Here is a 57,671-nt window from a genome sequence, read left to right on the forward strand (position 1 = left end):
CAGCACCAGCTGGATGGAGCCGGCGAAGCAGCTGGCCGTCATCATGATCCGGCGGCGGCTGACCCGGTCCACCAGCGCGCCGGCGACCGGCAGCATGAGCACGCCGCAGATCAGCGCCAGCGCCCACAGCAGACCGAGGTCGGCCACCGAGCCGGTGCGGTTGAACAGCCAGATCGGCAGCGCGAACGCGGTCAGCGCGGAGCCGGTGCTGGAGACGAGCTGCCCGACCGTGATGGCCAGGAAGCGGCCCATGCTCGGCTTGACCGCGGTGCTGGCCTTGCGGGCCACGCCCACGCGCAGCGTGTCCGCCACCGCCCAGCCGGCGTCCTCACCCCGCGCCTGCGGGCTCAGCGCGCCGATGTCACCGGCGACCACCGCCGGGTGCGCCTGCGTGACGATCTCGGCTAGCTCCTCGGCGCGGTACTTCAGGAAGAAGTGACCGGCCTGGTCGAGCACGACCAGCCCGAGCGTGTCGCTGAGGAACTGCCACTCGGTGTACCGCTCGCGGTAGTAGTCGGTGACCGGGTCCTCGGAGCCGACCACCGAGATGATCGGCGCGCGCAGCTTCGTCGCCTGCTTGTCCAGCAGCCGGGTGAAGTACTCCTCCGAGGCGCGGGAGTCGGCCCGCATGTTGCTGATGATCCGGTCGGCCTGCTCCGGGTCCAGCTCGTCGGTGTCCACGCCCATCGACTTGAGCCAGCTCGCGTAGTGCTTGTTGCTGCGCAGTTGCTCCAGCTTGTTGCGGGCCGCCGAGAAGACGCCCTTGGGGCGGGCGAACGGGAACATCGCGCCGATGTAGACGGCCTCCAGGTCCCGGCCGGACGCCTCGACCTTGCGGGCCACCTCGGCGACGATCGCGCTGCCCACGCCGCAGTGGCCGTACAGGGCGATCGGTCCCTCGACCCGCTCCAGGATCTCGTCGGCGACCCGGCTGGTCAGCTCCTCGAACGGCAGCGCGTCCTCGGTGAGGCCGACGTCGTGGCCGGGGATGGCCAGCGACCACAGCCCGTACCCGGCCGGCAGCGCGTCGGCCAGCGGCTGGTAGACGATGGCGCTGCCGCCGCCGTACGGCACGCAGACGTACGTCAGCACCCGCTTGCCCGCCGGGATCGGCTTGGTCAGCTCGTAGAGCAGCCGGCGCGGCCCCTCCTGGGCGGCGTCGCCGGAGATGAACGCGGCCAGGTCGCGGATGGTGCGCTGCTGGAACAGGTCCATCACGCCGACCGCCCGGCCGCCCAGCTCCGCCTTGCGGATCTTCGCGACCACCTGGGTGGCGAGCATCGAGTGCCCGCCCAGGTCGAAGAAGTCGTCGTCGATGCCGAGCGTGTCCACGCCGAGCACCTCGGACCAGATCGCGGCCAGCGCCCGTTCGGTGTCGTCGCGCGGCTCGACCAGCGCCACCGACGCCTCGCGGGTGACCACCGGCGCGGGCAGCGCCTTGCGGTCCAGCTTGCCGTTCGGGGTCAGCGGCAGCGCGTCGAGCGTGACGAACGCGGCCGGCACCATGTACTCGGGCAGCGTGTCCTTCAGCGCCGCCTTCAGCGCGGCGTGCTCGGCCGCCCCCACCAGGTACGCGGTGAGCCGCTTGTCGCCCGGGCTGTCCTCCCGGACGATCACCGTGGCCTCGGTGACGCCCGGCTGGTCGCGCAGCGCGCTCTCGATCTCGCCCAGCTCGATGCGCAGGCCGCGCAGCTTGACCTGGTGGTCGATGCGGCCCAGGAACTCGATCACCCCGGCGCCGTCCGGGCCGATTACCCAGCGGGCCAGGTCGCCGGTGCGGTAGAGGCGGGCGCCCGGTTCGGCGGAGAACGGGTCGGGGACGAACTTCTCCGCGGTCAGCGCCGGCCGGCGGTGGTAGCCGCGGGCCAGCCCGACACCGCCGATGTGCAGCTCGCCGGCCACCCCGACCGGGCACTGGGCGCCGGACGGGTCGAGCACGTGCAGCCGCAGGTTGGCGATCGGCGCGCCGATCGGCACGCTGGTCACCTGCGCCAGCCGGTCCGGCTCGCACGCCCAGGCGGTCACGTCGATGGCCGCCTCGGTCGGGCCGTACAGGTTGTGCAGGCCGCACCAGGGCAGCCGGGCGGTGAAGTCGGCTGCCGAGGCCAGCGGCAGTTCCTCGCCGGAGCAGATCACCCGGCGCAGCGCGGTGGCCGCCTCCACGCCGTCCTCGGCGAGGAAGACGGTGAGCATCGACGGGACGAAGTGGGCGGTGGTGATCCGCTCGGACACCAGCAGGTCACGCAGGTAGCCGGCGTCCTTGTGGCCGCCCGGCTTGGCCAGCACCAGGCGCGCGCCGGTGCGCAGCGGCCAGAAGAACTCCCACACCGACACGTCGAAGCTCGCCGGGGTCTTCTGGAGCACCGCGTCGTCGGCGCCGAGGCGGTACGTCTTCTGCATCCAGTCGAGCCGGTTGACGATGCCCCGGTGCGTGTTCGGCACGCCCTTCGGGCGGCCGGTGGAGCCGGAGGTGTAGATGACGTACGCCAGGTGCTCCGGCCCGGCGGCCGGCGCCGGGTTGGTGTCGGGCTGACCGCTCCACACGGTGGCGTCGTCCAGTTCGAGCACCGTGGCGCCGGTGTCGGGCAGCACGTCGCGCAGGTGCGACTGGACCAGCACCACCGGCGCGTCCGCGTCGCCGACCATGAACGCGAGCCGGTCGGCCGGGTACTCCGGGTCCAGCGGCAGGTACGCGCCGCCGGCCTTGAGCACGCCGAGCAGGCCGGCGACCAGTTCCACCGAGCGTTCCGCGCAGACCCCGACCAGGGTCTCCGGGCCGACGCCGGCCGCGCGCAGCCGGTGCGCGACGCGGTTGGCCTGCGCGTTCAGCTCGGCGTACGTGCGGCTGTGGCCGTCGATGGTGACCGCCACCGCGTCCGGGGTGGCCGCGGCGCGCTCCTCGATCGGGCCGTGCAGCGTCTCGGCGCGCGGGAAGTCCGCGCTGGTGTCGTTCCAGGCGGCCAGCAGCTCCCGCTCGGCGGCGGGCAGCAGGGGCAGCCGGGAGACCGGGGTGTCCGGCGCGGCGACGACCGCGTCCAGCAGGGCGGTCCACCGCTGCGCCATCCGCTCCACGGTGGCCCGGTCGAACAGGTCGGTGTTGAAGACCAGCTTGCCCCAGAGCCCGTCGACGGTCTCGACCGCGTGCAGCTCGAAGTCGAACCGGGTGGCCCGCAACTCCATCGGGGTCCAGGTGAACGTGACCTCGTCGGTGCGGGACACGCCGGTGAACCGGCCCATCTCGTAGTTCTGCAGCACGAACATGGCCTGGAACACCGGGGAGCGGCTGACGTCGCGCGGCAGGCCCAGCTCGTGCACGACCTTGGCGAACGGCACCTCGGCGTGCTCGAAACCGTCCAGCACGGTGCGGCGGGTGCGCTCCAGCAGCTCGGCGAAGGTCGGGTCGTCGCCCAGGTCGGCGCGCAGCGGCAGCATGTTGATGAACATGCCGACGAGGTTCTCCAGCTCCGGCGCGGACCGTCCGGCGACCGACGCGCCGATGGCGAAGTCGTCCTGGCCGGAGTGCCGGGCCAGCAGCACCTGGTACGCGGCGAGCAACGTCATGAACAGCGTGCCGCCGCTGTCGCGGGTGAGCGTGTTGAGCGCCTCGGTGGCGGCCGGGTCGAGCTGGAACTCGACGAAGTCGCCCCGGTAGGTCTGGGTGGCCGGGCGGGGCCGGTCCAGCGGCAGTTCCAGCGGGGTGATGCCGGCCAGCCGCTGCTTCCAGTAGTCGACGTGCGCCCGCGCCTGCGGGCCGTCCAGCTCCTGGGCCTCCCAGACGGCGAAGTCGCCGTACTGGATCGGCAGGGCGGGCGGCTCGCCGCCCCGGTAGAGCGTGATCAGGTCACGCAGCAGCACGTCCACCGACCAGCCGTCGCCGACGATGTGGTGCTGGGCCAGGAACAGCACGTGGTCGTCGGCGGCGAGCCGGATCAGCAGGGCCCGCAGCAGCGGCCCCGCGGCGAGGTCGAACGGCTCGGCCGCCGCCGCCTCGACCAGCGCCTGCGCGGCGGCCTCGTCGGGCGCGTCCACCACCGTGAGCGGCACGTCCGCGGTGTCCGCGATCACCACCGTGGGGCGGCCGTCGGAGTCGGCCGGGAAGCGGGTGCGCTGCGACTCGTGCCGGTCCGCGAGCGCGGTCAGGGCGGCGCGCAGCGCGTCCACGTCGAGCGGTCCACGCACCCGCAGCGGCACCGCGATGTGGTACGCCGCCTCGCCCGGGGCGAGCTGGTCCATGAACCAGACCCGCTCCTGGGCGTAGGACAGCGGCACCTCGGCGCCGGCCGGGCGGGGGGCGATCCGGGCCGCGGTTGCGGTCTGGCGGGCGCGTAGCCGTCGGGCGATCAGCGCCTGCCGGGCCGCCTCGCGGGCCGGATCCTTCAGGTCGGTCATCAGTTGGTTCCCTCTTCCGCCGCGAGCAGCGCGGCGACCTCGGTGTCGGAGAGACCGTCGAGCTCGGCGGCGATCCGCTGTTCGATCTGGGCGGCCAGGTCCGCCACCACGGGGCTGCTGAACAGCGCCCGCATGGGCAGCTCCACGTCCACCTCGGCGCGGATGCGGGCCATCGCCCGCATGCCGCGCAGCGAGTTGCCACCGAGGGCGAAGAAGTCGTCGTGCGCGCCGACCTTCTCCACCTGGAGGATGTCGGCGTACACCTCGGCGACCAGGGCCTCGGCCTCGGTGCGGGGCGCGACGTAGCTGTCCTGCGCCGTCTCGGCCGTCGCCGGGGCGGGCAGCGCGGCGCGGTCCAGCTTGCCGTTCGGGGTCAGCGGCAGCGCGTCCAGCCGGACCAGGGCGGCCGGCACCAGGTGCGCCGGCAGCTCGCGGGCCAGTTCGGCGCGGACCGAGTCCTCGTGGGCCGGGCCCACCAGGTAGCCGACGAGCATCGGCTCGCCGCCGTCGGCGCGGACCGCCGCGGCGGCGGCCCGTACGTCCGGGTGGGCCAGCAGCGCCGCCTCGACCTCGCCCAGCTCGATCCGCATGCCGCGCACCTTGACCTGGTCGTCGCGGCGGCCCAGGTAGTCCAGCGTGCCGTCGGCGCGCCAGCGGGCCAGGTCGCCGGTGGCGTACATCCGGGCGCCGGGCGGGCCGTACGGGCAGGGCAGGAACCGCTCGGCGGTCAGGCCGGGCCGCTCGTGGTAGCCGCGGGCGAGCTGCGTGCCGGTGACGTACAGCTCCCCCACCACGCCCGGCGGCACCGGGCGCAGCGCGGTGTCGAGCAGCAGTGCCCGGGTGTTCCAGGTGGGCGTGCCGATCGGCACCGGGCCGGCCGGGACCGGCTCGCCGGGGGCGATGCGGGCCGCGACGCAGCCCACAGTGGCCTCGGTCGGGCCGTACTCGTTGATCACCGCCACGTCGGGGTGCGCGGCCCGCCAGGCGGCGAGCTGCTCCCCGGTCAGCGCCTCGCCGCCGATGACCAGGTCGGTCGTCGGTGACAGCTCGCCGTCGAGCAGCGGCAGGTGGCTCGGCGTGACCTTGAGGAAGGTCGGCCGCCCACCGGCGCGGGCGGCGGGCTCGTCGATCGCGGCGAGCCGTACCGTGCCGCCTGCGGTGAGCGTGCCGAGCAGGCCGGTGACGGTGAGGTCGAACGAGACCGGCGAGTGCAGCAGCGCCACCCCGGAAAGCCCCGGGTAGGTGGCCCGGGCCCAGGCCAGGTACGCGGTCACCGCCCGGTGCTCGACCACCACGCCCTTGGGCCGGCCGGTGGAGCCGGAGGTGTAGAGCACGTACGCGGGGTGTTCGGGGCGCAGCGGGGCGACCCGGTCGGCGTCGGTGAGGTCGTCGCCGGGCTGGTCGGAGCCGACCTCGCCGTCGAGCACCAGCGCGTCGCCGGGCACCAGGGCGGCGGTGTCCGGGTCGGCCACCACCAGCGCGGGCGCGGCGTCGGTGAGCAGGTACGCGATCCGCCCGGCCGGGTACGTGGTGTCCACCGGCACGTACGCGGCGCCGGCCTTCAGCACGGCGAGCATCGCCACGACGAGGTCGCAGGAGCGGGGCAGGGCCAGCGCGACCCGGGTCTCCGGGCCGGCCCCGCGCGCCACCAGCAGCCGGGCCAGCCGGTTCGCGGCGGTGTTCAGCTCGGCGTAGCGCAGCGTCGCGCCGTCGCAGACCAGCGCCGGCTCGTCCGGGGTGGCGGCGGCCTGCCGCTGCACCTCGTCGACCACAGTGCTCGCCGGCACGTCGTGGGCGGTGTCGTTCCAGGCGCCCAGCACCAGGTCATGTTCGTCGTCGGTGAGCAGCGGCAGCGCGGCGACGGTGCGCTGCGGCTCGGCGACGGCGGCGGCGAGCAGCCGCACGTAGCGGCGCACCACCGCCTCGGCGGTCTCCCGGTCGAACAGCTCGGTCCGGTAGACCAGGCGGCACTCCCCGGTGGTGATGTCGAAGGCCAGGTCGTCCTTCGTGGTGCCCAGCTCCACCGGGTCGAGGCCGGAGTCCGGGATCCAGTTCAGGGCGGTCTGGAAGATCGGCTGCACCGACGGGTCCCGCTGCGGGTCGACCGCCTCGACGATCTTCTGGAACGGCGCCTGGCCGTGCTCCATGGCGTCGATCAGGCCGTTGCGGATCCGGCCGAGCAGCGCCGCGAACGCCGGGTCGCCGGAGACGTCGCAGCGCAGCGCCACCGGGTTGACGAACATGCCGATCAGCGGCGCCAGCTCCGGGTTGTCGCGGCCCGCGGTGGCCACCCCCACCACCACGTCGGTGTCGCCGGAGATCCGCGACAGCAGCGCCGCGAAACCGGCCAGCAGCACCATGTACGGGGTGGCCTGCGCGCCGGTGGCCAGCGTGCCGATCCGGTCCAGCAGCCCGTCGGGCAGCGTGAAGCGCACCTCGTCACCGGCGAACCCGAGCTGGCCCGGACGGGGCCGGTCCAGCGGCAGGCCGATCACCGGCGGCGCTCCGGCCAGGTGGCCGGTCCAGAAGGCGAGCTGCCGGTCCAGTTCCTCGCCGGTGAGCTGCTGGCGCTGCCAGACCGCGAAGTCGGCGTACTGGATGGGCAGCTCGGGCACGGCGGGCTCGGCGCCGGTGCGCGCGGCCTCGCAGAACGCGACCAGTTCGTGGTGGAACAGCACCGCCGAGTGGCTGTCGAAGACGGCGTGGTGCGCCACGAACGCCAGCGCGAGCCCGTCCTCCATGCGGATCAGCCGGGCCCGCCACAGCGGCGCGGCGTCCATCGGGATCGGGGCGCGCGCCATCTCGCCGCGGATCCGCTCGAACTCGCCGCGCTGCTCACCGGCGGGCAGATGGGTGACGTCGGTGACGGGCAGCGGCGCCGGTTCGTGGGCGCGCACGACCTGCACCAGCGCGCCGTCGTCGACCCGCAGGTGGGTACGCAGCGCCTCGTGCCGGGCGATCACCCGGTTGACCACGTCGCCGGCCGTCTCGGCGTCCACGTCGGCGGGGAACATCCACGGGAAGGAGACGTTGAACACCGGCGACCCGGCGTCGAGCTGGTTGGCCATCCACACCCGCTCCTGGGCGTAGGAGGCCGGGAACGTCCACTCCTGGGTCATGAGAGGGCCTCGCGCACCGAGCGGGGACGCATGTCGGTCCAGACCTCGTCCACGTGGGCCAGGCACTCCTCGCGGCTGCCGGCGAAGCCGGTGTCGTGCCAGCCGGCGGGCAGCTCGCGGTCGGCCGACCAGATCGAGTACTGCTCCTCGTCGTTGCGGACGACCAGGAATCGGGATTCGGCCATGTCAGTTCGCTCCTGCGGTGTCGGGGGTGTGCGGCTCGGCCATCGCCACGGCGATCTTGCGGGGGCCGGTGAACGGCTCCCGGCCGTGCGCGGCGGTCATGTTGTCCACCACCAGCACGTCGTCGCGCTGGTAGTCGAAGCGGACCGTGGCCGCCCGGTAGGCGGCGCGCAGGTGGTCCATCACGTCGGCGGGGATCTCGCCGCCGTCGCCGTAGTAGGTGTTCGACGGCAGCCCGTCGGCGCCGAACATGGCCAGCAGCCCTTCCTGGTAGTCCTTGGGCAACGTGCTCAGGTGGAAGAAGGTGGCGTGGTTGAACCAGCGCGGGGTGTCCGATCCGGGCCGGTGGTGCACCACGTCCCGGACCGCGCGGGTACGCAGGCCGTCCTTGCCGACCCATTCCACGGTGATCCCGTTGTCCGCCGCGTACGCCTCCACCTCGGCGCGGCTCTCGGTGTTGAACACCTCCTGCCAGCGGGTGCCGAAGTCGCCGTGGAAGTTGCGCACCAGCATCCAGCGGCGGCGGACGAACTCCTCACGTACCGCCGGGTCGATCAGCTCGTACACCCGGCGCACGTCGGCCAGCGGCGTGGCGCCCTGGCTGTCCGGCGGCGTGACGCAGTAGAAGAACAGCGTCAGCGGCCAGCGCGCCTGGTACGAGTTCTCGTTGTGCAGGAAGATCTCCTCGTCCGGCGGGTAGTCGGTCGAGGTGTAGACCCGGCCCTTGATGGAGTGCCGGGGCGAGGAGCGCTCGGTGTAGGTCAGCGGCTCACCGGCCAGCGCCCGTACGGCCTGGTCGAAGCCGTCCACGCCGCCCACGTCGAAGCCGCGGAACAGCAGCCCTCCGCTGGCGACGAGGGTGTCCCGCAGCTCGGCGCGCCGGGCGGCGATGAGGTCGGTCAGCGGTCGGCCGTCGTTCTCGACGACCACCGGCAGCGTCGCGGTTGTCTCGCTCATGGTGCGGTGTCTCCTTGTTCCGTCGGGTGTCAGCCGCGGGGCAGCCGCGGGATGGCCGGGATCGCCGCCGGGGCGGCCGGTTGGTCGGCGGGCGCCTCGGCGCGCAGCTCCTCGATCCGGGCGGCCAGGCCGGCCACCGTGGGGGTCTCGAAGAGGCTGCGCATCGGCAGCCGCACCCCGGTCGCCTTTCGCATGGCGGCGATCAGCTGCACGGCGACCAGCGAGTTGCCGCCGAGGGCGAAGAAGTCGTCGTCCACGCCGATGTCGGTGACGCCGAGACCGTCGCGCCACACCTGGGCGATGGTCTTCTCCAGCTCGGTGCCGGGTGCGGCCGAGCCGCCGCCGGTGGCCGCGGTCGCGCCGGCCGCCGCGTCGGTCTCCTCGGCGATGCTGTCGGTGGTGACCCGGGCGGCCCGGCGACGGATGTCGGCGACGGTGCGGGTGGCGATCACCACCTGGGCGCCGAGCCCGGCGGCGAGGCTGCGCCGGAACGCCTCCGCGCCGTCGACCGGGCGGATGTCCTCGGTCACCGGCGCCGGGGCGTCGGCGTCCGCCGGGGCTTCGGCCAGGTTGCCGGTGACCGCGTCCTGGTCGACCCGGCGCAGCACGAAGTCGCTGATCGCGACCAGTTCCCGCCCGTCCGGGTCGCGCAGCGACAGGTCGGCGGCGACCACCTCGTCGGTGGCGGCGGGCCGGTGCCGCAGGTGACTGTGGAACGTCGCCGGCAGCGCGCCGCGCACCACGATCCGGCCGTACGACAACGGCAGGTAGGTGCCGGAGCCCTGGCCGCGGCCGAACGCGGTGGCCACGTCCAGCAGCGCCGGGTGCAGCCCCCACGAGGGCAGGTCGCCGAGCGCGGCGGCGGGCGCCTGCACGCGGGCCAGTTCCTCGCCGTCGGCGAGGTGGTGCTCGGCCAGCGCCGCCCAGCGCGGGCCGAACGTCAGCATGCTGGTGCGTCCCCGGCCGAACGAGGCGTCGTCGTCGACCCGCCGTCCGGCCACGGCGGGCACGGCGGCCGGCGGGGCCGCCTCGGTGGTCCACCCGGCGCTGCCGCGTACGTGGGCGCGCGCCTGGCCGGCGACGAGGCTGGCCACGGTGAAGTCGGTGCCGTCCTCGGTCGGGGTCAGCTCGACCCGGTACTGGGCCACGGTGCCGTCCGGCACCGAGAACGGCTCCAGGAACACCACGTCGCGCAGCTCGACCGCGGCGTCCGGCCCCGGCGCGGGCAGCGCGGCGGCCACCGCCGCGCGTACCGACTCCAGGTGGGCGGTGCCCGGCACCACCGGCACGCCGCCGATCCGGTGCTCGTCGAGCAGCCAGTGGGTGTCGGCCGCGACCAGGCCGTGCAGCACCGTGCCGTCCGGCCCGGCGACCATCGTGGTCAGCACCGGGTGCGTGACCGTGGTGGTCACGGTGTCCCGCCCGGCGGCCCGGAACGCGGCCGGCGCGGCGGTCTCCACCGCCATGCCGACCTCGGCCCAGCCGCCCCAGTTCTGCGACACGACCGGGGCGCGGAACCCGGTGCCGGAGCGCGCGAAGGCGTCCAGGAAGTTGTTCGCGGCGCAGTAGTCGACCTGGCCGAACCCGCCGATCACCGCGGTGATCGAGGAGCACAGCACGACGAAGTCCAGCGGCAGGTCGCCGAAGACCTGGGCCAGCGCGAGCGTGCCGGCCAGCTTCGGGGCCAGCACACGCTGCGCCTCGTCGCGCTCCTTGATCTCGGCCATGCCACCGCCGGGCAGGCCGGCGGCGTGCACGATGCCGTCGAGCCCGCCGAACCGCCGCTCGGCCTCGTCGCGGACCCGGCGCAGGTCGTCCGCGTCGGTGACGTCGGCGGCGAGCACCAGCACCTCGGCGCCCGCGGCCTCCATCCGGCGGATCGCCGCGATGGCGCGTCCGGCCCGGTCCGCGCCGCCGTGCACCGCCAGGTGCGCGTCCCACTCGTCGCGCCCGGGCAGCCCGGAGCGGGCCAGCAGCACCAGCTTGGCGCGGGCCCGGCGGGCGAAGTCCTCGGCCAGGGTGACGCCGATGCCGCCGAGACCGCCGGTGATCAGGTAGCGGCCCTCCTCGCGCAGCACGCCCGGCTCCGCCTCGGCCGCGACGCTCACCTGCTCGTAGCCGCCGAGCCAGCGGCGGTCGCCGCGCAGCGCCACCTCCGGGTGCTCGGCGTCGACCGGGCTGCGCAGCTCGGCCACCAGGGCGGCCACGCCGCGCGCGGCCGGGTCGGTGTCCAGCAGCCGCACGGTCAGGCCGGGCAGCTCGGCCGGGAGCACCCGGGCCAGGCCGGCCAGCGTGGCGTGCTCGGGGCGGACGAGGTCGTCGCCGCGTACGTCGCCGATGCCGGCGGTGACCAGGTCCAGGCGTACGCCCGCCTCGTCGGCGGTCACACCGGCGCCCGCGAGCGCCTGCACCAGGTGCAGCGCGCCGAAGAAGCCGCGCTCCTGCGCCGCCCAGGCCGCCGCCGGGTCGGTGCCGGCCGGCTCGCCGTCGAGGGCGAACGCGTGCACGATCCGGCGGGGCACGTCGGCGCCGAGCGCGGCCAGAAGCTCCTCGGCGTCGGCGCGTACGCCGGGGCGCAGCCGGAAACCGCTCGCGGTGGCGGTGAACGCCTCGCCGGCGCGTACCTCGACCGGGTCGTCGCCGGCGGCGCGCAACGCGGCCACGAGCGCCTCGCCGCGCGGACCGTCGGCCAGCACCAGGCAGCGGCCCAGCGGCTCCACGGCGCGCGCCGGGGCGGCCTGGCGCCACACCGGCACCGCGAACCACTCCGGCAGCGGCCGGGGGCCGGTCTCGACGGGCGCCGCGGCCAGTTCCTGCTCCGGGTCCGGGTCGATCCAGTAGCGGCGCCGCTCGAACGGGTACGTGGGCAGCGGCACCCGCCGCGCCGCCGGGTCGGCCGCAAGGCGCACCGGCACCCCGGCGCACCAGAGCGCGCCGGCCGTGCCGAGCAGCGCGGCCAGGTCACCGGTCTGCTCGCCCGCGCCGGGCAGGCTGCCCAGCGGGGTCAGCGCGCGCTGCGCCTCGCCGGCCTTGGCGACCTGCATCCGGGCCAGGTTGGCCAGTTGCCGGCCGGGGCCGCACTCGACGAGCGCCCAGGTGCCCTCGGCGAGCAGCGTGGCCACGCACGCGCCGAAGCGGACCGGGCGGCGCAGGTGCGCGGCCCAGTACGCCGGGTCGGTGGCCTGCGCCTCGGTGATCCAGGTGCCGGTCACGTTCGACAGGAACGGCACCGCCGGGGCGCGAAGCGGCACGGTGGCCATCAGCGCGGTGAACTCGTCCAGGATCGGGTCCATCATCGGCGAGTGGAACGCGTGCGAGGTGCGCAGCAGCTTCGACTTGTTCTTGCCGCCCAGGCTGACGGCGAACTCCTCCACGAGCGCGGTCTCGCCGGCCACCACGCAGGTGCCGGGGCCGTTCACGGTGGCCACCGACAGGCCCTGAGGCAGCCGGTCGGCCACCGCCGACTCGTCGAGCGTGACCGCCAGCATCGAGCCGGCGGGCAGGGAGTGCATGAGCCGGCCCCGGGCGGCCACCACGCGCAGCGCGTCCGCGAGGTCGAGCACGCCGGCGAGCGTGGCGGCCACGTACTCGCCGATGGAGTGGCCGATCATCGCGGCCGGGACGACCCCGGCGGCCCGCCACGCGACGGCGAGGGCGTACTCGACGGTGAACAACGCGGGCTGGGTCCACCGGGTCTCGGTGAGCTTGTCCGCCGCGTCCGGGTCGCGGCCGAGGATCAGGTCCCGGATGTCCAGGCCCAGCTCGGGGCGGAGCAGGTCGGCGCACTCGTCCACGGCGGCGGCGAACGCCCGGTCCTGGGCGTACAGTTCGGCGCCCATCCCGGCATACTGCGAGCCCTGGCCGCTGAACAGGAACGCCACCCGGGGGGCGGGTCCGTCGGCGACGCCCCGGTGGCCCTTGCGCCGCTCGCGCAGCGCGGCGGCGGCGGACGCCGGGTCCCCGGCCACGACGGCGGCGCGGTGGGCGTACGTCTGGCGGCCGACGCGCAGCGTGTGCGCCACGTCGGCGAGCGCCACGTCGCTGCCGCCCTCCAGGTGCTCGGCGAGCCGGCGCACGGCGACGTCCAGCGCGGTCGGCGTCTTCGCCGACACCTGGAGCAGGTGCGCCGGGCGGGCCGGCGGCTCGTCCCGCTCCGCCGCCGGCGCCTCCTGGAGCACGACGTGCGCGTTGGTGCCGCCGATGCCGAAGGAGCTGACCCCGGCCCGGCGCGGCCCGCCGTCGGTGTCCCACTTGGTCAGCGTGTTCGCCACGTAGAACGGGGTGTCGGCGAAGTCGATGGCCGGGTTCGGCGCCTCGTAGTTGATGGTCGGCGGGATCAGCCCGTGCTCCATCGCCAGCACCGTCTTGATCACGCTGACGATGCCGGAGGGCTGGCTCAGGTGGCCGATGTTCGACTTCACCGACCCGATGCCGCACCAGCCGCGCTCGTCGGTGTCCTTGGCGTAGACGGCGGACAGCGCGGCGACCTCGATCGGGTCGCCGAGGGCGGTGCCGGTGCCGTGCGCCTCGACGTAGCTGATGCTGCGCGGGTCGACGCCGGCGAGCGCGACGGCCTGGGCGATGGCCTCCGTCTGCCCGTCGATGCTGGGGGCGGTGAAGCCGACCTTCCCGGCGCCGTCGTTGTTGATGGCGTTGCCGAGCACGACCGCGCGGATGTGGTCGCCGTCGGCGATCGCGTCGGAGAGCCGCTTGAGCAGCGTCACGCCGACGCCGCTGCCCCACACCGTGCCGTTCGCTGCGGCGTCGAACGGCCGGCACCGCCCGTCCGGCGAGGTGAAGCCGTCCATGCCGAGGTAGCCGACGTGCGGCAGCTCGATGTTGACGCCGCCGGCCAGGGCCATGTCGCACTCGCCGTTGCGCAGCGCCTCGCAGGCCAGGTGGAACGCGACCAGCGAGGTGGAGCAGGCGGTGTGCACGGTCATGCTGGGGCCGCGCAGGTCCAGCCGGTACGACACGTTAGTGGCCACGTAGTTCGGCGAGTTGCCGGTGGCCAGCGACACCGCGCCGTGCGGGTTCCCGCCGACCCGCTTGTTGCGGTACACGTTGCGGTGCAGGTACGTGTTTCCGCCGGTGCCGGCGTACACGCCGACCGCGCCGTCGTAGCGGCCCGGGTCGTAGCCGGCGTCCTGCAACGCGGTGTAGCAGGTCTCCAGGAACAGCCGGTGCTGCGGGTCGGTGATCTCGGCCTCGCGGGCGGTCATCCCGAACAGGCCGGCGTCGAACTCGTCGTAGCCGTCCACCAGCGGGGCACGGTTGACCCAGCCCGGGTCGTCGACCTCCTGCGGCTGGGCGCCGCGGGCGAGCTGCTCCTCGCGGGTCAGCTCGGTCGTCGACTCCACGCCGTCGACCAGGTTGCGCCAGAACTCGTCGACGTCGGCCGCGCCGGGCAGGCGGGCGGCGAGCCCGACGATGGCGATGGGCTCGACGCCGTCGTCGGCGGGAATGTCGTTCTGCATGGGGGTTCCTTCATTCACAAGGGATCGCGTCACGGGTGAGGTCGGCGTGGCGGCGGGGTTCGGCGGGCGCGGCCCCGCCGGGCGGCGGCGCGCAGCGCGGCGCGGGCCAGTTCCGGCCGGTCCGCGGCCCCGTCCAGGCTGGCGGCGAGCGCCCGCACGGTCGGGTGGCGGAACAGGTCGAGCATGGTGATCGAGCGGCCGGTGGCCTCGGTGAGCCGGGCGTACACGGCGGCCAGGGCCATCGAGTGGCCGCCGATGTCGAAGAAGTTGTCGGTGACGCCGACGGTGTCCCGGCCGAGCACGTCGCGCCAGATGCCGGCGATCAGCTCCTCGGTGCCGGTGAGCGCGTCCGAGCCGGTGGGCAGCGGCGCGCGGGCCGGTTCGGCGGTGGCGACGGTCATCGCGCCGAGCGCGGCCACACGCACCGCCGGGCGGGGCAGCTCGGGCGCCACCTCGGCGGCCGGCGCGTCCGGGTCGGCGGCGAGCGCGCCTACCAGGGCGGCCAGGTCGGCCAGGAGCGCGCTGATCCGCTCGGCGGTGAACAGGTCCGGGTTGTGCACCACCTCGACGCCGGCCCGCCCGTCGCGCTCCACCACGTAGACGGTCAGGTCGAACGGTGAGCCGGGCTTGGGCACCGCCACCGGCTCGGCCGCCAGGCCGGTCAGCGCCAGCCGGGGCGGGGCGAAGTTGAGCACGTTGAACAGCACCTGCACCAGCGGGGCGCGGGAGGTGTCCCGGCCCACGCCGAGCGCCTCCACGATGCGTTCCAGCGGCGCGCCCGGGTGGGCGGTGACCTCGTGCAGCTCGGCGGCGGCCCGGTCGACCTGCTCGGCGAAGCTCGCGCCACCGGAGCGGACCCGCACCGGCACGGTGTCGATGAAGAAGCCGATCACCTCGTCGAACGCGGCCAGCCGCCGGTCGGCGACGATCGCGCCGAGCACGTGCTCGTCGCCGCCGGTGACCCGGCGCAGCAGCTCGCCGAACGCGGCCAGCAGCACCGCGGCGACTGTGGTGCCGCGCCGGGCGGCCAGGTCGCGCACGTCCCGGTCGGCGGCCTCGTCCAGCCGTACCGCGGCCTCCGCGCCGGCGTACGTCTGCACGGCCGGGCGGGGCCGGTCGCGGGGCAGGTCCAGCACCGTGGGCGCGCCGGCCAGGTGCGCGGTCCACCAGGCCAGGTCGGTATCGCCGCGGCGCCGGTCCCGGTCGGCGCGCCACACGGCGTAGTCGGCGTACGTGGCGGGCAGCGGCGGGCGGCCCGGCACGGACCGGCCGAGCGCGCGGGCGTACGCGAGCGCCAGCTCGTCGTAGAGCAGCGCCTCGGACCAGCCGTCGAAGACCGCGTGGTGCACGGTGACCGCGAGCACGTGCTCCTGCGCGGCGAGCCGGTACACGGTCACCTGCCAGGGCGGGCCGGTGGCCAGGTCGAACGCGTGCCCGGCGCCGGCCGCGAGCATGCCGGCCAGCTCGGTGTCCGGGTCGGCGGCGGCGGTCAGGTCGACCACCGGCACCGCCACGTCGGTGGGTTCCTCGCGGACCGCGTACGGCACGCCGCCGTTCTGCGGGATCCGCCAGCGCAGCACGTCGTGCCGTTCGGCGACGGCCCGCAGCGCGGCGCCGAGCGCGGCGACGTCCAGCGGCCCGCGCAGCCGGTGCGCGACGGCGATGTTGTACGGCGCGCTGGACGGGGCGAGCTGGTCCATGAACCACAGCCGCCGCTGCGGCGGGGACAGCGTCGGCGGGTTGCCGGTGGTCAGCCCGTCGGCGTCGGCCGGGTCGGCGGCGCGGACCCGGTCCACCAGCGCGGCGAACGTGCGGTCGGCGAACAGCACCCGGGTGTCCACCTGCCGGCCCAGCTCCGCGCGCAGCGCCGCGACCAGCCGCATCGCGGCGATGGAGTTGCCGCCGGCGGCGAGGAAGTCGCTGTCCGGGGCGGGCGCGGCGCCAAGCAGCCGGGTCCAGACGCGCCGGACCGCCGCCGTCACCGGGTCGTCGTCGGCGGACGCGTCGGCGACTGCGGCCGGGGTCGCCGCGGCCAGTTCGCGCAGCGCCGGCCGGTCCAGCTTGCCGGTGACCGGGCTGACCGGCAGCGCGTCCAGCCGCACCGTCCGGGCCGGCAGCATCGCGGTGGTCAGCCGCGTCTGCGCGTACGCCCGCAGCTCGTCGTCGCCGGGCGCGCCGGCCGGGGTGAGGAACGCGACCAGCTCGGCGCCGGCCGGGCCGGGCACCGCCTCCACCGCGACGCGCTCGACGCCGGGGCATGCGGCCAGCACCGCCTCGATCTCGCCCAGCTCGATGCGCTGGCCGCGCACCTTGACCTGCCGGTCGGCGCGGCCCAGGTAGACGATCCGGCCGTCCGGGCCCTGCCGGACCAGGTCGCCGGTGCGGTAGAGCCGCTCGCCCGGTGCCTCCCCGAACGGGTCGGGCACGAACCGCTCGGCGGTCAGGCCGGGCCGGTTCAGGTAGCCGTCGGCCAGGCCGGGCCCGCCGATCAGCAGCTCGCCGGTCTCGCCCGCCGGCACCGGACGCAGGTCGGCGTCGACCACGTACGCCCGGTGGTTGGGCAACGGCCGGCCGATCGGCATCGGGTCGGTGTCGGCCGGGGTGAGGTCGCAGGTGACCGCCAGCACCGTGGTCTCGGTGGGGCCGTAGCCGTTGAGGAACCGCCGGCCCGGCGCCCAGCGGGCGACCAGCTCGGCCGGGACCGCCTCGCCGCCGCAGAGCAGCACCCGCCATGACGGGAACCCGGCCGGGTCCAGCAGCGACAGCACGGTCGGGGTGATGAAGCCCCAGGTGACCTCGTGCTCGGCGACGAACCGGGCCAGCCGGACCGGGTCGGCCCGGTCGTCGGCGCCGAGCAGCTGCACCGCGCCGCCGAGCGTCAGCGGCACGAACAGGTCCATGGTGGCCGCGTCGAAGCCGAGCGAGGCGATGCCGAGGCTGCGGATCGAGGCGTCGGCGCCGGTCAGCGCGCTCACGCCGGTGACGAACTCGACGGCGTTGCGGTGGGTGGTCAGCACGCCCTTCGGGCGGCCGGTGGAGCCGGAGGTGAACAGCACGTACGCCGGGTCGCCGGGGCGGGCCGGGCAGGGCGCGAGCGGGGCCGGGCCGGGCAGGCCGAGCGCCGTCACGCCGGGCTCGTCGCCGAACTCGGCCGCCGCCGCGTCGCCGACGACGACCCGGACGCCCGCGTCGCGGACGATGCCGCGCAGCCGGGCCCGAGGGCCGCCCGGCTCCAGCGGCACGTACGCGGCGCCGGCGAGCAGCACGCCGACCACAGTCGTCACCAGGTCGGGGGTACGCGCGCCGCACACGCCGACCCGGTCGCCCCGGCCGACGCCGTGCTCACGCAGCGCGGCGGCCACCCCGGCGGCCCGGTCGACGAGCTGCCGGTAGGTGAGCCGGGTGTCCCACTGGCGCACCGCCACCGCGTCCGGGGTGCGGGCCGCCTGCGCGGTGATCAGGTCGGCGAGGGTGGCGTCCGGCCAGGGCAGGTCGGTGCCGTGGACGGCGCTGACGGTCAGGGTGTCGGTCACCGGAGTGCTCCAAGGTGCTCGGCCGGGTCGGTGATCTGGAGGCGCAGTTCGCTGACGTAGCCGCGGCCCTGGGCGTCGGGCACCCAGGCCTCGGCGGGGGCGGGCAGCAGTTCGGAGACCACCACCGGCACGTCCGGGCCGGTCCGCAGCGCGGCGTCGACCATGGCGCACAGCGACTGCGCGTACAGCGGCCCGGTCAGGTCCACGTAGCAGGGTTTGATCTCGGTGCCGACCTTGACGAAGACCCGCTCGGGCAGGCCGGTCTCGGCGCGCCAGCGGCGTACCGCCAGGTAGCGGGAGGTCTCGTCGGGGTGGCCGCCCAGCCCGCACGCCCCGGCCGTGGTGCGCCAGGTGCGCCGTGCCACCACCAGCCGGTCGATGGTGATCCGGGGCATGTACGCCGCGGCGCCGAGCAGCTTGAACGCGTCGAGCAGCAGCGAGCCGAGCAGCGTGGCGAAGACCTCCATCAGCGGCCAGCGGGCGCCGTCGGGAAAGACCGCGGTGAGCGTGTCGCCGGTGCGTTCGACCAGCACGGCGGTGGCCGGGACCAGGCGGTCCACGTCGGCGCCGTGCGCCGTGTCGATGCCGAGCTGGCGGTCCGCCGGGCCGGTCAGCGCGTACGTGGTGCGGGTGGTGCGGCGGGGGAAGCTGTCCGGCCACAGCACCCGCAGCCGGACCGGGCCCAGGTCGGCGTCGAGGTCGGCGCGCAGCGCCGCCGGGTCGGGGTGGAACGGGCTGAGCACCGCGCTGTCGAACGCGACCGACGCCGGGTGCAGCTCGCCGAGCACGAGCAGGAAGTCGCCCCGCTCGACGGCCTCCGGCGAGGCGGCGCACAGCTGCACGTCCGGGTTGTGCAGCCGGGCCGACGGCCAGCCGGGTCGGGTCGCCGGGAACAGTTCCCGGACCCGGTCGGTCAGGTCCGCGGCGCGCAGCCGCAGCTCCGGCTGCCCCTCGGGCAGGTCGGCCAGGCCGAACAGCTCGGCCCAGCGTGCGGTGAGCGTGGCGCCGGCCCGGCCGATCGGGCCGTCCGGGGAGACGAGCGTGCCCTGGGCCAGCAGCCACAGGTCGGCCAGCCGCACCGGGCCGTCGGCGGCCAGTTCCTCGTGCAGTTCGGTGAAGACCTCACCGCAGCGGGCGGCCACCTCGCCGGTGAACCAGCGGGCGGTACGCAGCACCACGGCGAGGGGCTCGGCGAGCGCGTCGATGACCGCCGACCCGATGCGGAACTCCAGGTCGCGGGCGGTCTCCTCGTAGCAGACGGTGCGGGCGGCGTACATCTGCCCGCTGTGCCGGGTGGCCGGGCGGCCGGTGACGGCGGTGAACTCGGCGTTGAGCGCGGCGAGCGCGGCGCCGAGCCGGTCCGGGTCGCCGGCCGACGCGGCCACCTCGTCGCGGGCGGCGCGCAGCCGGCCGAACTCGGCCGCCGTGGCGGCGCGGACCGGCTCGTCGCCGATCGCGGCGATCCGCGCTTCGAGCACCAGCTCGGCGTCGGGCGCGATCGGCAGGTTCGCGCCCCAGCTGAGCTGGCCGCGCTCGACCCACCGGTCCAGCAGCAGGTAGACGTCGTCGGCGCTGTGCACGTCGCCGGCGTCGCACAGCCGCTGCGCCAGCTCCACCGCGGGGGTACGCCCGTCGCAGGCGCCGAGCACCAGCGCCTCGACCGGGGTCAGCGCGATCGGCGGGTGCAGCGGCCAGCGCAGCTCCCGGCCGGCGACGGTCAGGTGCGGTTGCAGGGCCGGCGCCCACCAACGGCGCACCGCCAGGTCGTCGGCAAGCCGGTCGGCGTACGCGATGAGCGCCCACGCCTCGAAGTACACCCGCCGCCGGTGCACCAGCGCGGCACCGGGCACGGTGTGCACGCCGGGCCGGGTGGTGTCGAACGTGCCCCAGCAGACCGGGCCGAAGAAGCCGATGGTCTCGGCCTTGCCGCAGTAGCGCTGCCAGTAGCGCAGCAGGCTCAGCTCGCGCTTGCGGCGGCGCACGTTGCGGACCTGCGGGTCGGTGCGCAGCAGCCCGTCCAGCGCGATCAGCATGTCCGGGTTCTGCCAGGTCACCGCCTCGCGCAGCAGCGGGTCGGCGGCCAGCTCGCCGGCCACCGCGGAGGACTCGGCGAACGCCTCGCGCAGCGTCTTGTCGAACACCTCGGCGCCGGTGTCGCCGGCGAGCAGCGCGTCCGCGACGGCGGCGCAGTCCGGCGCGGCGAACCGGTCCAGCCCGGCGGCCGGGAAACCGGCGGTCCGCAGGACCACGTCACGCCACACCGACCAGCCGGTGTCGCCCAGGGGCACCAGATGGCTCACCGGTGGTCCTCCCGCCGGGCGTCGGTGATGTGCAGGCGCAGCTCGCTGAAGTAGCGGCGGCCCTGCCCGTCGGGCACCCACGCCTGCTCCGGGGCGGGCAGCATCTCGCTGACGGTGAACGAGACGTCGTCGCCGCCGTCGACCCGGGCGGCGCGCGCCATCGCGCAGAGCGTGGTGGCGAACGCCGGCGCGGACAGATCGACGAAGCAGGGCTTGGTCTCGGTGCCGAACTTGACGTACACCTGTTCGGGCAGGCCGAGGCGGCGGCGCCAGTCCCGGACGGCGAGGAAGCGCTCGCGCTCCCCGTTCGGGACGGCCAGGCCGCTCTCGCCGACAGTGGTCCGCCACGTCTGCCGGGCCAGCACCAGCCGGTCCACGGTGATCCGGGGCGTGTACGGCGCGGCGGCGACCAGCTTGAAGCCGTCCACGGCGTGCGCGCTGAACGGCTCGGCGAAGATCTCGGTGAGCGGCCAGCGCTGCCCGTCCGAGGCGGTCGCCACCAGTTCGCCGTCGACGTCGTCGACGACCAGGTCCACTGTCGGCAGCACGCGGGCCGGGTCGGCGCCGGGCGCGTCGAGGAACGCCAGGTGCCGGTCGGTCGGGCCGGTCAGCGACTCGGCGGTACGGCTGGTCCGGCGCGGCCAGTCGGCCGGGAACAGCAACCGGACGCGCCGCTGCCCGAGGTCCGCCGCCAGCGCGTCGCGCAGCCGCTCCACGTCCGGGTGCGACGGGGTGAACACGGCGCAGTCGAACGACGACCAGGCGGCGTGCAGCTCACCGAGCACCACGGTGTAGTCGCCGCGCCGCAGCGCGTCCGCGTCGGTGGCGCAGATCTGCAGGTCGGGGCTGTGGATGGCGGCGTTGGACCACTCCGGGCCGGCGCCGGGGAACACCGCGTCGATCCGGTCGGCGAGGTCGGCCGCGCGCAGCCGTACGTCGGTGCTGCCGGGGGGCAGCGTGTCCAGGCCGAACAGCCCGGACCAACGGGCGGCGAACTCCGCCGCCACCGCGTCGACGGGCCGCTCGCCGTCGCCCCAGAACATGCCCTGAGCCAGGAACCACAGGTCGGCCAGCGGCACCGGGCCGCCGGACTCGGCGCGCAGTTCCTCGTACAGGCCGCGCAGCACGTCGAGGTAGGCGCGGGCGAGCGCGTTGGCCAGCCAGCGGGCGGCGCGCAGCAGCACGTCCAGCGGGGCGGCCAGCTCGGCCAGCAGCGGCGCGCCGAAGACCACGTCCAGGTCCCGGGCGCTGTCCTCGTAGCAGACCGTGCGCCCGGCGTACATCTGTCCGGCCCGGCGTACCGCGGGCACGCCGGTCAGCTCGGTGAACGTGGCGTCGAGCGCGTCCAGCGCGGCGCGCAGCCGCTCCGCGTCCCCGGCCGCCGCGGCCACCTCGTCGCGCGCGGCGCGCAGCCGGTCGAACCCGGCGCGGGCGGCGGCGCGGGCCGGCTCGTCACCGATCGCCTCGATCCGGTCGGCCAGCACCCGTTCGGCGTCCGGGCTCACCGGCAGGGCCGCGTCCCAGGTGATCAGTTCGCGCTCAACCAGGCGGTCGAGCAGCGCGTAGCCGTCCTCGGGGCGGCGCAGCCCGATCGCCGGGTCGGCGACCAGGTCGGCGGCGGGGCGCCGCCCGTCGGCCGCGCGCAGCAACTCGGCCTCGACCGGGGTCAGCGTCAGCGGCGGACGTCCGGGTCGCAGCACGGCCCGGTCCCGGACCGCCAGGTGTGGCCGGAGCATCGGTGGCCACCAGCGGCGGACCGCCAGGTCCGCGCCGATCCGGTCGGCGTACGCGGTCAGCGCCCACGACTCGAACCACACCCAGCGTCGGCGGGTCAACCGGTCGCCGGGGTTGACCCGGGCAACTTCCGGCTGTGCCGGATCGACTGTGACCCAGCAGCTGGGCCCGAAGAAGCCGACCGTCTCGTTCTTGCCGCAGTAGCGCTGCCAGTACTTCAGCAGCGCCCGTTCCCGGTCGCGGCGGCGTACGTTGCGGGCCGCGTCGGCGCCGCCGCGCACCAGCCCGTCGAACGCGACGAGCGCGCCCCGGTTCTGCCAGGTGACCGCCTCGCGAAGCAGCGGATCGGCGGCCAGCGCGCTGAACCGCTGCGCGCCGGAGCGCAGCGCCTCCTCGAACTCCTTGTCGAACCGGTCCGCGCCCGCGCCGGTGGCGAGCAGCTCGTCGGCGGCGGTGGCGGCCCGGGGCGCGCTGAACAGCTCCAGCCCGTCGGCCGGGAACCCGGTGGTACGCAGCACCGCGTCGCGCCACACCGACCAGCCGGTGTCGCCGAGGGGGACCCGGTGCGCGGCGCCGGCGGTCCCGCGGCCGGCGGCGCGCACCGGGTCCGGACCCGCGTCCGGCGTGCCGGCGCGGGGGTCCGAGAGCGCGGCGGTCAGGTCGGCGCGGATCAGCGCGGCCAGCTCGGGCAGCCGGTCGTGCAGGAAGAAGTGCCCGCCGTCCAGCTCGTGCAGGGTGAACCCGGCCGCGGTGTGCTCGGCCCAGGCCGCGTTCTGGTCCCGGGTGACCGCCCGGTCGGTGCGGCCGGCGAACGCGACGATCGGCACCGGCAGCGGCTCGCCGGGCACGTGGCGGTAGTCGTCGACCCGGCCGAAGTCGGCGCGCAGCAGCGGCAGCAGCAGTTCCACCAGCTCCGGGTGGTCGAGCAGTTCGGCGGGGAGGCCGCCGCCCTCGCCGAGGCGGCGCAGCAGCTCGTCGTCGCTCGCCCGGGACAGCCCGTCGAACGGGCCGGGGGTGCGTACGTGCGGGGCGCGGGCACCGCCGACGTAGAGCCGCAGCGGCAGCGGGCGGCCGGTGCGGCGCAGCTCGCGGACCACGTCGAAGCCGAGCCGTCCGCCCATCGAGTGGCCGTAGATCGCGTACGGGCGGTCGGCCCGGGAGGCGATGGCGTCGGCCACCTCGGCGACGCTGAAGCGCGGGTCCTCGGTGATCCGGTTCTCCCGGCCGGGCAGTTGCACCGGCGTCACGTCGACGCTCTCGCCGAACTCGGACGCCCAGCGCCGGAACGCGCTGGCGCCCGCACCGGCGTAGGGCAGGCAGAACAATCGCACCGGGGCCTCGGGTCGGCTTCCGGCGGAGACGAACCAGTTCACCGCGGACCTTTCTGCACGGGGTCGATCCAGTGCCGGCGGCGCTGGAACGGGTAGGTGGGCAGTCCGGTGCGACGCACCGTGCCGTCGGGGTGCAGCTCGTGCCAGTCGACGTCACGCCCGGCGACCCAGTCGGCGGCCGTCTCGCGCAGCGGACCGCCGTCGCCGGCGATCCGGGCGTCGGTGTCCAGCAACACGTCCAGGGCGGACAGCGCGGCCGGCAGGTCGGCGGCGACCACCGCCGCCCGGTGCGCGAACGCCCGCCGGCCCAGCGCCAGCGTGGCGGCCACGTCGGACAGTGCCGGGGCGGCGCCGGCCAGGTGGGTCCGCAGGCGGGTCAACGCGGCCCGCAGCGCCGCCGGGGTACGCGCGGAGACCGGCAGCAGCCACGGCCCCTCGCCGGGCGGGTCGGCCGGCTCGGCCGGTGGCGGCTGTTCCACCACCACGTGCGCGTTGGTGCCGCCGAGGCCGAACGCGCTGACCCCCGCGACCCGGCGCGCGCCGTCCGGCCAGTCCCGCGCCTTGGTGGGCACGTAGAACGGTCCGGCCGTCAGGTCGATCTCCGGGTGCGGGCGGCTGAAGTGCAGGTTCGGCGGGATCACCCCGTGCCGGACGGCGAGCACCGTCTTGATCAGCCCGGCGATGCCGGCGGCGGCGTCGAGGTGACCGATGTTCGTCTTGACCGAGCCGAGCGCTGTGGACTCGGCGGGCGCGGCGCCCGCGTACACCTCGTGCAGCGCCGCGACCTCGATGGCGTCACCGAGCGGCGTGCCGCTGCCGTGGCCCTCGACGAAGCGGACCTCGCCCGGCGCGACCTCGGCAGTGGCGAGCGCGCCGGCGACGGCGGCGGCCTGCCCGGCCGGGCCGGGCACCGCGAAGCCGGCCCGGTCCGGGCCGTCGTTGGTGACCGCCCAGCCGGGCAGGATCGCGTAGATGCGGTCGCCGTCGGCCTGCGCGTCGGCGAGCCGGCGCAGGGCGACCACGCCGGCGCCGGAGCCGAAGCCGGAGCCGGCGGCGGCCTCGTCGAAGGCGCGGCACCGGCCGTCGGGCGAGACGAGCCCGCCCGCCCGGTGCCGGGGCCACATCACGGTGGAGCCGCCGGCCAGGGCCAGGTCGCACTGGTAGTCGGCGAGGCTCTGCGCGGCCACGCACACCGCGACGAGCGAGCTGGAGCAGGCGGACTGCACGGCCATCGCCGGGCCGGTCAGGCCGAGCCGGTAGGCCACCTGCCCGGGCAGGTGGTCGGTGAGCTGGCGGCCGACGAGCCGGGCCTCCCAGTCGTCCGGGTCGACGTCGCCGACCACCGCCGGGTTGTCCATCAGGTGGAACAGGAAGTAGCGGTTGACGGAGGTGGCGGCGTAGACGCCGACCAGCCCGGGGAAGCGGGCCGGGTCGTGCCCGGCGTCCTCCAGCGCCTCCCAGGCGGTCTCCAGGAACAGCCGGTGCTGCGGGTCGGTACGGGCGGCCTCGTCGGCGCCGAAGCCGAAGAACTCGGCGTCGAAGTCGGCCACCCCGTCGAGCCGGCCGGTGGCGCGCACGTGCCGGGGGTCGGCGAGCAGGCCGGGCCCGACGCCGAGCGCGGCCAGTTCCTCGTCGGTGTGGTCGTGCACCGAGTCGACCCCGGTGCACAGGTTCCACCAGTACGTGGCCACGTCGGGCGCGCCCGGGAACCGGCCGGCGAGGCCGACCACGGCGATCTCGTCGCCGGTGTACTCGCGGGCGGCGCGTACCGGCGCGGCGGGCGCGGGCAGCACCGGGGCGCGGACCGCCTCGGGCGGGGCGTCGAGCAGCGCCGCCTGGGTGGCGACGGTCGGGTGGTCGAACAGGCGCAGCATCGGCAGGCGGACGCCGAACCGCTCGGCGAGGCGCTGCTGAACCTGGCCCAGCAGCAGCGACTGCCCGCCCACGTCGAAGAAGCTGTCGGTGCGGCCGACCGCGTCGCGGCCGAGCACCGCGCACCAGATGTCGTGCACGGCGCGCTCGGTCTCGGTGGCCGGCGCCGCGTCGGCGGGCACCTCGGTCACCGGGTCGGGCAGCGCCCGCTCGTCGACCTTGCCGGTGACGGTGAGCGGGAACTCGTCGACCACCACCACCGCGCGGGGCACCGCGTAGTCGGGCAGCTCCGCGGTCAGGGCGGCGCGCAGCGCCGCCGGGTCGGGGCGGGCGCCGGCCGGGCGGGCGTACGCGAGCAGTTCGCCGTCGCGCACGATCGCGCGGACGCCGGCGACGCCGGGCTGGGCGGACAGCACCGCTTCGATCTCGGTCAGCTCGACGCGGTGTCCGCGTACCTTGACCTGGCGGTCGAGCCGGCCGAGGCAGACCAGTTCCCCGCCGGGCAGCAGCCGGCCCAGGTCACCGGTGCGGTACGACCGCAGTCCGTCGGCGTCGACGCCGAAGCGGTCGCTGTCCTGGTTGAGGTAGCCGGGGGCGAGGTGCCGGCTGTGGACGACGATCTCGCCGGTGTCCGGGGCGAGGTCGAGCCGGTAGCCGGGGAACGCGGTGCCGACCGGCAGCGGCCCGTGGGCGCCCGGGTCCACCTCGGACAGCGGCAGCAGATGCCGGGCGGCGAACGTCATCTCGGTGGCGCCGTAGCCGTTGACCAGCACGCACTCGGGGGCGAACCGGTCCCGGCCGCGGGCCGCGTCGGTCCAGGTGGCCTGTTCGCCGCCGAGCAGCACCGCCCGCACCGTGGCCAGCCGGCGCGCGCCGAGCGTGTCGAGCAGGAAGCGGTAGACGGTGGGCGTGCAGTGCAGCACCGTGGCGCGGTGCCGGTCGAGCTGCTCGACGGCGTACGCGAGTCCCTGGCGGCGCAGGTCGACCGGGACGACGGCGGCGCCGGTGAGCAGCGCCGGGTAGAGGTCGGGGATGGCGGCGTCGAAGCTGAACGACGCGAGCAGGCTGAGCCGGTCGTCCGGGCCGACGCCGAGCGCGGCGATCTGGTTGTCGACGACGTGGGCCAGGTTGCGGTGGGTCTGCCCGACCGCCTTGGGCACGCCGGTGGAGCCGGAGGTGAACAGCACGTACGCCAGCGCGTCCGGCTCGGCCGGAACCGGGCGCAGCGGGGCCGGCGGCACCTCGTCCAGCGGCACGACCGGACGCTCGCCGGCCAGCGCCGAGGCCAGGTCGCGGTGCTCGGCGGCGCACGCGACGGCGGTGACGCCGGCGGCGTCGACCATGTGGCGCAGCCGGGCGACCGGGAAGCCCGGGTCCAGTGGCACGTACGCGCACCCGGCGGCCAGGGCGCCGAGCAGCGCCGCGACGGTCGGTGCGCCGTGCGCGGTGAGCAGCGCGATCCGGTCTCCGGGACGCAGGCCCGCGGCGGCGAACACGGCCATGTGCCCGCCGGCCGCCCCGGCCAGCTCGGTGTAGGTGACCTCGTGGGTCTCACCGAGAAGTGCCGGACGTCCGCCGTGTACTGCCGTGATCGCGCCGAAACGATTGATAATCATCGGCTCCGCCATGTCAGGAAGCGGGATACGCTCCACAGAGGACGGGCACGCAGCAATCGACGAATGTGATCATTGATCCCCCCCAGGACTTCACATTGGAAGCAGAATATTGCTCAATCACCGCGCCGGAAGAGCATCGATGCGGCTTGAGCCGAAGGGAGGAAGACGTCCTGGAACCTCGGACGGAGGAATCCGTCCGATCATCCCTCTAGCGCGTAGACGTTTTACAGCGTACGCGAACGCCGACGAGTTATTTTACGGTGAAAATACTTTCTGGCAGTCGAATCTTCGTCGGAGCGGCCCCGGTGCCGCAGCTCAACCCGGATCGCGGGGAGCCTGCTCAGACATCGTAGGGTGGCCGCGGGATCGGGTCCACCATCGCGTCGAAGCCCTTCGGAAGCTGCGCGACGAGGTCCTGGAACTCCCCCACCGTCACCGTGTCGCGCAGCGTGGCGAGCACCGCCACCGCGCCCACCTCGGCGACCGCCGGATCCACCGCCGCACGCTCGGCCACCCGGTACAGGAAGTCCACCGCGCCGCCGGTCACGGCGATCCCACCCGGCTCCAGATAGCCGCCGACGTCGTCCGGCAACTGCGCCGCCAGGTCGGCCGTCTCGTCCGCGGTGACCCGCTCGGCGAGGGTCTGCAACACCGCCCGGGAGATGGTCGCGGCCTCGTCGGCCGGCAACTCGGACCGCCGCGCCACCGCCTCGACGAACAGGGGGAACCGCATCCCACCCCTCCCCTCGCCGCCGGCGGGCACCACGCCCGCACCGGTCGGCCCCGGCGGGTACCCGCCTCCACCCCGGCCAAACGCCCCCGGCCCGCGGCCGGTCACCACGAGTGGCTGCCGCACCACGAACCGGGAGTAACATCCGGCCCATGGCCCCCGTCACCACCCACCCCGGCGCCTGCCCGCTGGACTGCCCCGACACCTGCGTCTGGCAGCTCACCGTCTCCGACGGCGTCGCGGTCGGGCTGCGCGGCGACCGTGACCACCCGTTCACCAGGGGCGCGCTCTGCGGCAAGGTGAACCGCTACCTGGACGCGGTGAACGGGCCGGACCGGCTCACCACGCCCTGGGTCCGCACCGGCCCGAAGGGCGCGGGACGGGTCGCGTACCGGCCGGCGAGCTGGGACGAGGCCCTGGAGCGGGTGGCCGCCGGGCTGCGCGCGAGCATCGAACTCCACGGCCCGGAGTCGGTGCTGCCCTACTACTTCGCCGGCACCATGGGCCTGGTCCAGGGCTGGACCATGGGCCCCCGGCTCTTCGCCCACCTGGGCGCGTCCCGGCTGGACACCACCATCTGCACCGCCGCGGCGCGCGCCGCGCTGCGCTCGCTGTACGGCGCCTCGGTCGGCTTCGAACCGGAGTCGATCGTCGAGGCGGAGCTGATCGTCCTCTGGGGCGCCAACCCGCTGGTGACCAACCTGCACCTGTGGCCGTTCGTGCAGCAGGCCCGCGAGCGCGGCGCGTACGTGGTGACGATCGACCCGCTGCGCACCGACACGGCGGCCCGCAGCGACGAGCACGTCGCGCCGCTACCCGGCACCGACGCGGCGCTCGCGCTCGGGCTGATGCGCCACGTCCGCGACGCCGGGGCGGCCGACGAGGCGTGGCTGGCCGCGCACACCACCGGCTGGCCGGAACTGGCCGCCCGGCTCGACGACTGGCCGGTGGAGCGGGCCGCCGCCGAGTGCGGCCTGCCGCCCGAGGTGGTACGCCGCCTCGGCGAGCGGATCGCCACCACCCGGCCCACCGCGATCCGCGTCGGGCTGGGCCTGCAACGGCACCACGGCGCCGGGCAGGCGATCCGGGCCATCTGCGCGTTGCCGCTGGTCACCGGCGACTTCCGGTACCCCGGCGGCGGGGCGCTGGTGACCACCAGCGGCCACCACCGGGTCGACAACGGTCCGGTGATCCGGCCGGCCGGCATGCCGGCCCCACCGGCCCGGACGTTGAACATGAGCCGGCTGGCCACCGTGCTCACCGGGGAGGCCGACCCGCCGGTCACCTCGCTCGTGGTGTTCAACGCCAACCCGGCGGCGACCGCGCCGGACCAGGCCCGGCTGCTCACCGGGCTGGGCCGCGCCGACCTGTTCACAGTGGTGCTGGAGCAGCGCTGGACCGACACCTGCGACTACGCCGACGTGGTGCTCCCGGCGACCATGCAGCCCGAGCACCTGGACCTGCAGACGTCCTACGGGCACCACTACACGACGTTGAACCTGCCGGTCACCCGCGCGCCGGGCGAGGCGCTGCCGAACACCGAGATCTTCCGGCGGATCGCCGCCGCGCTGGGCGTGGACCACCCGGCGTTCTCGGACAGCGACGAGGACCTGGCCCGGCAGTTGCTGGCCGACGCGCCGATCACGTTCGAGGAACTGCGCGAACGCACGTACGCCCGGCTCACCGGCGTGCCGGTCGGGTCCGCGCCGTACGCCGCTGGTGGTTTCCCCACCCCGGACGGGCGGGCCCGGCTGCACGACCCGGCGCTCGCCGCGCTCGGGGTGGACCCGCTGCCCGGGTACACGCCACCGGCCGAGGCGGCCGACCCGGAACTGGCCCGCCGGTTCCCGCTGACGCTGCTCACCCCGGCCAACCGCTACCTGATGAACTCCACGTTCGCGTCGCTGCCCTGGCACACCCGCCGGGCCGGGCCGCCGCGGCTGCACCTGCACCCGGCCGACGCGGCGGCGCACGGGCTCGCCGACGGCGACGCGGTGCGCGTGCACAACGACCGGGGCGCGTTCCTCGCCGCGGTGGCGGTGGACGAGGCGACCCGGCCGGGGTGCGCGTTCACGTACAAGGCGTACTGGGCGCGGCGCAGCCCGGGGCGCACCACCGTCAACGCGGTCACCGGCGTCCGCGACACCGACCTGGGCGAGGCGCCGACGTTCCACGACTGCCGGGTGGCGGTCGAGCCGGTGCCGGCCGCCCTGCTGACCGCCGAGCCGCCCCTCGACGAGGTCGCCGAGCCGGTAGCGGCTGGGTGATTCGGGACCTCCGGCCCCCTGACCTGGTCATTGCGCCCCTGCTCCTCCCCCGTCGCCGCCGCCTAGCGTCGGGGGCGGACACAGGGAGGTTCGCCATGCGTACGTGGCAGGTGCAGGACGTGATGACCAGGGACGTGGCGTCGGTACGGGAGGGCACGGCGTACCGGGAGATCGTTGACGTGCTGACCGACCGGCACGTCACGGCGGCGCCGGTGGTGGACGAGACCCGGCGGGTGCTCGGCGTGGTGTCCGAGGCGGACCTGATGTACAAGGTGGAGCTGCTGGGGCAGCCCCGGGAGCGGCGGATCCTGCCCGACCGGCACCGCCGCGAGGCGCAGGCGAAGGCCGGTGCGACGCTCGCCGCCGACCTGATGACCGCTCCGCCGGTCACGATCACGCCGGACGCCACGATCGTGGAGGCGGCCCGGCTGATGGACACGCGCGGCGTGAAGCGGCTGCCGGTGGTCGACGACCTCGGCCGCCTGGTCGGCATCGTCACCCGCGGTGACCTGCTCAAGGTGCACCTGCGCCCGGACGCCGGCATCCGGCGCGACGTGGTCGAGGAGGTGCTGTGGCGCAGCCTCGGCGTCCGCGACGGAGTGGTCGACGTGACGGTGCAGCGGGGCGTGGTGACGCTGACCGGGCAGGTGGAGCGACGCTCCACGGCGCAGCTCGCGGTGCGGCTGGCCCGGCAGGTCAGCGGCGTGGTCGAGGTGGTCGACGCGCTCGGCTACGCGATCGACGACGCCCCGATGGCGGCCCTGCGCGTCGGCGTCGCCTGAGCCTGGCCGGCCCGCGTCGGTCCACCCGGCGCCCACCGGGGTCACTCCTGGGCGAGCGCGTCCAGCACCAGCGCGGCGGTCCAGCTGAACGCCGGTGAACCCAGTCCGGCGCCGGTGTCCGGATGGAAGTACTCGTGGCAGCCGGCCCGGTCGACCAGGTCGAGCAGCGACTCGCGCAGTCCGGCGGCCAGGTCGGCCCGTCGGTGGGTACGCAGACCCTGCCAGAGCAGCCAGCCGGTGTTGATCCAGCACGGCCCGCGCCAGTAGCGCAGCGGCTCGAAGTCCGGGGCGGTGCGGTCGTACGTGGGCAGCGGCCGGTCCATCCGGGCGGCCAGCCCGAAACGCGGCGAGCACGCCTCGGCCAGCACCGCAGACACCTGCGCGGCGGGCAGCTCGGGCAGCGCCAGCGGGATCAGCCCGAGCACGGTACGGGCCGGCACGAGGCGGTCGGCGCGCACGTCGCGGGGACGGAACGTGCCGGTGACCGGGTCCCAGAGCCGGGTGACGATCGCCTCGGTGATCCGGGCCCCCCGGTCCCGGTGCGGCCCCGGGTCGGCGCCGATCACCGAGGCGATGCGCGCGAGGGCGTACTCGGAGACGCCGAGCGCGGCGTTCACCAGCGGGCACTCCACCAGGAACGGGTGCCGCCCGAGCAGCCCCTCGTCCCGGTAGCGGCCGGCCCGGTACGACTCCACCAGCGCGACGTAGCGCGCGTAGTCCAGGTCGGTGGGGCGCTGCGCCGCGTCGGCGTGCGCGGTGTCGTGCCGGCGGTACGCGCGCATCACCGCCTCGTCGGCGGGCACCGCGGCCAGCGGCGCGTCCCAGGCCGGGCTGTTGTCCAGTCCGGACTCCCACGGGTGCACGATCGCGGCCAGCCCGCCGCCGCCCGCGTCGCGCCGCCCGGTCAGGTAGCGCTGCTGCGCGACGAGCCTCGGGTAGAGCCGGCGCAGCGCGGCCACCGACGCCTCGGAGGAGGCGCGGCGGTGCACCAGCCAGGCGGCCGGGGCGTGCACCGGCGGCTGGACGATGCCGGAGGTGGCGCGGGCCGGGGCGCCGTCGGCGCGGGCCGAGTCCCAGAACTGGGGCCCGGGGAAGTACGGCCCGGCACGGGAGGCGGGGTTGAACACGATGTGCGGCACCCGCCCGTCGATCCACTGCGCGGCGAACAGCGTCCGCAGCTCCCGCCAGGCCCGGTCGGGGCGGACGTGGGCCAGGCCGATCGCGATGAACGCCGAGTCCCAGCTCCACTGGTGCGGGTAGAGCGTGCGGGAGGGCACCGTGTGGTCGTGTTCCCAGTTGGCGTCCAGGGTGGCCAGCGCGAGGCGGCGCAGCCGAGCGTGACGGTCGGCGTCGGCGCGTACCCCGGTGGTCAGCGTCATGCGGCGGCCCGCCGGGGACGGGCCTGGGCCAGCGCGGTGGCGGCCTGGCGCAGCGCGGCGACCGGCTCGCCGCGCAGCCGGCACTCCAGCGCTAGCCAGCCGGTGTAGCCGATCGCGTCCAGCGTGCCCAGCAGCGCCGCCCAGTCGAGGTGCCCCGCGCCGGGCTGGTGCCGGTTGGAGTCGCTGACCTGCACGTGCCCGAGGTACGGCGCGGCGGCGCGCAGCGCGGCGTGCGGGTCGTCCTCCTCGATGTTCATGTGGTACGTGTCGGCGGCCACCCGCAGCGCCGGTGAGCCGACCGCGCGGCACAGCTCGACGGCCTGGTCGAGCCGGTTGACCATGTGGTCCTCGTACCGGTTGAGCGGTTCCAGGAACACGGTGACCCCTTCGGCGCGGGCGTGCCCGGCCAGCTCGCCCAGGGCGTCGACGAGCACCCGCCGGTCGTCGTCGGCCGAGCGTGGTGGTTCGAACGGGGGCAGCCGGCGGGAGAACATGCCCCACGCGGCCGGCGTCATCGCGCCGACGCCGCCCAGCTCGGCGATCACCGAGAGCTGCGAGCGCAGGTTGTCCACCGCGTCGCGGGAGCGGCCCGGGTCGAAGTCGCCGACGAAGTGGTCCATCTCGACGCAGACGGTCGGCATGACCACGCCGGCGGCGCGGGCGCGGCGCAGCTCCGGCAGCCGCCCGGCCAGCGCGAGGTCACCCCGGCCGCGCAGCTCGATGCCCTGGTAGCCGAGGGAGACGGCGAGGGCGTACTTCCCGATCAGGTCGGCGCCGGGGAGCAACTGCTCCTGGCAGGCGAGCGGAATGTCCATCAGAACCTCAGCACCACTTGGAGGACGTCACCGTCACCGCGGTCGAGCAACGCCAGGGCGTCGGCCACCGCGCCCGCGTCGACGACGTGGCTCACCAGCGGCAGCGGGTCGACGCTGCCCTCGGCCACCAGGTCCATGAACGTGTCCGCGATCCGGGTCCCGGACCACCGGCCGGCCGTGCCGGGCGCCGGGTCCGGCCCGGAGACCTGGGCGGCCACCAGCTGGATCCGGTTGTGGTGGAACTCCTCGCCGAGTTCCAGCCCGTGGGCGTACCCCTGGTAGAAGCCGGCCGCGACGACGCGGCCGGCGTGGGCGGTGGCCCGGATCGCCTCGTGCAGCGCCGGGTACGACCCGGACAGCTCCAGGCACACGTCGGCGCCCCGGCCGCCGGTGTCGGCGCGCAGCGCGGCGGCGGGCGACTCGGCGGCGGCGTCGACCGTCCGGCGGGCGCCGAGCCCGGTGGCGTGCGCGAGCCGCCCGGGCATCCGGTCGACGGCTACCACGCGGGCGCCGGAGAGCACCGCGAGGCGCGTGCCGAGCAGCCCGATCACGCCCTGCCCGAAGACGCCCACCCAGTCGCCCAGGTGCAGGTCACCGGCGAGCACCGCGGTCAGCGCGATGGCGCCGGGGCGGGCGAAGACGGCGGCGAGCGGGTCGATGCCGGGCGGCAGCGGATGCGCCGCCGCGGCGGACAGCACCGCTTCGGCGCGGTGCCCCCAGATGCCCCAGACGAGCTGGCCGGGCCGCCGCCCGGCGACGTCGGGAGCGACCTCGACGATCTCGCCGACCTCCTCGTAACCGAAACCCACCACCGGGTACGCGGACCCGGCCTGGCGGGGCACGAACATGCGGGCGCCGGCGTCCCAGTCCTTGCGCAGTCGCGGGTTGCTGCCCCGGTAGAGCGTCAGCTCGGTGCCGGCGGAGATGCCCGAGTAGTGGGTGCGGACGCGGACCTGGCCCGGACCGAGCCGGTCCGCGGGGCAGGGCTCCAGGCGTACGTGCCGGGGCCCGGCCAGAGAGACAACCCAGTTGCTCATGGCGTCGCTCCGAAGAAAGTGCCGGCCTCGATTCTAACCCAAAAAATGGGCATATGTGATTACATTGACGAATCGATGGGTATTAGCGGCAGGCCGTACTCTTTCGAGAGGAGTGCCACCGATGTCATCACCCTCCACACGGCGGCTCGCAATCAGCCTGATCCTGGCACTGGCCGGGACCGGCGTGGCCGCATGCAGCGACGACGGGCAGAAATCCGACAGTTCCCGGATCACCGTCTGGAGCCTGGAAGACGTGGCGGACCGGGTCGCCGCCACCAAGGCGATCATCGCCGACTACACCGCGAAGACCGGCGTCAAGGTCAACCTGGTCACCGTCAACGAGGACCAGTTCCCGTCCCTGATCGCCTCCAGCGCCGCCGCCGGCGACCTGCCCGACGTGGTCGGCTCGGTCTCGCTCGCCGGGGTGCGCACGCTGTCCGCCAACGAGCTGGTGGACGCCGACGCCAACGGCGCCGTCGTCGAGCGGCTCGGCCGGGACACGTTCACCCCGCGCGCGCTGGAACTCACCAGCGACGGCGGCACGCAGCTCGCCGTACCGAGCGACGGGTGGGGCCAGCTGCTCGTCTACCGCAAGGACCTGTTCGACGCCGCCGGCCTGCCGGCGCCCGACACGTACGAGAGGATCGCCGCCGCCGCGGCGAAGCTGAACACCGGCGGCGTCGCCGGCATCACCGCGGCGACCGCCCCCGGTGACGTGTTCACCCAGCAGACGTTCGAGCACCTGGCGCTGGCGAACAACTGCCGGCTCACCGACGACTCCGGCAAGGTCGTTCTCGACTCCCCCGAGTGCGTCGAGGCGTTCCGCTTCTACGGCGACCTGATGCGCAACAACTCGGTCAAGGGCGCCCAGGACGTCGACACCACCCGGGCCACCTACTTCGCCGGCAAGGCGGCCATGCTGATCTGGTCGCCGTTCATCCTCGACGAGCTGGCCGGGCTGCGCGCCGACGCCCGTCCCACCTGCCCGCAGTGCAAGTCCGACCCGGCGTGGCTGGCCAAGAACAGCGGGTTCGTCACCGCGATCAAGGGCCCGAACGGCACCGAGCCCGCCCAGTACGGCGAGGTCAGCTCCTGGTCGGTACTCGACGGCGCGGCCGACCCGGCGAAGTCGTTCGTGGAGTACATGCTCTCCGACGGCTACCCGCGCTGGTTCGGCATGTCCCCCGAGGGGCGCTTCCCGGTTCGCACCGGCACGCCGGAGGACAAGCAGAAGTTCCGCACCGCCTGGAACACCAGCCCGGCCGGCGTGGACACCAAGAAGCCACTGTCCGAGGTCTACGGCGAGGACGTGCTCGCCACGCTGCGGCGCAGCCCCGACACGTTCCAGCGCTGGGGCCTGACCGAGAACCAGGGCAAGCTCGTCGGCGCCATCCTGGGTGAACTACCAGTGCCCAAGGCGCTCGCCGACGTCGTCGGCGGCAAGTCCGACGCCCGCGCCGCCGCCGAACGCGCCCGCAAGGACGTCGAGGCGATAGCCAAGGGCGTCAATTGACCACCACCGCGCCGGAGGCCGGCCGCTCCCCCACCCCGGAGCGGTCCCGCCGACCCGGCCGGCGCCCGCTGACGCTGCGCCGCCGCGAGTCCCGCGCCGGGCTCGCGCTGGTCGCCCCGACCCTGCTCGTCGTGCTCGCGGTGATCGGCATACCCATCGTCTGGACGGTGGTGCTGGCCTTCCAGCGGGTACGCCTGGCGACGCTGCGCAAGACCGGCCTGTTCGGCGAGCTGACGCTGGACAACATCGACCGGGTGCTGCACACCCCCGGGTTCGCCGACACGCTCTGGACCACAGTGCTCTACAGCGTCGGCGGCACCGCCGGCTCGATAGTGGTGGGCCTGGTGGCGGCGCTGGCCGTACGCGGGCCGTTCCGGGGCCGCACGCTGGTACGCGCGTCGATGCTGCTGCCGTACGTGGCGCCGGTGGTCGCCATGACGTTCGTCTGGCAGGTGATGCTGGACCCGCAGCTCGGCATCGTCAACGACTGGGGCAAGCGCTTCCTCGGCTGGGATCAGCCGGTGCCGTTCCTGTCGCAGGAGTCCACCGCGCTGTGGACGGTGATCGCGTTCGAGGCGTGGCGCTACTTCCCGTTCGCGTTCCTGTTCCTGCTCGCGCGGCTCCAGGCGGTGCCCGGTGAGCTGGAGGAGGCCGCCCGGGTCGACGGCGCCACACCCACGCAGCGGTTCCGGCACATCCTGCTGCCGCAGCTCATGCCGGTGATCGCGCTGATCGGCGTGCTGCGGTTCATCATGACGTTCAACAAGTTCGACGACGTCTACCTGCTCACCGGCGGCTCGGCCGGCACCGAGGTGGTGAGCGTCCGCGTCTACCAGTTCCTCACCGCCCGTACCGACATAGGCGCGGCCGCCGCCCAGGCCGTCGTGCTCGCCGTGGTGCTGCTCGTGTTCGTGGCGATCTACCTGCGCTTCTTCGGCGCGCGACGGGAGGCGTGATGGACCGGGACCGGATCGAGACGGTCAGCCTGCGCTGGCTGCGCCGGCTGGTGATCGCCGGGTTCCTGGTGGTCACGCTGCTGCCGTTCTGGTACATGCTGGTGCTGTCGGTACGCCCGATCGAACGCCTGCTGCTCGAACCCGGCTCGCTGTGGGTGCCGTTCGGCGAGCTGACCGTCGCCACGTACGCGGAGGTGCTGAAATCCGTCTCCGACGGCGGCCAGGGCTTCCTCACGTTCATCCGCAACAGCGGCCTGGTGGCGCTCGCCGCCACCGCGCTCACCCTGGTGATCGCCATTCCCGGCGCGTACGCGGTGTCCCGCCTGCGGTTCTTCGGCCGACGCCAGGTCAGCGCGCTGTTCCTGGCGGTCTACCTGTTCCCGTCGATAGTCATCGCGATCCCGCTGTTCGTGGTCTTCACCCGGGCCGGGCTGCGCGGGTCGCTGACCGGCCTGGTGCTCGTCTACATCTCGCAAACCCTGCCGGTGTCGGTCTACATGCTGAAGAACTACTTCGAGACCATCCCGGTCAGCCTCGAGGAGTCGGCGGCGATCGACGGCGCCGGCCGGCTCGGCATCATCCGCCGGGTCAGCCTGCCGCTCGCCGCGCCGTCGGTGATGGCCGTCGCGCTGTACGACTTCATGATCGCCTGGAACGAGTACCTGTTCGCGCTGCTGTTCCTGGTCGACCGGCCCGACCGGTGGACCGTGTCGCTGGGGCTGTCGCTGCTCGCCGACGGCGTCGAGGTGCCCAAGACCGTGCTGATGGCCGGCTCGGTCATCCTCACGCTGCCGATCGTGGTGCTGTTCTTCGCCGGGGAGCGAATGCTCACCGAGGGACTCACCAGCGGGGCCGAGAAGGGCTGAGCGTCCGTGCCAGGATGATCGGGTGCGAGCATCACGGGAGGACCGACCGGCCGGCACCCGACTGGCCCGGCTGCTCACCGAGGCGCTCGCCCCGACCGTCCTGGTCACCGCGCTGCCGCTGATCGCCGCCGCCCGGGTCAGCCGCTCGGCGGGCCAGTTCCTGCTCTGGGGCGGCATCGCGCTCACGTTCTGCGCCGTCATCCCGATCGGCGTGCTCGTCCACGGCGTACGCCGGGGGCGGCTCACCGACCGGCACGTCGGCGACCGCACCCAGCGGGCCCGGCCGCTGTCGATCGGGCTGGCCTCGGTCGCGGCCGGGTTGCTGCTGCTGGCGGCGGTCCGCGCGCCCGCCGAACTGTTCGCCGTGATCGTGGTGGTCTTCGTGGTCGGCGCGGCGTGCGCGCTGGTGAACCACTGGTGGAAGCTGAGCATCCACGCGGCGGTCGCCGCCGCCACCGTCGCCGTGCTGGTGCCGCTGGCCGGGCCGGCGGCGAACCTCGGCTGGGCGCTCGTCGCGGCGGTCGGCTGGTCCCGGGTACGGCTGGTCGACCACACCTGGCCGCAGGTGCTGGCCGGCGTCGCGCTCGGCGGACCGCTGGCCGCCGGCACGTTCCTGGCGCTCGCCTGACCCGCCGCCACAAGATCAGCTACGGTGGCCTCATGGGCAAGCCGACCCGCTGGGTGACCGACACGAAGCCCGGCCACTCGCAGTGGTACGTGGACCGCTTCCGCCAGCTCGCCGCCGAGGGCGCCGACCTGTCCGGTGAGGCGCGGCTGCTCGACGCGCTCGTACCGCCGGGCGCGCGCGTGCTGGACGCCGGCTGCGGCACCGGCCGGGTCGCCGCCGCGCTCGCCGCACGCGGGCACGACGCCGTGGGCGTGGACGCCGACCCGACACTCGTCGAGGCGGCCCGCGCCGACCACCCCGGCCCCCGCTTCCTGGTCGCCGACCTGGCCGAGCTGGACCTGGCCGCGCAGGGTGAGGCCGAGCCGTTCGACGCCGCCGTGCTCGCCGGCAACGTGATGGTCTTCGTCGCCCCCGGCACCGAACGCGACGTGCTGGCCCGCGTCGCCGCCCACGTGCGCCCGGACGGCCTGGTGGTGGTCGGTTTCGCCACCGACCGGGGCTACCCGGTCGGCGACCTGGACGCCGACGCGGTGGCCGCCGGACTGCGCCCCGAGCACCGTTTCGCCACCTGGGACCTGCGCCCCTGGCGCGACGACGCCGACTTCGCGGTGAGCGTGCTGCGCCGCCCCGCCGACTGACCCTTCTCCTGCCGACCAGGGCTCACGCGGGTGCGGCGACGGTGCGGGCGGCCTCCGGGTCGAGCGGGCTGCCCGCCGGCAGGAGGTCCACCAGGCCCGCCGGCAGCCGCGCCGGACGCACCCCGGCGTAGCCGAGCATGCCCGGCACGTCCGCGCCGGTCAGCGCGTACCGCCGCCCCAGGTCGGTGACCACGCAGACCGTGCCGCCGCTCGCGCCCGGCGCGGACACCGCCTCCACCAGCGCGCCACGTCCCGGCTCCACCAGCACCTCGTCGGCGAGCCCGGCCCGGCCGCCGGGCGTCCGCGTGGCGGCGGCGAGGTCCGGCGCGGTGACGCCCACGCGGATCTCGCGTACGCCGGCATCGTCCCCGGCCAGCGCGCAGATCGCACCGTTCTCGGCGGCGGCCAGCCGGGGCGGTACGGCGGGCGGCGCGGTCGGCCCGCCGGGCACCAGACCGGGCAGCTTCGGCAGCGCGGCGAACCGGCCGAGCGTGATCGGTTCGGGCTCCCCCTGGCCGGTGCGGGCCAGCAGCAGCGCCGCCTGCAACTCGGTGATGCCGGCCAGCCCGCCGCGCTGCGCCACCGCGTACTGCCGCCCGCCACCGGAGTTGCGCACCAGGTACACGTCACCCACGCTCGCGCCGGTGACCCGCTCGGACGGCTCACCGAGGTCACCGACCGGTGGCGGGACCAGGTCGGCACCGGCCGGCAGCGTGTTGAGCAGCGCCGCCGCGACCGGCACCGCCCGTTCCCGCGTGGCGGCCAGCGCGGCGAGCACCCGGTCGGTGTCGCGCAGCAGGTAGCGCCGGTCGTGCCAGAGCAGGTGCAGGCCGCCGTCCGGGTGCCGTGCCAGCAGCCCCTGGTCGCCGAGCGCCCGGCCGCCGGTGGCCTGCCGCCCGATCAGCAGCACCGACCGGGCCGCGCCGCGCCCGGTCTCGCCCTCATCCGTGGAGCAGAGCGTCCACGCGTCGCGGACGAGCCGGTTCGGCGCGGGCAGCGAGTCCGGCGCGTCGGCGATGCCCAGCGGCAGACCGCGCGGCACCCCCTCGATGGCGCGGCGGCCGACCAGCACCGTCTTCGGCTGCTCCGCCCCGATGATCAGCAGCGCGGAGGCGTAGTTCAACACCGGGTGCAGCTTCTCGTCGCGGTAGACGAACCGTGCGCCCGACTCCTTCTCCACGATCACCGCGCCGGTCTCGCGCCACGAGTCACCGCCGCCGGTGAACAGGCCGTAGAGGGCGACGCCGCCGAGCGCGATCGCGGCGACCAGGACGCTGGCCAGACCGGCGCCGGCCAGCCGGCGGAACGGGGACTGCGGCGGGTCCGTCTCCCGCATGACGAGCGCGGCGACCGCCCGCTGGACGGTGAACTGGTACGAGTGCAGCTGGTCCTGCCGCGACGCCATCGTGTCCCTTCCCGCCGGGATGGTCGGCGCACAGGATAAGCGCTCCGTCGATGCCCCGGCGACCCTGCGTGTCCCTCACCGGCCCGGACCCCACCACCTCCCCGAGCTGGAGTCGATCAAGGCGGCCAGGACCACCCCACCCGGAATGGATACCCCCGGGGGTGTGTTACACATGCAGAACCCGAATCAACGGAGGCACCGATGGCCAGCGTGGCGTTGACCACCACCGACTTCGCGGAGACCGTCAACCGGGACGGCATCGTCCTGGTCGACTTCTGGGCCGCCTGGTGCGGTCCCTGCCGGGCGTTCGCGCCGGTCTACGAGAAGGCCAGCGAGCAGCACCCGGATATCGTCTTCGGCAAGGTCGACACCGAGGCGGAGCCCACCCTCGCGGCGGCCGCCCAGATCCGGTCGATCCCGACGCTCATGGCGTTCCGGGACGGCGTGCTGGTGTTCGCCCAGCCGGGCGCCCTGCCGACGGCGGGGCTGGAGGAGTTGATCCGGGCCGTGCGTGACCTCGACATGAACGAGGTCCGGGCCCAGGCCGGCGTCTGATCGGGGTGGCGACAGTGGTACCCCCTGGGGTATGTTCGAGCGCAGGAGGTGGGACGTGAATCTTCGACCCGAGATGACCGGCGAGGCGCTGACCCGGCTGAAGCGTGCCCGGGGGCAGCTCAACGCCGTCATCGAGATGATGGAGAACGGCGAGGACTGCCGCGCCGCGCTGACCCAGCTCGCCGCGGTCTCCAAGGCCATCGACCGGGCCGGCTTCAAGATCATCGCTTCCGGCATGCGCTACTGCGACGCCGCCCGCCAGGCCGGCGAGGAACCGGAGATGACCGAGGAGGAGCTGGAGAAGCTCTTCCTGTCCCTGGCCTGACGGCGCCCGACCGACCGACTGAGTCCCGCCCGCCCGACCGGCTGAGCCCCGCCCGCGCCGTGTGACCACGGCGCGGGTGGGTAAACCACTGCCCGGAGAACCCGGGCCGCAGACTGTCCCACACATACCCCCCGGGGTATATAGGCAATGAGAGGAAACGACATGACTCTCGACGTGTCCGTCATCGCGACCTCCTCGCTCGGCGACCGCAGCTACCTGGCCTCCGACGGCCGGGTGGCGATCGTGGTCGACCCGCAGCGCGACATCGACCGCATCCTCTACCTGGCCGGCGCCAAGGGCGTACGGATCACCCACGTGGTGGAGACGCACATCCACAACGACTACGTCTCCGGCGGCCTGGAGCTGGCCCGGATCACCGGCGCGCAGTACCTCGTGGCCGCCGCCGACACCGTCGAGTTCGACCGCACGCCGGTCTCCGACGGCGACACCGTGCCGGTCTCGGACACCATGCGGCTGCGGGTGCTCGGCACCCCGGGCCACACGTTCCACCACCTGTCGTACGTGCTCGACGAGCGCGACGGCGACTGGACGCCGGCCGGCGTGTTCACCGGCGGCTCGCTGCTGTTCGGCACCACCGGCCGCACCGACCTGCTGGGCCAGCAGTACGCGCACGAGCTGGCGCACCACCAGCACGCCTCCGCGCGCAAGCTGGCCGACCTGCTGCCCGACGGCGCGCAGGTGTGGCCCACGCACGGCTTCGGCAGCTTCTGCTCGGCCAGCCAGGCCGACGCCCCCGAGTCGACGATCGGCCGGGAGAAGCAGGCCAACCCGGTGCTGCGGCTGGCCGCCGACCAGTTCGTCACCGAGACGCTGGCCGGGCTGGACGCCTACCCGGCGTACTACGCCCACATGGGCGTGGCGAACGCCGCCGGTCCCGCCCCGGTGGACCTCACTCCGGTGGCCCGCGCCGACGCCGACGAGCTGCGCCGCCGCATCGCCGCCGGCGAGTGGGTGGTCGACCTTCGCCACCGCAAGGCGTACGCGGCCTCGCACCTGGCCGGCACGGTCAGCCTCGGCCTGGACGGGCCGATGTCGACATGGCTCGGCTGGCTGATCGACTGGGGCGTGCCGATCACGTTCCTGGCGCAGACCCCGGAGCAGGTCGCCGACGCCCAGCGGGAGCTGGTCCGCATCGGCATCGACCGCCCGGCCGCCCAGGCCACCGGCGAGCCCGAGCAGTGGACCGGCGACCCGTCGCAGCTGCGCGAGATGGCCGTGGCCGACTTCGACGCGCTGGCCGCCGCGCAGGCCGGGAAGACGCCGGCCGGGCTGCCCGAGCCGCAGGTCGTCCTCGACGTGCGGATGACAGGCGAGTGGAAGGCCGGGCACATCGACGGCGCGGTGCACGTGCCGCTGCCGGACGTGCCGAAGCGGCTCGCCGACATCCCCGCCGGGACGGTCTGGGTGCACTGCGGCTCCGGCTACCGGGCCACCGCCGCCGCGTCCCTGCTCGCCAACGCCGGCCGCGACGTGGTGCTGATCGACGACTCGTACGGCCGGGCCGAGGCGGCCGGCGTACGCATGGCGCCCAGCGCCTGACCTCTCCCCGAGCGCCCGGCCGGCGTGCCCCTGCGCCGGCCGGTGCTCGACCCTGCCCGAAAACACCCACTGAAGGAGACAGAGCATGACCACGACCACCCCCACCACCATCGACGCGGCGACGCTGCGCGAACTGATCGCCGCCGGCCGTACGCCCCGGATGCTCGACGTGCGCACGCCCGGTGAGTTCGAGGCGGCGCACATCCCCGGCGCGTACAACGTGCCGCTGGACCTGCTCCGGGAGCACCGCGCGGAGCTGCGCAGCCACCTGGACGAGGACGTGGTGCTGATCTGCCGCTCCGGCGTCCGGGCCGGCCAGGCCGGTCAGGCGCTCGGCACCGTCGGCCTGCCCAACGTCAAGGTGCTCGACGGCGGCATGCTGGCCTGGCAGGCCACGAACGCGCCGGTCAACCAGGGCCGGGCCCGCTGGGACCTGGAGCGCCAGGTACGTCTCGTCGCCGGCTCGATCGTGCTCGCCGCGATCCTCGGGTCGGTGTTCGTGCCGGGCCTGAAGTGGGTCGCCGCGTTCATCGGCGCGGGCCTCACGTTCGCCGCGCTCACAAACACCTGCGCCATGGGCATGCTGCTGAGCAAGCTGCCGTACAACCGGGGCGCGAGCTGCGACCTGGACACGATCGTGGGGCAGCTGCGCGACGGGAGCCGCAGGTGACCACCCTCGCGCTGACGCTCGCCGGCGCGGTGCTGATCGGCGTGACGCTGGGTCTGCTCGGCGGCGGCGGTTCGATCCTCGCCGTGCCGCTGCTGGTCTACGTCGCCGACCTGCCCGCGAAGGAGGCCATCGCCACCTCGCTGCTCGTCGTCGGCGTGACCAGCGCGGTGGGCGTGCTGCCGCACGCCCGCGCGAACCGGGTCCGCTGGCGCACCGGGCTCATCTTCGGCGTGGCCGGCATGACCGGCGCCTACGCGGGCGGCCGGCTGGCCGAGTTCGTGCCGGCGAGCGTCCTGCTCACCGGGTTCGCGCTGATGATGCTGGCCACCGCGGTCGCGATGCTCCGGGGCCGCCGGTCCACCGAGGGCCGGTCGAAGCCGCACGAGCTGCCGATGCTGCGGGTGGTCGGGGACGGCGTGGTCGTCGGGCTGGTCACCGGCCTGGTCGGCGCGGGCGGCGGCTTCCTGGTCGTACCGGCTCTGGCCCTGCTGGGCGGCCTGCCGATGCCGGTGGCGGTCGGCACCTCGCTGGTCGTCATCGCGCTGAAGTCGTTCGCCGGCCTGGCCGGCTACCTGTCCAGCGTGCAGATCCACTGGGGGCTGGCCGGCGCGGTCACCGCCGCCGCGGTCGTCGGCAGCCTGCTCGGTGGCCGGCTCGCCGGGCGGATCCCGGCCGACGTGCTGCGCCGCGGCTTCGGCTGGTTCGTCGTGGTGATGGGCGTGTTCGTGCTCGCCCAGCAGCTGCCGCTGATCTGGGGACTCACCGTGGGAGCGCTTGCCGCGGCCGGTACGGTCACCATGGCGGTGTGGGCCCGCCGAGGAAGGGGACACAGTGGACAGCAGCACCTGGGACAGCCGGTACGCCGACACGCCCGGGCTGGTGTGGAGCGCTGAGCCCAACCGTTTCGTGGTCGAGTCGGTCGCCGGGCTGACTCCCGGGTCGGCGCTGGACATCGCGGCCGGCGAGGGACGCAACGCGGTCTGGCTGGCCGGTCAGGGCTGGCGGGTCAACGCGGTGGACTTCTCCACCGTGGCCGTCGAGCGGGGGCGGCAGATGGCCGCCGCGCGGGGCGTGACAGTCGACTGGCGGGTAGCGGACGTGACCGCGTACCGGCCGGTGCCGAACAGTTACGACCTGGTGCTGATCAGCTACCTGCACCTGCCCGCCGCCGAGTTCGCCGGCGTGCTCGCGGCGGCGAAGTCCGCGCTGCGCCCCGGCGGCACGCTCGTGGTGGTCGGGCACGACCTGGCCAACCTCACCGGTGGCACCGGCGGCCCGCAGGACCCCGCCGTGCTGCTCACGCCCGAGGCGGTGGTCGACGGGCTGGCCGGGCTGCGGGTCCAGCGCGCCGAGACCACCCGCCGGCCGGTCCCGACGAGCGACGGCGGCGCCGTGGACGCGCTGGACACGGTCGTGGTGGCCACCCGCCCCGCCGACTGAGCGCCACGCGCCGTGGTTTCGCCGGGCCGGGCCGGCACCGGCCGGTAGCATCCGGGGACGGATCGGCGGAGAGGACACCGGGTGGGCGCGCGCTTCGAGGAACTGGCCTGGCGGGAGACGCCGATCGGCGAGATCAGCCTGCGGCGGCGGCGCGACCCGGCGCTGGGCGCCGAGGTGTACGAGGTGAAGCTCGATGACGAGTACCTCATGTCCAGCGCCTTCCCGGTGGCGGAGATCGAGCTGGCCCGGCTCGGACTGGCCGCGCTGACCGGCACGGAGCTGGACGTGGTGGTCGGCGGGCTCGGCCTCGGCTACACGGCACGGACCGCGCTGGAGGATCCCCGGGTGCGTTCGCTGCTCGTGGTCGAGGCGATCGAGGACGTGATCGACTGGCACCGCCGGGACCTGCTGCCGTTCACCGCCGGGCTGGCCACCGATCCGCGTACCCGGTTCGTCCGGGCGGATTTCTTCGCCGCGGTCGCCGACGGCGGTTTCGACCCGGACGAGCCGGGCCGCCGCTTCCACGCGGTGCTGCTGGACGTGGACCACTCCCCCCGTCAGGTGCTGCACCCGAGCCACGCCGCGTTCTACACGGTCGACGGGCTGCGCCGGCTGGCCGCGCTGCTGCACCCGGACGGGGTCTTCGCGCTCTGGTCGAACGACCCGCCGGACCCGGAGTTCCAGCGCACTCTCACCGCTGTGTTCCCGACCTCGGTGGCGCACGTCGTCCGGTTCCCGAACCCGTTGCAGGGCCGGGAGGCGGCGAACACCGTGTACGTGGCCCGGCACTGATCCACCGGGCCACGCATGGCCGTAGGGCCAGCGGGAAAGCGGGCGGCCGACCGTACGACGGGAGGCTGGGACATGCGTGCGTTGCTCTGGGTGGTCGGCGTGGTCGCCGGTGTGATCATCCTGCTCGGGCTGCTGCTGGAGGCGGTCCGCTGGCTCGTCATCATCGGCGTGATCGCGCTCGCCGCGGTGATCATCGTCGGCATCGTGAAGGGCCGGCGGGTGGTGCACCAGCATTCGACACGCCGGCACTGACCTGCGCAGGTGTGACCTACCCGGCAACCTACGTTAGCGTAGGTTACCGCCCGGTCACGTTAGGCTGGGGTCGTCATCCGCGCGACGAGGAGTAACGGCGATGGACGCGACCGCCCAGCGACCCTGGACCCGTAGCTACGCGCCGGGGGTACCGGCCGAGATCGCCGAGCCGGACGGCTCGCTCGTCGACCTGCTCACCGAGGCGGCCGGGCGGTTCGGGCCCCGGGTCGCGCTCGACTTCTACGGCGCCACCACCACGTTCACCGAGCTGGCCGACCAGGTGTCCCGCGCCGCCGAGGCGCTGCGCCGCCTCGGCGTCGGCCCGGGCGACCGGGTGGCGCTGGTGCTGCCGAACTGCCCGCAGCATGTGGTCGCCTTCTACGCCGTGCTGCGGCTCGGCGCGGTCGTGGTCGAGCACAACCCGCTCTACACCGCCGACGAGCTGGACCGGCAGCTCACCGACCACGGCGCAGGCGTCGCGATCGTGTGGGACAAGGTCGCGCCGCTGGTGGCGGGACGCGGCGCCGTGCGTACCGTGGTGGCGGTCGACCTGACCGCGGCGCTACCGCGGCTCAAGCGGTGGGCGCTGCGGGCGCCGCTTCCGAAGGTCCGCGCCGCCCGCGCCGCGATGACCGCCCCCGCGCCCGGCGCTCTGGCCTGGTCGGACCTGGTCGCCGCGGCCGGGCCGCTGCCCGCCGGGCATCCCGCGCCGGAGGCCGGCGACGTGGCGTTGCTCCAGTACACCGGCGGCACCACCGGCGAGCCCAAGGGCGCGGTGCTGACCCACCGCAACCTGCGCGCCAACGCCGCGCAGGGCCGGGCCTGGGTCCCCGGCCTGCGCGACGGCGAGGAGACCGTGTACGCGGTGCTGCCGCTGTTCCACGCCTACGGGCTGACGCTCTGCCTCACCTTCGCCGTCAGCATCGGGGCCACCCTGGTGCTGTTCCCCCGCTTCGACGCCGACCAGGTGCTCGACGCGGTCCGCCGCCGCCCGCCGACGTTCCTGCCCGCGGTGCCGCCGGTCTACGCGAAGCTCGCCACCGCCGCCCGCGAACGCGCCGTCGACCTCACCTCCATCCGGTACGCGATCTCCGGCGCGATGTCGCTGCCACCGGCCACCGTGGAGCTGTGGGAGCAGGTGACCGGCGGCCTGCTGGTCGAGGGGTACGGGATGACCGAGACGTCCCCGATCACCGTCGGCAACCCGGTCGCGCCGACCCGCCGGCCCGGCACCGTCGGCGTGCCGTTCCCCTCCACCGACGTGCGCATCGTCGACCCGGAGGACCCGAGCCGCGACCGCACCCCGGGCGAGGCCGGTGAGCTGCTGGTCCGCGGCCCGCAGGTGTTCTCCGGCTACTGGCACCGGCCGGAGGAGACGGCGAAGGTGCTGCTGCCCGGCGGCTGGATGCGCACCGGCGACATCGTCACCATGGACGCCGACGGCTTCATCACGGTGGTCGACCGGATCAAGGAGCTGATCATCACCGGCGGCTTCAACGTCTACCCGTCCGAGGTGGAGGAGGCGTTGCGCCGCGTCCCCGGCGTACGCGAGGCCGCCGCCGTGGGAATGCCCACCGACGACGGCGAGGAGGTCGTCGCCGCGGTGGTGGTCGACCCGGCGGTGGCCGCCACCCCGGAGGCGATCCGGACCTCGTGCCGCACCCACCTGGCCGGGTACAAGGTGCCGCGCCGGGTCGTGGTCGTTGACGAGCTGCCGTACTCCCAGATCGGCAAGATCCTGCGCCGCGAGGTCCGTGAACGGCTGCTCGCCGCCCGCTGACGCAGTCCCCCACGGCCCGCGGACGGCGAGTGGAACGCCATGGGTGTCAAACGGGGCCGAAGACACCCACAGCGTTCCACCGACAGCCGGACGTGTCGGTGCCGGCGCCTACGCTGTGGCGATGGTCGACAGACGTCAGGTGCTGGCCTTCCGCGTGCGCGCCCAACAGCTCGACCGGGCGCAGGGCTCGCTCGCCGACACCGCCGTGCTCGACATCGGCGTGCAGGACACCGGCCCCGACGGCGGCCGCTGGGCGCTGGCGACGCGCGGGGTCGACGTGACCTCGCTGACCGGTGACGACGTGGTCATGCTCTGGACCGTACGCGGCGCCCCGCACCTCTACCGCCGCGCCGACGTGGGCGCGGTGGCCACGGCGGTCGAGCCGTTCTCCGACGCCGACGCGGGCAAGCGCATCTACGACGCGGCGAAACCGTTGAAGGCCGCCGGCATCGGCATCGTCGCCGCACTCGACGAGGTGGCCGCCCGGATGCGGGAGATCGTCCGCACGCCGACGGTCAAGGGCGAGGTCTCCGGGCGGCTCGCCGAGGTGATGCCCGAGCCCTACCTGCGGCACTGCCGGCCGTGCGACGCGATCCACCTCTACGAGATGCCGTTCCGGCTCGCCGCCGTACGCGCCGGGCTGGAGCTGCGCCTCGACACGTCACCGCCGGTCCTGGAACGCATCCGCGGGTTCCATCCGGCCGCCGCGCCCGGCGACCGGTTCGAGCTCATCCGCGCCTACCTGCGGCTGCTCGGCCCGGCCACCCCGAAGCACGTCGCCGACTACCTCGACGCCCCGGTCAAGGAGGTCAAGGCCCGCTGGCCGGGCGACGCGGTCGAGGTGAGCGTCGACGGTGAGACGCGCTGGCTGCTCGCCGCCGACGAGGCGGCGCTGGCGTCGGCGGACGCCACGACGACCCGCCTGCTCGGCCCGTTCGACCTGTTCCTCCAGGCGAAGGACCGGGCGACGCTCGTGCCGGACGCGGCCCGCGCCAAGGAGTTGTGGCCGGTGCTGGGCCGCCCTGGCGCCGTGCTGGCCGACGGGGAGCTGGCCGGCACGTGGCGGCCCCGCAAGTCCGGCCGGTCGTTCACCGTCGCCGTCCAGCCGTGGCGAAGGCTCACCGGCAGCACCCGCGACGCGGTGGTCGCGGAGGCCGAGCGCCTCGCCGCGTACCGGGGTGTGCCGCTCGCGGGTGTCGACTTCGCCGCGTGATGGCATCATGATCGCGTGATCGTCTGGCTCAACGGCGCGTTCGGTGCCGGCAAGACGACCACCGCGCGGCTGCTCACGGAGTCGCTTCCGGACGCGCGGCTGTTCGACCCGGAGTTCCTCGGCTCGATGCTCACCGCGTTCGTCACCCCGCCGACCGGCGACTTCCAGGACCTGCCCCTGTGGCGTCACCTCGTCGTGCAGACGGTCACCGGCCTGGACCGGCACCACCCGGGCATCTGGATCGTGCCGATGAGCCTGCTCGTCCCGGCGTACCGCGCGGAGATCCTCGGCGGCATCCGCGCCGCGGGCGTCGACGTCCGCGAGGTCGTGCTCACGCTCCCCGAGGACCGGTTGCGGGCCCGGATCGACGCCGACCAGGTCGAGTCCGGCGCGCGCGGCTGGCGGCACGACCACGTCGCCCGGGCGCTGGACACGTTCGCGTCGGTGACCGACGCCCACCTGATCGACGCCACCGTCCCGCCCGAGCAGGTGGCCGACGCCGTCGCCGCGCACGTCACGGGCGCAGCCTGATCGTGGGAGGATGCTCGGCATGCCGGATCGCGCGTTGAGCTTCGGAGCGGCGGCGCAGGCGTACGAGCGGTTCCGGCCCGGCTACCCCGAGGAGCTTGCCGACCTGGTGCTGGCGTACGCGGACCGGCCGGTCCGGAGCGCCCTGGAGATCGGCGCCGGGACCGGCAAGGCCACCCGGCTGTTCGCGCGGCGCGGCATCGCGGTCACCGCCACCGACCCGGATTCCGCGATGCTCGCCGAACTGCGCCGGCACGTCCCGGCCGGGGTGCGGGTCCGGCAGGCCGCGTTCGAGCAGTTGCGCGCCGGCGAGCACCACGACCTGGTGTACGCGGCGGCGGCGCTGCACTGGACCGACCCGGACCGACGGTGGGAGCGGATCGCCGGGCTGCTCGCGTCCGACGGTGTGTTCGCCTCGTTCGGCGGGCCGCTGCGGCTGGCCGACCCGGCGCTGCGCGACGGGGTGGCCGCGGCCCGAGCCGAGTTCATCGCCGACGACGAGATCCCGTCGCCGGACGGGACGCCGCCGGAGGCCGGCATGCAGTGGCCCGGCACGGAGCTGCGCGCCTCCGAGTGGTTCACCGACGTACGCCAGTCGGAGATCGCGCGGCGGATCACGATGAGTGCCGACGACTTCGTCGGTCTGCTGTCGACCGTCTCGGCCTACCTCGAACTGCCGCCACATGTCCGTGAGCAGGTGTTCCGCCGCGTCCGGGATGTACTGCCCGGCGCGGTCGAGGTCACCGCCGACGTCACGGTCCACCTGGCCCGGCGGACGTCGCAGACCTGATCAACCGGCACCGGGTGATCCCTTGACGGCACCCTGGCGCGAGTCGGCCCGCCACGGCGCCCCTTCGCCGCCGTCGGCACGCGGAGGCGTCCTGGCACCGCGCCGGACGACAACCCGAAGATCTACGCGGACGAGGGAACTTCCTGACACACCTGACCGACTACTCGATCGGGACACGGCAGCCGGGCAGCCCACGGCTCGACGGGCACGGGCCACCCCGAACAAAAAGCCGATATTTTCGATCGGAGTAGTCGATGTCCGTCACCGAACTGTCCGGCGATCCCGCGCCGGACACCTCCACCGCCGCGCCGGCCGCTCGGCCGGGCCGCCAGCCCACGCCGTTCGCCGCGCTGCTGACCCGGCTCCATTTCTACGCCGGCATCCTGGTTGCCCCGTTCCTGCTGGTCGCCGCCCTGACCGGCCTGGCGTACACCATCACCCCCCAGCTGGACCAGGCCCTCTACGGCGACCGGCTGACCGTGGCCACCGTCGGTGACCAGCCGAAGACCCTCGCCCAACAGGTCACCGCCGCGCGGGCGGCGCACCCCGACGGCACCATCGCCGCCGTGGCGCCCGGCACCGGCGACCGGACCACCCAGGTGGTGTTCTCGCTCGAGGAACTCGGCGACAAGCAGCACACCGTCTACGTCGACCCGTACACCGGCGAGGTGACCGGGCGGCTCACCACCTGGTTCGGCTCCACCCCGGCCACCACCTGGCTCGACGACCTGCACCGCAACCTGCACCTCGGCGAGGTCGGCCGGCACTACTCCGAGATCGCCGCCAGCTGGTTGTGGGTTCTCGTTCTCGGCGGGGTAGTCCTGTGGTGGCGCCGCCGCAGCGCCACCCGCGCCCGGACGACACACCTGCTCGTACCGGACCTGACCGCCCGCAAGGGAGTTCGCCGTACCCGGGGCTGGCACGCCACCACCGGTGTCTGGCTCGCGGTCGGCCTGCTGTTCCTCTCCGCCACCGGCTTGACCTGGTCCCGGTACGCCGGCGCGAACTTCAGCACCGGCCTGGACACCCTGCGCGCCGGCACTCCGGAACTCTCCACCACCGTCGACGGCGTGGCCCCGCCCGCGGGCGGCGGTGAGCATCAGCACGGTGGCGCGGCGACCGGCACGGCGGACAATCCGGCGTCCTACGACAACGTGCTGGCCTCCGCGCGCAGCGCCGGACTCTCGGGACCGGTGGAGATCAGCCCTGCCGCGGAGCCCGGCCTGGCCTGGACCGTCGCCCAGGTCGACAACGCCTGGCCGGTCGCGAAGGATCGAATCGCCGTCGAGCCCACCACCGGCGCGGTCACCGCCCGCAGCGACTTCGCCGACTGGCCGCTGCTCGCGCAGCTCAGCAGCCTCGGCATCCAAGCCCACATGGGAATCCTGTTCGGGCCGATCAACCAGATCCTGCTCGCGGCGCTCGCTCTCGGTCTGCTCTGCGTCATCGTCTGGGGCTACCGCATGTGGTGGCAGCGCCGCCCCACCCGCGCCGGCCGTCGCGCCCCGCTCGGCTCACCGCCCGCCCGAGGTGGCCTCCGCGGGCTCCCGTGGTGGGCGCTGCTGCTCGGCGTACCGGTCACCCTGGCACTCGGCTGGGCACTGCCGTGGTTCGGCGTCACCCTGCTCGGCTTCCTCGTCGTCGATCTCGTCCTCGGCCTGCTCGCGCGTCGGCGCCGCCGGCCCCTACCCGTCTCACCCGCGCCGGCCGGCAGCTGACCCCGGCGGCTATCCGGCCGTCACCGCCTCGGAGAGGCCGGACAGCCGCCGTGAACCCTCAGTCGCGGATCCGCACGGCGCCTCGCCCCTCCCGATCAGCATGTCGTCGGGAGGAGCCGGACGGATCACGGCGAGGCGGGATCAGGACACCAGGTAGGCAGTCAGTCGGTCGGCGAGCGGGCCCGGGCGGCTGAGCGCCACCGCGTGGCCGCCGTCGATCTCGTCCGGCACCACCCCGAGCCGGTCGGCGGCCACCCGGCGCTGGAAGTCGGCGGGGAAGAACCGGTCGTCGCGGCCGATGAGCACCCTCGTCGGCACGGCCGGCCAGGCGGCGAGCGGCCACGGCTCGTCCCACTCCGCGCTGACCTGCTCCCGGCCGTGCGCGGGCGCCTCGGCGACGATCCCGGCCGGCACGCCGTTGTAGAACTGCTGTTCCTCGCTGAGCCCGTCCGGCTCGCGGTAGCCGGTGTTGCTCCACCAGTCCCCCGGCTTCTCGCCGGGCCGCGGAATCATCGGGGTGAGCAGGACCAGGAGGCGCACCGGCAGCCGGTCGGCGACCAGCGGTGCGGTGAACGCGCCGTACGAGTGCCCGACCACCACGAGGTCGTCCCGGTTGCCGACGGCGTCGATCACCGCCTGGTGGAAGTCGGTGAACCCCGCCGACCGGTCTCCGATCGGCAGCTCCGGCACCACCGCGTCGTGACCCCGGGCGGCCAGCTCGGGAACCAGCAGGTGCCAGTCCCACGCGCTGCCCCCGCCGCCGTGGATGAGCACGAACGTCGTCATGCCCGGACCCTCCCACACCGGTACGACAAGCCGTGATTGTCAGTGCGGATACGCCCGGGGCACGCGGGCGGCCCGCAGCTCGTCGCGGAACGCCTCGATGCGGGTGATGACCTGGCGCCGCCCGATCGTGTTCTCGATCCGGTCGAGGTAGAGACAGCGGGCGGCGAGCCGGGGCAGGTCGACCGAGAAGTAGATCGCCATCAGGGGGTTGACGAACAGGTCGCCGTCGCCGGTGCGCCGACTGAACCGTACGTCTCCGAACGCGCCGCCGGTGGCGGCGGCGATCTGCCCCTGGACGATGCTCGGCCGGTGCGGGGTGGCGGCCTGGGCCTGCGCGACCGCCTCTCGGTAGAGCACCGCCTCACGGCTGGAGCCGGGAATGGACAGCGCGCCGAGGTAGCCGCCCTCCCGGTCGAGGGCGGCCAGGTTCTCCAGCACCTCGACGTGGTTGACGCCGTCGTGCGCGTCGATGCCGAAACCGAGGCTGCTCACCAACCGGATCGGCACGTCCAGCCCGGCCACGGCGGCCAGGCTGGTGATGTCCTCCACCGGGGTGCCCAGGCCGCTCTCGTCGCCGCGCAACAGGATGTCGGTGCCGCCGTCGACGAGCACGATCGCGTCGACGTCGAGCCGGTCGACCAGGTGCCGGTACGCCTCGCGCAGCGTCTGCACGCCCAGCGGCGGGAAGGCGTACACGGTCGACGGCAGGTCCCGGCCCGCCAGCCAGCGGGCCAGGTGCCCCTCCGGGAAGTACCAGTCGGGGCTGAGGGTTTCCGGCCGGATCGCCGCGACGTGCTCGTCCACCCACACCTGCCGGTCGAGCAGTTCCAGCTCCGAGAAGGAGAGGCTGGCCAGGTGCACCCGCTTGCCGGCCTGCCACAGGGCCAGGGCCAGCGGCAGGCCGGCGTAGACGTCGAAGCCGCCACCGGCGCCGGCGATCAGGACGTCGTTCGCCGGAGCCAGTGCGGCGAACAACGGCGGAACGGCCAACGTGTACGCGGCGGTGTCGGTCACCAGATGATGATCTCCGCTCGCGTTCGGGCTCGCTGCCCCGTGGCCGGCCGGTCGAGGGCCGGGACCCGCTCGTTCAGGCCGGGCGGCCGAACGTGACCGCCTCCCGGACCAGCTCCGGCGCGTTCTCCACCAGTTGCGCGTCCGGCCGCGCGCCGAGCGCGTCGTTCACTGTGGAGAAGGCGAGCCGGAACGCGATCAGCGTGGTGGCCTCGAAGATCTCCCGGTCGTTCAGGCCGGCGTCGCGCAGGCGTTGGGTGTCGGCCTCGGTGGTGGCGTTCGGGTCCGTCACGACCCGGCGGGACCAGTCGGCCAGCGCCGTCTCCCGCTCGGACAGGGCCGCCTCGTCGCCGCGCAGCACCGCGGCGGCGGTCTCCTCGTCGCTCATCCCGGCCAGCCGCACGCCCCAGGCCAGCGAGCAGTACGAGTCGCCCCGCGCGGCTGCGGTGGCGGAGACCAGCACCGCCACCTCACGCGCGGACAGCGTGGACGCGGACAGCAGTTCGGCGCGCGTGTTCTGGAACGACATCAGCACGTCGGGTCGCCAGCACCAGACGCGGGTGAGGTTGTTGACGTAGCCGTCGGAGGAGAGGTCCTCCTCGTACGCGGCTTTCGCCGCCGGGCTCTGCGGCGGTTCGGGGAGGAAGGCGGCGCTCATGCGGGCAGTCTGCGCCACCCGGGCGCCCCCCACTGGCTGATCAACGACAGTACGATCCGCTGATGATCCGGGCGGTCTTCTTCGACGTGGGCGGGACGATCCTCGACGAGACGCGCGAGTTCGCGACGTGGGCGGACTGGCTGGGCGTACCCCGGCACACGTTCTCCGCGGTCTTCGGCGCGGTGATCGCCCGAGGGCTGGACTACCAGGAGGTGTTCCGAGCCTTCCGGCCCGACTTCGACCTCACCGCCGAACTCGCCCGCCGGGTCGCGGCCGGTGACCCGGAGTCGTTCGGCGAGGAGGATCTGTACCCGGACGCGCGGGCGTGCCTGACCGCCCTGAAGGACCAGGGTCTGCGCGTCGGCCTGGCCGGCAACCAGCCGGAGCACGCCGAGGCGACGCTGCGGACGCTGGACCTGCCGGTGGACGTGATCGGCACGTCGGCGGCCTGGGGCGTGTCGAAGCCCGCGCCGGAGTTCTTCGACCGGGTGGTCCGCGAGAGCGGCGGCGACGCGGCGGCGATCCTGTACGTCGGTGACCGGCCGGACAACGACGCCGCGCCCGCGATGGCCGCCGGCATGTCGGCGTGCCTGATCCGGCGCGGACCGTGGGGGCACATCCTCGACATGCCGGACGTGGCCGACCGGTGCCTGTTCCGCATCGACTCGCTGCACGAGCTGCCGGACCTGGTGGCGCGGCACAATGCGGCGGGCGGCTAGGCCGGGCCGTCACCGGTCACGGAGACCCGCGTCCGATGGTGGCGCGGCGACTCGATCTCGTCGACCACCGCCACCGCCAGATCGGCGTACGACAGGGGCGCCGACGCCGGGGCGCGCTCGCCGCCGAGGCGGTACCGGCCGGTGCGGGTACCGGCCACGTCCAGCGCGGCGGGTGGGGTGAGCACCAGCCAGTCGACTGTGGTGTCCGCCGCGCGGAGCCGGTCCAGGCCGGCGGCGTGGCTGAGCGCGAACGGCCGCAGCTCGGCGGGCAGCACGGCCGGGTCGTCGTAGAGGGGCCGGCCGTGCGCGTCGATCAGGGTGGCGAACAGGCCGATCGCCACGAGCCGGGGCACGTCCGCGCGGGCCAGGCCGTGCAGCAGCGCGTCGGCTGCCCGGACGAAGAACTCCGGATCGAGGCCGGCGGCGGCGAGCGCGTCCGGCCCGGAGGCCGGGCTGACCGCGTGGACGACGGCGTCGTGCCCGTACCCGATGGAGGTGACCGTCTCCGGGTCGGTGACGTCGCCGCGTACCGCGGAGGTGAGGTCGGGATGGCGGGCGGGGTCGCGGACGACGGCGGTGACGCGGTGGCCGCGGCGGTGGGCCTCGGCGGTGACGGCGCGGCCGGCCCGGCCGCCCGCGCCGAAGACGGCGATGCTGGTCATGGCGCGACGGTAGGACGCGGGGTGCCGGTTACCGCAACGGTACCGGGTTACGCTCGGGCGGTGACGCCGCTCGATCCGGACATGTTCCACCCCGCCTGTCCGTCGCGGATGATGCCGTTGCAGATCGGCGACAAGTGGACCGCGATGGTGGTGCTGTGCCTGGAGCACGGGCCGCGCCGGTTCACCGAGTTGCGGGCGCCGCTGCGCACGATCACGCCGAAGGTGCTGGCCGAGACGTTGCGGGCGATGGAACGCGACGGCCTGGTCACGCGGACCGCCTACGACGAGAACCCGCCGCGCGTGGAGTACGCGCTGACGCCGCTGGGGCGAAGCCTGCTGACGCTGGTCGCGGCCGCCCGGTCGTGGAGCGAGGCGCACCTGGACGAGTTGCTGGCGGCCCGCCGGTCGCACGATTCGCGGACGTCGTGACGGCGCCGGCCGGCACCGGGCGCGGCGGGCTGCGGAGGTTCGTTGCGAACGTGATGACGAACGTGCTCGCGAACCTCATCGCGGCGGCGATCATCTACGTGCTCGCCGCGGCCGCCGGGCTGCTCCCCCGCGACCCGGCGCTGATCCTCGCGGCGTTGTTACTCGTCGGCCTCGCCGCTGCCATGATCCTGATCTTCCTGATCAGTACGAACGCCTTCGCCGACAAGGAGGACATCCTCGGCGGGTGGATGGCGATCTCCCTCGGTGCGCCGATCCTGACCGCGGCCGTGGCGTACGCGTTCCGTGAGGGCGATCCGGCGGCGGGGGTCGCGGGCGGGCTGATGGGCGCGGGGCTCACCGGCGCAGGCGTGGCTTTGCTGGTGGCCGGACGGCGGCTGCGGCGAGCGGCCGATCCGTCGCCCGACGGCGAGCAGCCGGCGGCTGAGCCGCACGCCCGGCCCTAGCGTCGTACCCGTGGCATAGCCTTCCGGCCATGGGAACCGCCGAGCTGGACGAGCTGATCGTGCCCGACGCGGAGGCGCTGCGCGCGTGGTTGTCCGCCCACCACGACACGTCGCCCGGCGTCTGGCTCGCCCTGACCCGCAAGGGCGGCACGCTCACCACACTGACCTGGCAGCAGGCGGTCGACGAGGCGCTGTGCTTCGGCTGGATCGACGGGCAGGCCCGCAAGCGTGACCACGAGAGCTCCTGGATCCGGTTCACCCCGCGCCGGGCCCGCAGCTCCTGGTCGCAGCGCAACGTCGCGCACGTGGCCCGGCTGGAGGAGCAGGGGCGGATGACACCCGCCGGCCGCGCGGCGGTGGAGGCCGCGAAGGCGGACGGCCGGTGGGCGGCGGCGTACGCGCCTCCGTCGGAGGCCGAGCTGCCGGCCGACCTGCTCGCCGCCGTCGCCGCCGAGCCCGCCGCCCAAGCCATGCTCGACGTCCTCACCAGCGCCAACAGGTTCGCGCTCATCCACCGGCTGAACGCGGTCAAGCGCGCGGAGACCCGGGAACGCAAGATCGGTGAGTTCGTCGCCATGCTGGCCCGCCACGAGACGTTCCACCCGCAGAAGGCGAAGCCGCCGGCCACGCCGTGACCCACGTCCCGGCTCACGAGTGGTCCCGGACGAACGCGCGCAGGAGCGCGGCGCACTCGGCCGCGTGGGTCTCCAGCAGCAGGTGGCCGCCGTCGAAGAGGTGCGCGTCCATCCGGGTCCAGCGCGCGATGCTGCGCGAGCACCTGTCCACGTCGAAGTAGGCGTCGTGCCGGCCCCACAGCACGAGCGCCGGGGGTTGGTGGGCGCTGTGGTACTCGGCGACCGGCGGGTCTGACCGGGCGTACGCTCGAACGACGCCGTCGTGGATGCGGGCCCGGATCCCCGGCGCGCGCGTCGCGGGTCAGCCAGCCGCGAGGGACATCGCGTTCCGGTCGGCCCGGGCATGATGAGGCGCATGCGGGTAGCGATGGCGACCGACGCGGGACATCCGGGCCGTACCAATGAGGATTTCGCCGGCGCCGTACCCTGCGGCCTGGTCCTGGTCGACGGCGCCGGCGGCATCGCGGGCGCGGACGAGGTCTGCCGTCACGGCATCGCCTGGTACGCGACCCGCCTCGGCGGTGCGCTGCTCGGCGCGCTGGCGCAGGAGCGGAGCCTGCGCGACGTGCTGGCCGAGGGCATCGAGCGGGTCACCGACCAGCACCGCGACACCTGCGACGTCGCCCACCCGATCAGCCCGTTCGCCGCGGTGGCGATGCTGCGGTTCTCCGGCGGGACCGTCGAGCACCTGGTCCTCGGTGACGCGGTCGCGCTGGTCGGCCGGGCGGCCGGTGATCCCGTCGTCGCCCACGATCCGCGTGAGGTGGTGATCGCCCGAGCCTTCGAGGAGCGGCTGAAGGACGTGCCGGAGGGCGGCGACGAGTACCGGCGGCTGCTGATGGAGCTGCGGTCCCGCCGCAACAGCCCCGGCGGCTTCTGGGTCGCCAAGGACGATCCGGCGGTGGTGGCCGAGGCGGTCACCGGCGAGTGCCCGGCCCACGACGTGACCGGCGCGGCGCTGCTCAGCAACGGCGCGAGCCGTCTCGTGGACACGTTCGGCCTGACCGACTGGCCGGGGCTGCTGCGCCTGCTGGAGACCGCCGGCCCGGACGAGGTCATCGCCCGGGTCCGGGCGGCGGAGGCACGCGGGGGCGTCGCCACCGACGACGCGACGATTGTCTGCCGCGCCTGACCGGCACGACAATCCGGCTGTGCTC

Annotated in this window: 45 protein-coding genes (2 of these 45 only partly in view); 26 read left to right on the top strand and 19 right to left on the bottom strand. The window is 74.7% G+C overall.

The window, feature by feature from the left end; all coding sequences use genetic code 11:
- The 10 genes from DQE82_RS22995 to DQE82_RS23040 all read right to left on the bottom strand — a co-directional run.
- Positions 1-4,389, bottom strand: the 5' portion of a protein-coding gene (locus tag DQE82_RS22995) for a non-ribosomal peptide synthetase/MFS transporter (RefSeq protein ID WP_113973826.1). Its footprint begins 1,098 nt before the window's first position; the window shows 4,389 of its 5,487 coding nt (coding positions 1-4,389); the start codon lies at positions 4,387-4,389; its stop codon lies off the left edge, out of view.
- On the bottom strand, positions 4,389-7,508 hold the full coding sequence (locus DQE82_RS23000) for a non-ribosomal peptide synthetase (RefSeq protein ID WP_113973828.1): 3,120 nt from the start codon (positions 7,506-7,508) through the stop codon (positions 4,389-4,391). The genes DQE82_RS22995 and DQE82_RS23000 overlap by 1 nt, the downstream gene beginning before the upstream one ends.
- Entirely contained in the window at positions 7,505-7,693 is a 189-nt protein-coding gene (locus DQE82_RS23005) for an MbtH family NRPS accessory protein (RefSeq protein ID WP_043324625.1), read from the bottom strand. The genes DQE82_RS23000 and DQE82_RS23005 overlap by 4 nt, the downstream gene beginning before the upstream one ends.
- 1 nt (position 7,694) lies before the next feature.
- A complete protein-coding gene (locus DQE82_RS23010) occupies positions 7,695-8,648 on the bottom strand; it encodes a TauD/TfdA family dioxygenase (protein ID WP_043324628.1) in 954 nt (317 codons plus the stop codon).
- A 29-nt stretch (positions 8,649-8,677) separates the two neighbouring features.
- Positions 8,678-14,125, bottom strand: coding sequence for a type I polyketide synthase (locus DQE82_RS23015; RefSeq protein WP_113973830.1), 5,448 nt, complete (start codon positions 14,123-14,125; stop codon positions 8,678-8,680).
- A 29-nt stretch (positions 14,126-14,154) separates the two neighbouring features.
- Positions 14,155-17,658 (bottom strand): non-ribosomal peptide synthetase, encoded by a 3,504-nt coding sequence (locus tag DQE82_RS23020; protein WP_113973832.1) that lies wholly within the window; start codon positions 17,656-17,658, stop codon positions 14,155-14,157.
- Positions 17,655-19,958, bottom strand: a complete 2,304-nt coding sequence (locus DQE82_RS23025; protein WP_113973834.1) for a lantibiotic dehydratase — start codon at positions 19,956-19,958, stop codon at positions 17,655-17,657. Before DQE82_RS23025 ends, DQE82_RS23020 begins: the two co-directional genes overlap by 4 nt.
- On the bottom strand, positions 19,955-23,065 hold the full coding sequence (locus DQE82_RS23030; protein WP_113973836.1) for a thioesterase domain-containing protein: 3,111 nt from the start codon (positions 23,063-23,065) through the stop codon (positions 19,955-19,957). The genes DQE82_RS23025 and DQE82_RS23030 overlap by 4 nt, the downstream gene beginning before the upstream one ends.
- The gene (locus tag DQE82_RS23035) at positions 23,062-26,511 is read right to left on the bottom strand and encodes an AMP-binding protein (RefSeq protein WP_233514743.1); all 3,450 of its coding nucleotides are present in this window, start codon (positions 26,509-26,511) and stop codon (positions 23,062-23,064) included. The genes DQE82_RS23030 and DQE82_RS23035 overlap by 4 nt, the downstream gene beginning before the upstream one ends.
- A gap of 340 nt (positions 26,512-26,851) precedes the next feature.
- Positions 26,852-27,244: a DUF2267 domain-containing protein gene (locus tag DQE82_RS23040; RefSeq protein ID WP_113973840.1), complete on the bottom strand. Its 393-nt coding sequence runs from the start codon at positions 27,242-27,244 to the stop codon at positions 26,852-26,854.
- Between the two features lie 149 nt (positions 27,245-27,393).
- Between DQE82_RS23040 and DQE82_RS23045 the strand changes: the two genes are divergently transcribed.
- Both DQE82_RS23045 and DQE82_RS23050 read left to right on the top strand, forming a co-directional pair.
- A complete protein-coding gene (locus DQE82_RS23045; protein WP_113973841.1) occupies positions 27,394-29,508 on the top strand; it encodes a molybdopterin-dependent oxidoreductase in 2,115 nt (704 codons plus the stop codon).
- A gap of 95 nt (positions 29,509-29,603) precedes the next feature.
- Complete coding sequence (locus DQE82_RS23050) at positions 29,604-30,290, top strand: CBS domain-containing protein (protein ID WP_064446192.1); 687 nt, start codon at positions 29,604-29,606, stop codon at positions 30,288-30,290.
- Positions 30,291-30,331: 41 nt separating this feature from the next.
- Here the strand turns inward: DQE82_RS23050 and DQE82_RS23055 are convergent, their stop codons facing one another.
- The 3 genes from DQE82_RS23055 to DQE82_RS23065 are packed head-to-tail and all read right to left on the bottom strand — an operon-like array spanning position 30,332 to position 33,521.
- The gene (locus DQE82_RS23055; RefSeq protein ID WP_113973843.1) at positions 30,332-31,669 is read right to left on the bottom strand and encodes a hypothetical protein; all 1,338 of its coding nucleotides are present in this window, start codon (positions 31,667-31,669) and stop codon (positions 30,332-30,334) included.
- A complete protein-coding gene (locus DQE82_RS23060) occupies positions 31,666-32,484 on the bottom strand; it encodes a sugar phosphate isomerase/epimerase family protein (RefSeq protein ID WP_113973845.1) in 819 nt (272 codons plus the stop codon). The genes DQE82_RS23055 and DQE82_RS23060 overlap by 4 nt, the downstream gene beginning before the upstream one ends.
- On the bottom strand, positions 32,484-33,521 hold the full coding sequence (locus tag DQE82_RS23065) for a zinc-binding dehydrogenase (protein ID WP_113973848.1): 1,038 nt from the start codon (positions 33,519-33,521) through the stop codon (positions 32,484-32,486). Before DQE82_RS23065 ends, DQE82_RS23060 begins: the two co-directional genes overlap by 1 nt.
- A 121-nt stretch (positions 33,522-33,642) precedes the next feature.
- On the opposite strand from DQE82_RS23065, the gene DQE82_RS23070 reads away from it, so the two are divergent.
- Genes DQE82_RS23070 through DQE82_RS23090 form a run of 5 tightly spaced genes read left to right on the top strand, consistent with a single transcriptional unit; the run spans position 33,643 to position 38,122 of the window.
- Positions 33,643-35,034, top strand: a complete 1,392-nt coding sequence (locus DQE82_RS23070; RefSeq protein WP_113973850.1) for an ABC transporter substrate-binding protein — start codon at positions 33,643-33,645, stop codon at positions 35,032-35,034.
- Positions 35,031-35,990, top strand: a complete 960-nt coding sequence (locus DQE82_RS23075; RefSeq protein WP_113973852.1) for a carbohydrate ABC transporter permease — start codon at positions 35,031-35,033, stop codon at positions 35,988-35,990. The genes DQE82_RS23070 and DQE82_RS23075 overlap by 4 nt, the downstream gene beginning before the upstream one ends.
- Positions 35,990-36,856, top strand: a complete 867-nt coding sequence (locus DQE82_RS23080; RefSeq protein WP_113973854.1) for a carbohydrate ABC transporter permease — start codon at positions 35,990-35,992, stop codon at positions 36,854-36,856. Before DQE82_RS23075 ends, DQE82_RS23080 begins: the two co-directional genes overlap by 1 nt.
- A 22-nt stretch (positions 36,857-36,878) precedes the next feature.
- Positions 36,879-37,484, top strand: coding sequence for a phosphoesterase PA-phosphatase (locus DQE82_RS23085; protein ID WP_069088186.1), 606 nt, complete (start codon positions 36,879-36,881; stop codon positions 37,482-37,484).
- 32 nt (positions 37,485-37,516) lie between these two features.
- Positions 37,517-38,122 carry a bifunctional 2-polyprenyl-6-hydroxyphenol methylase/3-demethylubiquinol 3-O-methyltransferase UbiG gene (locus DQE82_RS23090; protein ID WP_043324656.1) on the top strand — a complete coding sequence of 202 codons (606 nt, stop codon included), beginning with the start codon at positions 37,517-37,519 and terminating at the stop codon, positions 38,120-38,122.
- A 22-nt stretch (positions 38,123-38,144) separates the two neighbouring features.
- Here the strand turns inward: DQE82_RS23090 and eccB are convergent, their stop codons facing one another.
- Positions 38,145-39,527: a type VII secretion protein EccB gene (eccB, locus tag DQE82_RS23095; protein WP_113973855.1), complete on the bottom strand. Its 1,383-nt coding sequence runs from the start codon at positions 39,525-39,527 to the stop codon at positions 38,145-38,147.
- 201 nt (positions 39,528-39,728) lie between these two features.
- Between eccB and trxA the strand changes: the two genes are divergently transcribed.
- The 13 genes from trxA to DQE82_RS23160 all read left to right on the top strand — a co-directional run bounded on the left by trxA (position 39,729) and on the right by DQE82_RS23160 (position 51,150).
- The gene (gene trxA, locus DQE82_RS23100; RefSeq protein WP_113973857.1) at positions 39,729-40,082 is read left to right on the top strand and encodes a thioredoxin; all 354 of its coding nucleotides are present in this window, start codon (positions 39,729-39,731) and stop codon (positions 40,080-40,082) included.
- Between the two features lie 55 nt (positions 40,083-40,137).
- Positions 40,138-40,407, top strand: a complete 270-nt coding sequence (locus tag DQE82_RS23105; RefSeq protein WP_013285930.1) for a metal-sensitive transcriptional regulator — start codon at positions 40,138-40,140, stop codon at positions 40,405-40,407.
- 162 nt (positions 40,408-40,569) lie between these two features.
- Positions 40,570-41,967, top strand: coding sequence for an MBL fold metallo-hydrolase (locus DQE82_RS23110; protein ID WP_043324660.1), 1,398 nt, complete (start codon positions 40,570-40,572; stop codon positions 41,965-41,967).
- Positions 41,968-42,052: 85 nt separating this feature from the next.
- Positions 42,053-42,637 (top strand): rhodanese-like domain-containing protein, encoded by a 585-nt coding sequence (locus tag DQE82_RS23115; protein WP_064446201.1) that lies wholly within the window; start codon positions 42,053-42,055, stop codon positions 42,635-42,637.
- Entirely contained in the window at positions 42,634-43,530 is an 897-nt protein-coding gene (locus tag DQE82_RS23120; RefSeq protein ID WP_043324662.1) for a sulfite exporter TauE/SafE family protein, read from the top strand. The genes DQE82_RS23115 and DQE82_RS23120 overlap by 4 nt, the downstream gene beginning before the upstream one ends.
- On the top strand, positions 43,469-44,077 hold the full coding sequence (locus DQE82_RS23125; protein WP_043324663.1) for a bifunctional 2-polyprenyl-6-hydroxyphenol methylase/3-demethylubiquinol 3-O-methyltransferase UbiG: 609 nt from the start codon (positions 43,469-43,471) through the stop codon (positions 44,075-44,077). Before DQE82_RS23120 ends, DQE82_RS23125 begins: the two co-directional genes overlap by 62 nt.
- A gap of 81 nt (positions 44,078-44,158) precedes the next feature.
- Entirely contained in the window at positions 44,159-44,869 is a 711-nt protein-coding gene (locus DQE82_RS23130; RefSeq protein ID WP_043324664.1) for a spermidine synthase, read from the top strand.
- A 72-nt stretch (positions 44,870-44,941) separates the two neighbouring features.
- Entirely contained in the window at positions 44,942-45,121 is a 180-nt protein-coding gene (locus tag DQE82_RS23135) for a hypothetical protein (protein ID WP_043324665.1), read from the top strand.
- Between the two features lie 100 nt (positions 45,122-45,221).
- Complete coding sequence (locus DQE82_RS23140) at positions 45,222-46,901, top strand: long-chain-fatty-acid--CoA ligase (RefSeq protein ID WP_113973859.1); 1,680 nt, start codon at positions 45,222-45,224, stop codon at positions 46,899-46,901.
- A 121-nt stretch (positions 46,902-47,022) separates the two neighbouring features.
- Complete coding sequence (locus DQE82_RS23145) at positions 47,023-48,114, top strand: winged helix DNA-binding domain-containing protein (protein ID WP_113973943.1); 1,092 nt, start codon at positions 47,023-47,025, stop codon at positions 48,112-48,114.
- 15 nt (positions 48,115-48,129) lie between these two features.
- A complete protein-coding gene (locus DQE82_RS23150; protein WP_064446203.1) occupies positions 48,130-48,645 on the top strand; it encodes an AAA family ATPase in 516 nt (171 codons plus the stop codon).
- 19 nt (positions 48,646-48,664) lie between these two features.
- Positions 48,665-49,432, top strand: a complete 768-nt coding sequence (locus DQE82_RS23155; protein ID WP_113973861.1) for a trans-aconitate 2-methyltransferase — start codon at positions 48,665-48,667, stop codon at positions 49,430-49,432.
- A gap of 254 nt (positions 49,433-49,686) precedes the next feature.
- Positions 49,687-51,150 carry a PepSY domain-containing protein gene (locus DQE82_RS23160; protein WP_113973863.1) on the top strand — a complete coding sequence of 488 codons (1,464 nt, stop codon included), beginning with the start codon at positions 49,687-49,689 and terminating at the stop codon, positions 51,148-51,150.
- 141 nt (positions 51,151-51,291) lie between these two features.
- Here DQE82_RS23160 and DQE82_RS23165 read toward each other — a convergent pair whose 3' ends face one another.
- The 3 genes from DQE82_RS23165 to DQE82_RS23175 form a co-directional block, all read right to left on the bottom strand.
- Positions 51,292-51,936, bottom strand: coding sequence for an alpha/beta fold hydrolase (locus DQE82_RS23165; protein WP_113973865.1), 645 nt, complete (start codon positions 51,934-51,936; stop codon positions 51,292-51,294).
- A 39-nt stretch (positions 51,937-51,975) separates the two neighbouring features.
- Entirely contained in the window at positions 51,976-52,950 is a 975-nt protein-coding gene (locus DQE82_RS23170; RefSeq protein ID WP_113973868.1) for a DUF1152 domain-containing protein, read from the bottom strand.
- Between the two features lie 73 nt (positions 52,951-53,023).
- Positions 53,024-53,605, bottom strand: coding sequence for a carboxymuconolactone decarboxylase family protein (locus tag DQE82_RS23175; RefSeq protein WP_233514744.1), 582 nt, complete (start codon positions 53,603-53,605; stop codon positions 53,024-53,026).
- Between the two features lie 62 nt (positions 53,606-53,667).
- On the opposite strand from DQE82_RS23175, the gene DQE82_RS23180 reads away from it, so the two are divergent.
- Positions 53,668-54,324: an HAD family hydrolase gene (locus tag DQE82_RS23180; RefSeq protein WP_064446208.1), complete on the top strand. Its 657-nt coding sequence runs from the start codon at positions 53,668-53,670 to the stop codon at positions 54,322-54,324.
- Here the strand turns inward: DQE82_RS23180 and DQE82_RS23185 are convergent.
- The gene (locus DQE82_RS23185; protein WP_113973870.1) at positions 54,321-54,986 is read right to left on the bottom strand and encodes an NAD(P)-dependent oxidoreductase; all 666 of its coding nucleotides are present in this window, start codon (positions 54,984-54,986) and stop codon (positions 54,321-54,323) included. The two genes, DQE82_RS23180 and DQE82_RS23185, sit on opposite strands and share 4 nt — an antisense overlap.
- Positions 54,987-55,046: 60 nt before the next feature.
- Here DQE82_RS23185 and DQE82_RS23190 point away from each other — a divergent pair, with 60 nt between their 5' ends.
- Genes DQE82_RS23190 through DQE82_RS23200 form a run of 3 tightly spaced genes read left to right on the top strand, consistent with a single transcriptional unit; the run spans position 55,047 to position 56,514 of the window.
- On the top strand, positions 55,047-55,415 hold the full coding sequence (locus tag DQE82_RS23190; RefSeq protein WP_223201100.1) for a helix-turn-helix domain-containing protein: 369 nt from the start codon (positions 55,047-55,049) through the stop codon (positions 55,413-55,415).
- Between the two features lie 53 nt (positions 55,416-55,468).
- Entirely contained in the window at positions 55,469-55,879 is a 411-nt protein-coding gene (locus DQE82_RS23195) for a diguanylate cyclase (RefSeq protein ID WP_113973947.1), read from the top strand.
- Positions 55,880-55,908: 29 nt separating this feature from the next.
- Positions 55,909-56,514: a YdeI family protein gene (locus tag DQE82_RS23200; RefSeq protein WP_043324674.1), complete on the top strand. Its 606-nt coding sequence runs from the start codon at positions 55,909-55,911 to the stop codon at positions 56,512-56,514.
- Positions 56,515-56,527: 13 nt separating this feature from the next.
- On the opposite strand, the gene DQE82_RS23205 is transcribed toward DQE82_RS23200, so the two are convergent.
- Entirely contained in the window at positions 56,528-56,698 is a 171-nt protein-coding gene (locus DQE82_RS23205; RefSeq protein WP_233514745.1) for a hypothetical protein, read from the bottom strand.
- A gap of 171 nt (positions 56,699-56,869) precedes the next feature.
- Between DQE82_RS23205 and DQE82_RS23210 the strand changes: the two genes are divergently transcribed.
- Complete coding sequence (locus DQE82_RS23210; RefSeq protein WP_233514746.1) at positions 56,870-57,646, top strand: hypothetical protein; 777 nt, start codon at positions 56,870-56,872, stop codon at positions 57,644-57,646.
- A gap of 19 nt (positions 57,647-57,665) precedes the next feature.
- On the top strand, positions 57,666-57,671 hold the beginning of the coding sequence (locus DQE82_RS23215) for a cyclopropane-fatty-acyl-phospholipid synthase family protein (protein WP_233514747.1). Its footprint extends 759 nt past the window's final position; only the first 6 of its 765 coding nucleotides appear in the window; it begins with the start codon at positions 57,666-57,668; its stop codon lies off the right edge, out of view.

It is taken from the genome of Micromonospora sp. LHW51205 (genome assembly GCF_003315815.1).
GTDB lineage: Bacteria > Actinomycetota > Actinomycetes > Mycobacteriales > Micromonosporaceae > Micromonospora > Micromonospora chalcea.

Bases quoted from the DNA above. Each gene is read 5' to 3' on its own strand.
- DQE82_RS23080 (WP_113973854.1), top strand. From the start codon at position 35,990: ATGGACCGGGACCGGATCGAGACGGTCAGCCTGCGCTGGCTGCGCCGG.
- DQE82_RS23180 (WP_064446208.1), top strand. From the start codon at position 53,668: ATGATCCGGGCGGTCTTCTTCGACGTGGGCGGGACGATCCTCGACGAG.
- DQE82_RS23185 (WP_113973870.1), bottom strand. From the start codon at position 54,986: ATGACCAGCATCGCCGTCTTCGGCGCGGGCGGCCGGGCCGGCCGCGCC.
- DQE82_RS23145 (WP_113973943.1), top strand. From the start codon at position 47,023: ATGGTCGACAGACGTCAGGTGCTGGCCTTCCGCGTGCGCGCCCAACAG.
- DQE82_RS23015 (WP_113973830.1), bottom strand. From the start codon at position 14,125: ATGCAGAACGACATTCCCGCCGACGACGGCGTCGAGCCCATCGCCATC.
- DQE82_RS23195 (WP_113973947.1), top strand. From the start codon at position 55,469: ATGACGAACGTGCTCGCGAACCTCATCGCGGCGGCGATCATCTACGTG.
- DQE82_RS23175 (WP_233514744.1), bottom strand. From the start codon at position 53,605: ATGAGCGCCGCCTTCCTCCCCGAACCGCCGCAGAGCCCGGCGGCGAAA.
- DQE82_RS23000 (WP_113973828.1), bottom strand. From the start codon at position 7,508: ATGACCCAGGAGTGGACGTTCCCGGCCTCCTACGCCCAGGAGCGGGTG.
- DQE82_RS23050 (WP_064446192.1), top strand. From the start codon at position 29,604: ATGCGTACGTGGCAGGTGCAGGACGTGATGACCAGGGACGTGGCGTCG.
- DQE82_RS23210 (WP_233514746.1), top strand. From the start codon at position 56,870: ATGCGGGTAGCGATGGCGACCGACGCGGGACATCCGGGCCGTACCAAT.
- DQE82_RS23140 (WP_113973859.1), top strand. From the start codon at position 45,222: ATGGACGCGACCGCCCAGCGACCCTGGACCCGTAGCTACGCGCCGGGG.
- DQE82_RS23060 (WP_113973845.1), bottom strand. From the start codon at position 32,484: ATGGACATTCCGCTCGCCTGCCAGGAGCAGTTGCTCCCCGGCGCCGAC.
- DQE82_RS23045 (WP_113973841.1), top strand. From the start codon at position 27,394: ATGGCCCCCGTCACCACCCACCCCGGCGCCTGCCCGCTGGACTGCCCC.
- DQE82_RS23070 (WP_113973850.1), top strand. From the start codon at position 33,643: ATGTCATCACCCTCCACACGGCGGCTCGCAATCAGCCTGATCCTGGCA.
- DQE82_RS23155 (WP_113973861.1), top strand. From the start codon at position 48,665: ATGCCGGATCGCGCGTTGAGCTTCGGAGCGGCGGCGCAGGCGTACGAG.
- DQE82_RS23035 (WP_233514743.1), bottom strand. From the start codon at position 26,511: ATGATTATCAATCGTTTCGGCGCGATCACGGCAGTACACGGCGGACGT.
- eccB (WP_113973855.1), bottom strand. From the start codon at position 39,527: ATGGCGTCGCGGCAGGACCAGCTGCACTCGTACCAGTTCACCGTCCAG.
- DQE82_RS23165 (WP_113973865.1), bottom strand. From the start codon at position 51,936: ATGACGACGTTCGTGCTCATCCACGGCGGCGGGGGCAGCGCGTGGGAC.
- DQE82_RS23090 (WP_043324656.1), top strand. From the start codon at position 37,517: ATGGGCAAGCCGACCCGCTGGGTGACCGACACGAAGCCCGGCCACTCG.
- DQE82_RS23005 (WP_043324625.1), bottom strand. From the start codon at position 7,693: ATGGCCGAATCCCGATTCCTGGTCGTCCGCAACGACGAGGAGCAGTAC.
- trxA (WP_113973857.1), top strand. From the start codon at position 39,729: ATGGCCAGCGTGGCGTTGACCACCACCGACTTCGCGGAGACCGTCAAC.
- DQE82_RS23135 (WP_043324665.1), top strand. From the start codon at position 44,942: ATGCGTGCGTTGCTCTGGGTGGTCGGCGTGGTCGCCGGTGTGATCATC.
- DQE82_RS23055 (WP_113973843.1), bottom strand. From the start codon at position 31,669: ATGACGCTGACCACCGGGGTACGCGCCGACGCCGACCGTCACGCTCGG.
- DQE82_RS23065 (WP_113973848.1), bottom strand. From the start codon at position 33,521: ATGAGCAACTGGGTTGTCTCTCTGGCCGGGCCCCGGCACGTACGCCTG.
- DQE82_RS23110 (WP_043324660.1), top strand. From the start codon at position 40,570: ATGACTCTCGACGTGTCCGTCATCGCGACCTCCTCGCTCGGCGACCGC.
- DQE82_RS23040 (WP_113973840.1), bottom strand. From the start codon at position 27,244: ATGCGGTTCCCCCTGTTCGTCGAGGCGGTGGCGCGGCGGTCCGAGTTG.
- DQE82_RS23200 (WP_043324674.1), top strand. From the start codon at position 55,909: ATGGGAACCGCCGAGCTGGACGAGCTGATCGTGCCCGACGCGGAGGCG.
- DQE82_RS23010 (WP_043324628.1), bottom strand. From the start codon at position 8,648: ATGAGCGAGACAACCGCGACGCTGCCGGTGGTCGTCGAGAACGACGGC.
- DQE82_RS23160 (WP_113973863.1), top strand. From the start codon at position 49,687: ATGTCCGTCACCGAACTGTCCGGCGATCCCGCGCCGGACACCTCCACC.
- DQE82_RS23115 (WP_064446201.1), top strand. From the start codon at position 42,053: ATGACCACGACCACCCCCACCACCATCGACGCGGCGACGCTGCGCGAA.